Annotated in this window: 47 protein-coding genes and 1 tRNA gene (2 of these 48 running past the window's edge); 10 read left to right on the top strand and 38 right to left on the bottom strand. The window is 40.1% G+C overall.

The features are described from left to right. From FFM68_RS01200 to groES, 9 genes are all read right to left on the bottom strand, one after another. Positions 1-1,850, bottom strand: partial view of a cation-translocating P-type ATPase gene (locus tag FFM68_RS01200; RefSeq protein ID WP_137617621.1) — the 5' portion only. The gene continues 829 nt to the left of window position 1, outside the view; only the first 1,850 of its 2,679 coding nucleotides appear in the window; it begins with the start codon at positions 1,848-1,850; its stop codon lies off the left edge, out of view. Between the two features lie 213 nt (positions 1,851-2,063). Continuing rightward, on the bottom strand, positions 2,064-2,837 hold the full coding sequence (locus FFM68_RS01205) for a tRNA 2-thiocytidine biosynthesis TtcA family protein (protein ID WP_137617622.1): 774 nt from the start codon (positions 2,835-2,837) through the stop codon (positions 2,064-2,066). Positions 2,838-2,859: 22 nt separating this feature from the next. Continuing rightward, on the bottom strand, positions 2,860-4,659 hold the full coding sequence (locus tag FFM68_RS01210) for an LTA synthase family protein (RefSeq protein WP_137617623.1): 1,800 nt from the start codon (positions 4,657-4,659) through the stop codon (positions 2,860-2,862). 129 nt (positions 4,660-4,788) lie between these two features. Continuing rightward, a complete protein-coding gene (gene nadE, locus FFM68_RS01215) occupies positions 4,789-5,613 on the bottom strand; it encodes an NAD(+) synthase (RefSeq protein ID WP_137617624.1) in 825 nt (274 codons plus the stop codon). A 15-nt stretch (positions 5,614-5,628) separates the two neighbouring features. Continuing rightward, positions 5,629-7,101 (bottom strand): nicotinate phosphoribosyltransferase, encoded by a 1,473-nt coding sequence (locus tag FFM68_RS01220; RefSeq protein WP_137617625.1) that lies wholly within the window; start codon positions 7,099-7,101, stop codon positions 5,629-5,631. A 269-nt stretch (positions 7,102-7,370) separates the two neighbouring features. Beyond that, entirely contained in the window at positions 7,371-7,727 is a 357-nt protein-coding gene (locus FFM68_RS01225) for a DUF1827 family protein (RefSeq protein ID WP_137617626.1), read from the bottom strand. 151 nt (positions 7,728-7,878) lie between these two features. Next, positions 7,879-10,794, bottom strand: a complete 2,916-nt coding sequence (locus FFM68_RS01230) for an NADH-dependent flavin oxidoreductase (protein ID WP_137617627.1) — start codon at positions 10,792-10,794, stop codon at positions 7,879-7,881. 420 nt (positions 10,795-11,214) lie between these two features. Next, positions 11,215-12,840: a chaperonin GroEL gene (groL, locus tag FFM68_RS01235; protein ID WP_137617628.1), complete on the bottom strand. Its 1,626-nt coding sequence runs from the start codon at positions 12,838-12,840 to the stop codon at positions 11,215-11,217. A 23-nt stretch (positions 12,841-12,863) separates the two neighbouring features. Then, positions 12,864-13,148 (bottom strand): co-chaperone GroES, encoded by a 285-nt coding sequence (gene groES / locus FFM68_RS01240; RefSeq protein WP_137617629.1) that lies wholly within the window; start codon positions 13,146-13,148, stop codon positions 12,864-12,866. A 195-nt stretch (positions 13,149-13,343) separates the two neighbouring features. Between groES and FFM68_RS01245 the strand changes: the two genes are divergently transcribed. After that, positions 13,344-13,985 (top strand): CPBP family intramembrane glutamic endopeptidase, encoded by a 642-nt coding sequence (locus FFM68_RS01245; RefSeq protein WP_137617630.1) that lies wholly within the window; start codon positions 13,344-13,346, stop codon positions 13,983-13,985. A gap of 139 nt (positions 13,986-14,124) precedes the next feature. Further along, positions 14,125-14,745: an NAD(P)-dependent oxidoreductase gene (locus FFM68_RS01250; RefSeq protein WP_137617631.1), complete on the top strand. Its 621-nt coding sequence runs from the start codon at positions 14,125-14,127 to the stop codon at positions 14,743-14,745. 85 nt (positions 14,746-14,830) lie between these two features. Here the strand turns inward: FFM68_RS01250 and FFM68_RS01255 are convergent, their stop codons facing one another. The 7 genes from FFM68_RS01255 to FFM68_RS01285 form a co-directional block, all read right to left on the bottom strand. Then, entirely contained in the window at positions 14,831-15,640 is an 810-nt protein-coding gene (locus FFM68_RS01255; RefSeq protein WP_137617632.1) for an MBL fold metallo-hydrolase, read from the bottom strand. A 49-nt stretch (positions 15,641-15,689) separates the two neighbouring features. Beyond that, the gene (locus tag FFM68_RS01260; RefSeq protein ID WP_137617633.1) at positions 15,690-16,535 is read right to left on the bottom strand and encodes a two-component system regulatory protein YycI; all 846 of its coding nucleotides are present in this window, start codon (positions 16,533-16,535) and stop codon (positions 15,690-15,692) included. Continuing rightward, positions 16,536-17,849, bottom strand: coding sequence for a YycH family regulatory protein (locus FFM68_RS01265; RefSeq protein WP_137617634.1), 1,314 nt, complete (start codon positions 17,847-17,849; stop codon positions 16,536-16,538). Continuing rightward, on the bottom strand, positions 17,846-19,675 hold the full coding sequence (gene walK / locus FFM68_RS01270) for a cell wall metabolism sensor histidine kinase WalK (protein ID WP_137617635.1): 1,830 nt from the start codon (positions 19,673-19,675) through the stop codon (positions 17,846-17,848). Before walK ends, FFM68_RS01265 begins: the two co-directional genes overlap by 4 nt. Positions 19,676-19,677: 2 nt before the next feature. Continuing rightward, a complete protein-coding gene (yycF, locus tag FFM68_RS01275) occupies positions 19,678-20,382 on the bottom strand; it encodes a response regulator YycF (RefSeq protein WP_137617636.1) in 705 nt (234 codons plus the stop codon). A gap of 204 nt (positions 20,383-20,586) precedes the next feature. Beyond that, positions 20,587-21,444, bottom strand: coding sequence for a DegV family protein (locus tag FFM68_RS01280; RefSeq protein ID WP_167483428.1), 858 nt, complete (start codon positions 21,442-21,444; stop codon positions 20,587-20,589). Then, complete coding sequence (locus FFM68_RS01285; RefSeq protein ID WP_137617782.1) at positions 21,434-21,982, bottom strand: DUF1836 domain-containing protein; 549 nt, start codon at positions 21,980-21,982, stop codon at positions 21,434-21,436. The genes FFM68_RS01280 and FFM68_RS01285 overlap by 11 nt, the downstream gene beginning before the upstream one ends. Before the next feature lie 156 nt (positions 21,983-22,138). Here FFM68_RS01285 and FFM68_RS01290 point away from each other — a divergent pair. From FFM68_RS01290 to leuD, 5 genes are all read left to right on the top strand, one after another. Continuing rightward, positions 22,139-22,211, top strand: a tRNA-Lys gene (locus FFM68_RS01290). Between the two features lie 846 nt (positions 22,212-23,057). Then, positions 23,058-24,572 (top strand): 2-isopropylmalate synthase, encoded by a 1,515-nt coding sequence (locus tag FFM68_RS01295; RefSeq protein WP_137617638.1) that lies wholly within the window; start codon positions 23,058-23,060, stop codon positions 24,570-24,572. A 72-nt stretch (positions 24,573-24,644) separates the two neighbouring features. Next, positions 24,645-25,694: a 3-isopropylmalate dehydrogenase gene (gene leuB / locus FFM68_RS01300; protein WP_137617639.1), complete on the top strand. Its 1,050-nt coding sequence runs from the start codon at positions 24,645-24,647 to the stop codon at positions 25,692-25,694. Positions 25,695-25,697: 3 nt separating this feature from the next. After that, entirely contained in the window at positions 25,698-27,071 is a 1,374-nt protein-coding gene (gene leuC / locus FFM68_RS01305; protein ID WP_137617640.1) for a 3-isopropylmalate dehydratase large subunit, read from the top strand. Further along, a complete protein-coding gene (leuD, locus tag FFM68_RS01310) occupies positions 27,071-27,655 on the top strand; it encodes a 3-isopropylmalate dehydratase small subunit (RefSeq protein ID WP_137617641.1) in 585 nt (194 codons plus the stop codon). The genes leuC and leuD overlap by 1 nt, the downstream gene beginning before the upstream one ends. A gap of 139 nt (positions 27,656-27,794) precedes the next feature. Here leuD and FFM68_RS01315 read toward each other — a convergent pair whose 3' ends face one another. The 5 genes from FFM68_RS01315 to FFM68_RS01335 all read right to left on the bottom strand — a co-directional run bounded on the left by FFM68_RS01315 (position 27,795) and on the right by FFM68_RS01335 (position 33,261). Continuing rightward, entirely contained in the window at positions 27,795-29,567 is a 1,773-nt protein-coding gene (locus tag FFM68_RS01315; RefSeq protein WP_137617642.1) for an ABC transporter ATP-binding protein, read from the bottom strand. A 17-nt stretch (positions 29,568-29,584) separates the two neighbouring features. Beyond that, positions 29,585-30,286, bottom strand: a complete 702-nt coding sequence (locus FFM68_RS01320; RefSeq protein ID WP_137617643.1) for a MarR family winged helix-turn-helix transcriptional regulator — start codon at positions 30,284-30,286, stop codon at positions 29,585-29,587. 219 nt (positions 30,287-30,505) lie between these two features. Next, positions 30,506-30,640, bottom strand: a complete 135-nt coding sequence (locus tag FFM68_RS01325; protein WP_137617644.1) for a FeoB-associated Cys-rich membrane protein — start codon at positions 30,638-30,640, stop codon at positions 30,506-30,508. After that, entirely contained in the window at positions 30,628-32,790 is a 2,163-nt protein-coding gene (gene feoB, locus FFM68_RS01330) for a ferrous iron transport protein B (protein ID WP_137617645.1), read from the bottom strand. The genes FFM68_RS01325 and feoB overlap by 13 nt, the downstream gene beginning before the upstream one ends. Beyond that, positions 32,791-33,261: a FeoA family protein gene (locus tag FFM68_RS01335; protein WP_137617646.1), complete on the bottom strand. Its 471-nt coding sequence runs from the start codon at positions 33,259-33,261 to the stop codon at positions 32,791-32,793. Positions 33,262-33,646: 385 nt separating this feature from the next. On the opposite strand from FFM68_RS01335, the gene nrdH reads away from it, so the two are divergent. The 3 genes from nrdH to nrdF all read left to right on the top strand — a co-directional run bounded on the left by nrdH (position 33,647) and on the right by nrdF (position 37,126). Then, complete coding sequence (gene nrdH, locus FFM68_RS01340) at positions 33,647-33,865, top strand: glutaredoxin-like protein NrdH (RefSeq protein ID WP_137609602.1); 219 nt, start codon at positions 33,647-33,649, stop codon at positions 33,863-33,865. Between the two features lie 74 nt (positions 33,866-33,939). Further along, positions 33,940-36,099 carry a class 1b ribonucleoside-diphosphate reductase subunit alpha gene (gene nrdE / locus FFM68_RS01345; RefSeq protein ID WP_137617783.1) on the top strand — a complete coding sequence of 720 codons (2,160 nt, stop codon included), beginning with the start codon at positions 33,940-33,942 and terminating at the stop codon, positions 36,097-36,099. Between the two features lie 61 nt (positions 36,100-36,160). Beyond that, the gene (gene nrdF / locus FFM68_RS01350; RefSeq protein WP_137617647.1) at positions 36,161-37,126 is read left to right on the top strand and encodes a class 1b ribonucleoside-diphosphate reductase subunit beta; all 966 of its coding nucleotides are present in this window, start codon (positions 36,161-36,163) and stop codon (positions 37,124-37,126) included. Between the two features lie 31 nt (positions 37,127-37,157). On the opposite strand, the gene FFM68_RS01355 is transcribed toward nrdF, so the two are convergent. The 17 genes from FFM68_RS01355 to brnQ all read right to left on the bottom strand — a co-directional run. Continuing rightward, positions 37,158-37,862, bottom strand: a complete 705-nt coding sequence (locus FFM68_RS01355; RefSeq protein ID WP_137609605.1) for an MgtC/SapB family protein — start codon at positions 37,860-37,862, stop codon at positions 37,158-37,160. Positions 37,863-37,976: 114 nt separating this feature from the next. Beyond that, positions 37,977-38,684 carry a pseudouridine synthase gene (locus tag FFM68_RS01360; RefSeq protein ID WP_137617648.1) on the bottom strand — a complete coding sequence of 236 codons (708 nt, stop codon included), beginning with the start codon at positions 38,682-38,684 and terminating at the stop codon, positions 37,977-37,979. Between the two features lie 136 nt (positions 38,685-38,820). After that, complete coding sequence (gene nagB / locus FFM68_RS01365; RefSeq protein ID WP_137617649.1) at positions 38,821-39,522, bottom strand: glucosamine-6-phosphate deaminase; 702 nt, start codon at positions 39,520-39,522, stop codon at positions 38,821-38,823. 207 nt (positions 39,523-39,729) lie between these two features. After that, positions 39,730-40,869, bottom strand: coding sequence for a mannitol-1-phosphate 5-dehydrogenase (locus FFM68_RS01370; protein ID WP_137617650.1), 1,140 nt, complete (start codon positions 40,867-40,869; stop codon positions 39,730-39,732). A gap of 1 nt (position 40,870) precedes the next feature. Continuing rightward, positions 40,871-41,308: a PTS mannitol transporter subunit IIA gene (locus FFM68_RS01375; RefSeq protein WP_137617651.1), complete on the bottom strand. Its 438-nt coding sequence runs from the start codon at positions 41,306-41,308 to the stop codon at positions 40,871-40,873. Positions 41,309-41,343: 35 nt separating this feature from the next. Beyond that, complete coding sequence (locus tag FFM68_RS01380) at positions 41,344-43,392, bottom strand: BglG family transcription antiterminator (protein WP_137617652.1); 2,049 nt, start codon at positions 43,390-43,392, stop codon at positions 41,344-41,346. Positions 43,393-43,479: 87 nt separating this feature from the next. Continuing rightward, positions 43,480-45,240, bottom strand: a complete 1,761-nt coding sequence (locus FFM68_RS01385; protein ID WP_137617653.1) for a PTS mannitol transporter subunit IIBC — start codon at positions 45,238-45,240, stop codon at positions 43,480-43,482. A 152-nt stretch (positions 45,241-45,392) separates the two neighbouring features. Then, positions 45,393-45,764 carry a DUF956 family protein gene (locus FFM68_RS01390; protein ID WP_137617654.1) on the bottom strand — a complete coding sequence of 124 codons (372 nt, stop codon included), beginning with the start codon at positions 45,762-45,764 and terminating at the stop codon, positions 45,393-45,395. Between the two features lie 109 nt (positions 45,765-45,873). Continuing rightward, positions 45,874-46,785, bottom strand: coding sequence for a PTS system mannose/fructose/sorbose family transporter subunit IID (locus FFM68_RS01395; RefSeq protein ID WP_137617655.1), 912 nt, complete (start codon positions 46,783-46,785; stop codon positions 45,874-45,876). 21 nt (positions 46,786-46,806) lie between these two features. Further along, the gene (locus FFM68_RS01400; protein WP_137617656.1) at positions 46,807-47,610 is read right to left on the bottom strand and encodes a PTS mannose/fructose/sorbose transporter subunit IIC; all 804 of its coding nucleotides are present in this window, start codon (positions 47,608-47,610) and stop codon (positions 46,807-46,809) included. Between the two features lie 33 nt (positions 47,611-47,643). Further along, entirely contained in the window at positions 47,644-48,633 is a 990-nt protein-coding gene (locus FFM68_RS01405; RefSeq protein ID WP_137617657.1) for a mannose/fructose/sorbose PTS transporter subunit IIB, read from the bottom strand. Positions 48,634-48,711: 78 nt separating this feature from the next. Beyond that, positions 48,712-49,212 (bottom strand): PTS sugar transporter subunit IIB, encoded by a 501-nt coding sequence (locus FFM68_RS01410; RefSeq protein ID WP_137617658.1) that lies wholly within the window; start codon positions 49,210-49,212, stop codon positions 48,712-48,714. A gap of 196 nt (positions 49,213-49,408) precedes the next feature. After that, entirely contained in the window at positions 49,409-52,177 is a 2,769-nt protein-coding gene (locus tag FFM68_RS01415) for a sigma-54-dependent transcriptional regulator (protein ID WP_137617659.1), read from the bottom strand. 295 nt (positions 52,178-52,472) lie between these two features. Next, positions 52,473-53,912 (bottom strand): TrkH family potassium uptake protein, encoded by a 1,440-nt coding sequence (locus FFM68_RS01420; protein ID WP_137617660.1) that lies wholly within the window; start codon positions 53,910-53,912, stop codon positions 52,473-52,475. Positions 53,913-53,924: 12 nt separating this feature from the next. Next, positions 53,925-55,292 carry a Trk system potassium transporter TrkA gene (trkA, locus tag FFM68_RS01425; protein WP_137617661.1) on the bottom strand — a complete coding sequence of 456 codons (1,368 nt, stop codon included), beginning with the start codon at positions 55,290-55,292 and terminating at the stop codon, positions 53,925-53,927. A gap of 311 nt (positions 55,293-55,603) precedes the next feature. Further along, the gene (locus FFM68_RS01430) at positions 55,604-56,827 is read right to left on the bottom strand and encodes a hypothetical protein (protein WP_137617662.1); all 1,224 of its coding nucleotides are present in this window, start codon (positions 56,825-56,827) and stop codon (positions 55,604-55,606) included. Positions 56,828-57,006: 179 nt separating this feature from the next. After that, positions 57,007-57,671, bottom strand: partial view of a branched-chain amino acid transport system II carrier protein gene (brnQ, locus tag FFM68_RS01435; RefSeq protein WP_137617663.1) — the final stretch only. The gene runs 676 nt beyond the window's last position; only the last 665 of its 1,341 coding nucleotides appear in the window; its start codon lies off the right edge, out of view — the gene reads right to left on this strand; it ends in the stop codon at positions 57,007-57,009.

Below are 57,671 nucleotides of genomic sequence, written 5' to 3' on the forward strand. Positions count from 1 at the left end.
CCTTCTTTTTGCCATGCTTTCACGATGCGAACTTTATGTTCTGGAGAAACACGAGCATAAACAGAATAATGTTCTACTTTTTGGGCAAATTCTTCATCAGACATTTCATTTAATTGTGCCCCTGTCATAACAGCATCATCATTGCCTTTTTCGATGATACCTAAACGAACGGCAATCGCTTCAGCAGTATCTTTATGGTCACCAGTGATCATGATTGGACGAACGCCTGCTTCTTTAGCTACACGAACTGCTTCGGCTGCTTCAGCCCGTTCAGGGTCGATCATACCGACTAAACCGGCGAAGATCAAATCATTTTCGACTACTTCAGATTCTAATTCTGCTGGAACTTGATCGACATATTTATAAGCCATTCCTAGAACACGCAATGCTTGTTGGGCCATGTCTTTGTTGTTCGCTAAAATAGCTTGTTTTTCTTTGTCGGTCATTGGTACAACTTGACCATTTAGTAAAATTTGTGACGCACGATTTAGTAAGACATCCGGTGCACCTTTAACAGCAACTAAAATCTTGCCGTCTTTTTCTTTGTGCAACGTACTCATCAATTTACGATCTGAGTCGAACGGCAATTCGCCTACACGAGGTTCTTCAGCTACTTTTTCTTGTACATCAAAATTATTATTCAAACCGAATTGAACCAACGCGGTTTCCGTTGGGTCACCAATCAAACTGCCATCTTGAGCAAATTTTGTATCATTGGCGTAGTTCATTACTTTCATCGCCATGCTGTCGACTGGTACTTCGCCATTCGCATCATATTGATGATCGTCTACATATAATTTTTCAACCGTCATTTGGTTCAATGTCAAGGTCCCAGTTTTATCTGAAGCGATGATATCTGTTGAACCTAATGTTTCAACTGCTGGTAATTTACGAATAACAGAATTTCGTTTTGCCATCACTTGTGTTCCTAAAGCAAGGATGATTGTAACGATTGCAGGCAAACCTTCTGGAATTGCGGCAACAGCTAATGAGATCGAAGTCAATAACATATCGATCCAAGAAGTATCATTGAAGAAAATACCAACGAAAAACATAACAATCGCGATAATAATAATCGCAAAGGTCAAGAATTTACTCAATTGATTCAAGTTCGATTTCAACGGTGTTTCCGTTTCATCTGCTTGAGCCAGCATATTCGCAATTTTTCCGACTTCGGTATTCATTCCGGTATTAACAACTACACCTTTACCGCGACCGTAAGTTACATTACTGTTTGAGTAAGCCATATTGACACGATCGCCGATACCGACTTCCCCTTCATCGATTACGATCAATTCTTTTTCAACGGGAACTGATTCACCAGTCAACGCTGCTTCTTCAATCTTTAATGAAGCAACTTCGATTAGCCGTAGATCTGCTGGCACCACATCGCCTGCTTCTAACATAACGATATCGCCAGGAACAAGTTCCGTTGATTTTACAGAACTTATATGGCCGTCACGTAGAACATTCGCATTTGGTGTAGACATTTCACGCAATGCTTCAATCGCTTGTTCTGCCTTAGATTCTTGCACAACCCCCATCACTGCGTTGATAATAACAACGGCTAGAATGATGATCGAATCTACCACTTCGTGAGAAACTACTGCCGAGATCACTGCCGCAAATAATAAAACAATGATCATCAAATCTTTGAATTGCTCTAAGAAGCGGACGAGCATACTTTTCTTTTCGCCCTCGTCTAATTCATTTTGACCATACTCGCTTAAGCGTTTTTTCGCTTCAGCAGAGGTCAAGCCCTCTTCGGTCGTTTGAACTTCCGCTAAAACCTGCTCTTTTTCCTCTGAGTAAAAAGGCTTTAGTAGTTGTTGCTTTTTCTCCTCTGACATTATTTTCCTCCTTAAATTGGTGTTCCTTTTGGAAGTAAAAAAATAGACTTGTGTATGCGAAAAGACACATACATAAGTCTCACTATTTAAGACAACACCAGAAAAATTTCTTTTCTTGCTGGTGGCGTTGTCACAGCTTACGCTGCTAGTTACTCCCTCATGAATACAAAACGAATTATAGCATGAGCAAAGGCTGGAATACAATCACTACTTTCAGATTAATGAGTTGTAAGAGTTTCCACTAGAGACTTTTGTCCAAAAATCTTCAGTTGTACCTCGTTCTATTCCCATTATAAACTTTTCCCGGATATCTGGATAGTTTTTAGCAACGCTGGTCACCAAGTTTTTGATTTCTTCCCGTTTTGTCTTTTTATCTACTGGGCAAGGATTAAAAACGACTGGAAGTTCTTCTCGTTTCACCAACCGGATGATTTGTTGTTCTTCCAAGTAAATCATTGGACGAATCAAGGTCACGTTAGTCTTTGATAAATAGCTCTTCGGTTCAAAACTACTTAATCGTCCATGGAATAAAAAATTCATGAAATAAGTCTCGATGGCGTCATCTATATGATGACCCAAAGCAACTTTTCGACAACCAAGTTCACTCGCGCGATTATACAAGATTCCCCGCCGTAATTTAGCACACAACGAGCACGGCGACTTTTCTGCTCGAATATCAAAAACAACCTTCGCGATAGTTGTTGGAACAATTTCAAGTTGATAGCCCAAACTTTCTACAAACTGTTGCATCGGTGTGCTGTCACACTCGTCAAATCCCATATCAAGAAAAATCGGGACAAGTTCAAAATCAAAGCCCAAACGTCGCTGTCGCCGAATTCGATCCAATAAATACAACAAGGTAGTACTATCTTTTCCTCCGCTCATGCCGATTGCTACTTTGTCGCCAGGTTCGATCATTTGATACGTTAAAATCGCACGGCGTAGCGGATTATAATAATTTTGATTGTCTTTCTTTTTAAATCCCATCCTGATCGTTCCTTTCTTTTATTTATTCAAAAAAATTTTCTTGCAAACTGTACTGTTCCCCCGCTGTAATATCATACTGAATCAATTGATACGCTTGGTAAATCTTTTCTTGTGCGTTGTTCAATCGGGCTTCTTTGCCCCATTGTCCGCTTTGATAGTACATTCCTTTTTCAAAAGCGGGGAGTTCTTTTTGCAGTGTGACTAATAAATTTTGGAATCCGGTCATTTGCAGCTGTCCTTGTTGAAATAAATCTGCGGCAAAATAAAACGGGCTGGTCGTCACTTGCTGAGCAGGTAATTTATGACGATTGTCATACATCAAAAATTCCGTTTCATGCAATCGATAACCTTGATTGGCTGCTTGAATCGTATCAGAATAAATTCCCGGCAAATGATCCCCCCAAAAAACGACCAGTGTTCGTTCAGGTAATTTATCTAATTTTTTCAAAAAACTTTTTAGTGCTTCACTGCTGTAGGCGATATCTTGCAAATAACTGCGGACTGCGGAACTGTTATCTCCTTTAGCAATATATGGCAGTTCTGTATATTTATCTTCATAAGGCATATGTGTCTGCATTGTCACAAGATGCAAAAATTGCGGCGTCTTAGTTTTCAATTGTGCCAAGACTTCTTTATATGCCGATGCATCAGAAATATATGGATTATTTTCGAGTTTAGCTGTGTGCTTCATTGTCTTTTCATCTAAAAATTGATCAAAGCCAAACGTTTGATAGACATCCTTTCTTTTATACATTGAAGTATTGTACGGATGGATTGCCGTTGTCTCATAGCCGCGTTTTTTTAACGTCCCTACCAACGACGGGAAGGAATCAAACTCTGGAACTAACATTGTATATGGCGTGGTCATCTGCGCATTAAAAAGCGCCATCGAAAAACCAGTCAATGCTTCAAATTCAATATTTGCCGTCCCACCGCCATAATTTTGCGACAACATTTGCCCGCTGTATGTTTGTCCAGCTACTGAACGATAGTCTTGCAACGGATCACCGCCTAAAATTTCTAATCCTTTCAGACGTTGTGGATCAGAAAAACTTTCACTCATGACATAAACAATGTTTGGTTTTTCAGCGGCAGAATCTTTTTCTGCTTGATAGTCATCGACTACTTCTTTGATCTTAGCTTTAGAATAATCTTTCGGTTTTTCCATCGCGTCCACCGGCAAGTTGTATAAGAAGCCGCCGATAAAACCGGTATTATAATAGTTCATCTTCTGACTATAAGGAATCCACAAAGCAGTCTTGTTATACGCTTTACGTAATAAATTAGCTTGCTGATTGAAACTTCCGATATAGAACAATAAACTGCTGGTCAAAACAAACCCAACGATACGTACCCACTGCTGTTTTTTCCCGAGCTTTAAGCTCTTCTTCCAACTAAAAAAGAGGACGCACACACCGGCTACTATAAGTAATAAGAACAAAAGAAAAAGCGGAAGCCCGACTATATCGCGGATCATACCAAATTCAATGATCATTTTTAAATCATCTGGATAAATCGGCTCCATCCGATAGTTCATTTTCAAAAAATTGGCACTGCCGATCCCAATCGTTACTAAAAGATACACGATACTCCCCAGCTTCAGCGAGCCTAAAAGACTGCTGAGCCAGCCATAAAAAATAAGCAGCACTAAGCAGCCTAAAAAAAATTTTTCTGTGTGCCAAGAAAAAGCAAATTTAAATGCCAGATCAAATGAGAATTCATTTTGTGTCAGTTGAAAAAAAAGATTTGAAACAATGATTACACTTAACACGCCGCCGATTTTCAGCAGCAGCTGCCAAGGAAGATTTCGAAATTTTTGCATAGCTCTCTCCTATTCATGTGTTCTTAATTAGTTTAGCGAGAAAACTAATTAAAGTAAAGAACACGAAAAACTTGATCTACCATCGACTATAAAAAACGGTTCAGCGAAGACAACTCTTCGCTAAACCGTTTATTTCCAAAAATCATCAAAAATCGTAATTGGCAGATGCCGTTTATGTTGTGTTTTATTCCACCAAGACTCAATCGTTTTCTGAGCATCAGCATTGATTGCTTTACCTTCTAAATAATCATCGATATTATCATATGTTACGCCCAAAGCAACTTCATCGGCGACTAATGGCTTGCCATCTTCCAGATCAGCTGTTGGAACTTTCAAGTATAAGGATTCATCCGCGCCTAATTCTTTTAGTAGCAGTTTTCCTTGCCGTTTATTTAAACGGAATAACGGAACGATATCCGCGCCGCCGTCACCAAATTTTGTGAAAAAGCCAGTGATATTTTCAGCAGCATGATCGGTTCCGATGACTGCCCCTTGATTGTCGCCGGCGATACCGTATTGCGTAATCATTCGTTGGCGTGCTTTGATATTTCCTTTATTGAAGTCACTGATGGCCACACCCGCTTCTGTTAAAGCCACAACTTGCGCATCCACTGCAGGTTTGATATTCACACTTAGACTAACATCTGGTTTGATAAATTCGAGTGCTTTCTTAGCATCCGCTTCATCAGCTTGCGTACCATAAGGCAAGCGAACAGCGATAAATTTATAATCCGCATTCCCTGTTTCTTGTCGCATTTCTTCCATAGCAAGTTGTGCCAAACGACCGGCTAATGAAGAATCTTGTCCTCCACTGATTCCTAAAACAAACGTTTTTAAAAAAGGGTATTTCTTAAGATACGCCTTTAAAAAAGTCAGGCTTTTACGAATTTCTTCTTGCGGATCAATGGTTGGTTTGGTCCCTAATTGTTTGATGATCTCTGCTTGCAGCGTCATGAAAAATCTACTCCTTTAATTTCCTTGTTCTGTTTTCATCACAGATTTACGCACTTGCTCCATAATAGTGTTCTTATGGTTCCAGCACTCTGTAGAAAGATCGACTGGATATTTTTGCGGATTAAGACCGCGTTTGTATTCTTCCCATAATGAATCTAGTCTGTCTTTAGCAAACTGCTTGACTGTTTCTAAGTTTGGCAGTTCATAAATTCGTTTTCCGTCCACAAAGATATCTTGCAAGATCGGCCGTGCTTCAAAATCTTTCACGGTTTTATTGATATACGGATATACCGGATGGAACATGTAAATTTCATCTTGTTTGCGCGGGTCTTCGCTCCACAGCGTCACATAATCTCCTTCTGACTTGCCATCAGAATTACGGGTGATTCGCCAAACTTGTTTTTTACCGGGAGTCGTGACTTTTTCTGCATTACTGGAAAGTTTGATCGTATCTACCATCTCCCCTTGCTCGTTTTCGATGGATACTAGTTTAAAGACTGCACCGAGCGCCGGCTGATCATAGGCTGTAATCAATTTTGTGCCCACACCCCAAACATCGATTTTGGCGTGTTGCATCTTCAAGTTTTGGATCGTACTTTCATCTAAATCATTCGAAGCATAGATTTTCGCATCCGGGAAACCGGCTTCATCCAATTGTTGTCGCACCCGTTTAGAAATATAAGCCATGTCGCCGCTATCGATTCGTACACCTAAGAAATTGATCCTATCTCCCATTTCTTTCGCTACTTTGATTGCATTTGGCACACCAGATTTGATCGTGTCATACGTATCAACTAAAAAGACACAGTCGCGATGCGTTTGAGCGTATGCTTTGAATCCATCGTAGTCATTGCCATACGATTGAATCAGTGAGTGCGCGTGGGTTCCGCTATCTGGAATCCCAAAAATTTTTCCTGCGCGGACATTGCTTGTTGCATCTGCTCCGCCAATATAAGCTGCGCGAGTTCCCCACAAAGCAGCATCCATTTCTTGTGCCCGACGTGTCCCAAATTCTAACAATGGATCATCACCGATCACCGATTTGATCCGTGCTGCTTTAGTCGCGATCAGTGTTTGGAAATTAACGATATTTAAAAGTGCCGTTTCGACTAGTTGGCATTGCAGCAGTGGTCCTTCCACCTGAATGATCGGCTCATTGTTAAAAACCAATTCGCCTTCTACTGCTGAACGGACTGTACAAGTGAATTTGAAGTCGCGTAAATAATCAATAAAATCTGATGGATATTTTTCGACCTCAGATAGATAGGCCAAATCACTTTCACTAAAAGTCAATTCTTCCAAATAATTTACAAGTCGTTCAAGACCGGCAAAGATGACATAGCCATTATCAAATGGCATATTGCGGAAGTAACACTCAAATACAGCCTGAAGATCTGCTCGACCCGTTTCCCAATAAGTTTTCATCATATTGATTTGGTAAAGGTCCGTATGAAGTGTCAAACTGTCATCTTTGTACAACTTTTTCATAGTCATGCTCCTCATTCGTTTTAGTAATTTAAACTATTTCGTTCATTATATCATAAGAGGTCTGAGTGAGTCGTTCTAGCTGACCAACTACTATAAGAAATTTTGAACATAAAATGATTAAAAAGCGCACAAAAAAAGCTGCGACAATTATATGCCGCAGCTTCTGCTAAAAAACTGCCTCACTGTTTAGCAAATCGCTGGATTTTTTTCATCTCCGTATGCTCAATTTGTGTTTAACACAGGCTATTTCATTGTTCCTTTAGTCAGCATTATTTTGAAATTTTGTATTCTACCGCGATGATATCTTTATAGGATTCTTTCGGACGCAATCCTGCTTCTAGGATCTGCTTTTTATAGCCAACATTTACGGTGACATCTTTTCGTTCGACTTTTAATACACGACGAATGATCGTGTCCACTTCTTGATGACTGATTTTCCGTTGACGATTTAATAACAATAAGTCGATCGTGTCAAAACGATCCACATAAATAATTTTTGTGCGATCGTATGCATATAATTTAAGCAGCTTTACAGCCTGCCGATTATCAAAGAAATACTTGGTTAAATTAGGGTATAACGTCTCTAAATTAACATTACTGTTTAACGGGGTCTCGATCAATTTCATTGACATTCTCCTATCTTCATCTATTTTAGTTTACATGAGTTATTTTTCATTTCATTGATTATTTTACCATATCGATCAACTGTTTTTTAATGAATGGAATATTTTTATAAAAAAAGAAAAAAATCCTGAGACAGATGCCTCAGGATTACTTTTATTGTGCCACGTATTCAACTTTGATTGTTTTTTGGACACTTTCTGCTGCCAACTTGCCGGAAGTCAGTGCCCAGGCATTATTTGCTCCAGACGGTGAATCACTGCCCATTACACCACCAACTACTTCACCGGCCGCGTACAATCCGTCAATCGCTTGATCGTTGCGATTCATAATCTGTAGTTTGCGATTTGCGACTAAACCGCCCATCGTTGTTGCAAAACGAGGTTTTTGTTCAATCAAGTAATACGGACCTTCCCCGATTTTTTCTTGCAAGAACTCTAATTGACGCTCAAAGTCTTCATCTTTTTGTTTTTCTACCCAGCCATTGTAGCGTGCCACGGTCTCAACTAGACTTCCGTAAGCCATGCCAGCTTTTTCTGCTAATTCTTCCAATGTCGCTGCTTTGAAAAATTGTGGCGCCTCGTTTTCGTTACTCATCCAGCGCGCTAAATCTTCACGGGTAATGCCGCCTTCTTCCACAGCATCAGCAAACAGTTCAAAATGTTTAGCATCCAATAATAAAAATAGCATTTGAGGATCTTGCTTCAGCAGTACTTCCAAGATTTCTTTATTACTTGCCCGTTCATTAATTACTCGTTTTCCTGCAGGATTTACCAGCAGTCCATTGCGTTTTAATACTGCAAGGTTTCCGCCAATCGTTGATTTTGCATAACCTTGCGAAACTTCTACTCCATTTGGATAGATTTTCCCATATTCCATCAAACGAGTCGCTGCATTTAATTCTGGCGTCGTGGTCATCAAGATTCCGTCGCCTGTCGAAGATTTTGTTCCATAAAATAAAATATTATTCAACTTATCACTTAACAAATTAGGATTGTTGCCATAGCCGCCCGTTGTCAAAATCACTGCTGGTGCATGGATATTATGACGTTTGCCAGTATCTTCTACAGCGGTTAAACCGATAACTTTGCCCATGCCATCAGTCAATAAACTTTCTGCTTTGGTTTGCAAATAAATCGTTACGTTGCTTCTTTCTAACGCTTTTCTAGCACTTGCAGCAAAACCATGTCCGCCATCTTCATAAGCTAGTTCGCGATTTTTTCGATACTCGGCTAACGTATGCAGACCTGTCTTCATATCGTATTCAACACCTAAGTATTCATGAACCCAATCAGTTGCTTCACCAACATTTTCTGCTAATGTCTGCAACAATTCAGGGACATTCAATCCACTGCCGTTAGCTAAAAAGTCTTCTACCATACATTCTACTGTATCATCAGTAACTCCAGCTGCTGCTTGTAATTTCGAGCCCATGACCACTTGATTTCCGCCGCTGATGGAGATTGCCCCACCAACAAAACTCATTTTTTCTAGTAAAATCGTTTTTAAGCCCAGTTGATCAGCTCGTAATGCCGCTGCTATTCCCGCAGCACCTGAACCGACAATGACAACATCAGCCGTTTCTTCAACGACTTCTTTTGACCATTGAATCGTTGGTTTTGGCCGAGCTTTTAATACTTCCACACTGGCTCCTGCCAGTTCTACCGCTTCTGCTACTCCATCGATCAACCCTTGACTGGAAGCCGACGCACCAGATATCACATCGACGTTCAATGTTTGACCTTCGATGATTTGTTGCGGCAAACGAATAAACACTTGATCCGATAATCCTTCAGATTCATTGCTTTGATCTGCTTCGATTTTTTCGATCCGTTCCTCGGAGAAAGTTACATTCATTGCAAGTTCACTGTTATGACCTTTTGCTTCCACCGTATAAGTACCAGGTTTGAAAGTCAGTTTCACTTTCTGCAATTCTTTTAGTCGTTCATGTTTGAGTTTTTCTTCTTCTGGATCAATGACCATATATGCCATAAAATCCCATAATGGGGTTGGAATCAACAATTTGCGCTGTGCGTCGACATGCGCATAGTCGATCACTTCTTGATTTTCTTTGATCATGTTTACCCAGTTTGGTTCAATCAAGAAACCTTTACCAACTGCTAATAAATCATAACCTAATTTCAACGCATCTTCAGCATCTGTTCGTTGCAAGATCGACCCCACACCCATGATTGGGATTTGAGCCAATACCGGTGAACGTTGTGCCAAGTATTTTGTGATCAACGGTTCTGGATCATCTGATTCCACAATCGAAGGTCGCGTATACGCACCCATTGAAAAATGGAAATAATCCGGTCGCAAGTCCGCAAGCGCATTCAATAAATACATCGTGTCTTCAAAATGGATCCCTGGTTCTTCCAACTCTTCAGGTGAAAAACGATAACCGATAATAAAATTCTCAGCCTCTTGTTCAGCAACGACACGTTGAACTTCACGCATCACTTCTAGTGGGAATTTTGCGCGTTTTTCCCGACTGCCGCCCCACGCATCTTCCCGGCGATTAGAATGGGGGGAGAAAAATTGTTGTAAAATAAATGTGTTGGCGCCATGAATCTCTACTCCATCAAAGCCGGCTTGAATCGCACGACGCGTTGCATCGCCAAAAAAAGTGATCATTTCTAAAATTTGTTCTTCCGTCATCTCACGAGGAACAGGGGCATTTGGTCGTAACGCCGCTACAGGACTTGCAGAAATTGGTGTTGCTCCGCCATTGATTTCAGGCCAAGCCATTCGACCAGCATGATAGATCTGCATGATAGCTTTTGATCCTTTTGCTTTGATCGCCGTGGCTAATTCAGCTAGACCAGCGATTTTTTTATCCGTATCTACTCCTAAAGCGCCCGGAAATCCGCGACCTTTATCCTCAACAAAACAACTTTCAACAATGATCGCCGCCGCATCACCTGAACGAAAGGCATAATAGTCGATGATTTGTTGTGTGATCTCACCATCATAAAAAGCAGATTGCGTAGTCATTGGTGACATAAACAGACGATTTTTAAAACTTGCACCTGATGACAATGGAATCTCATCGAATAAATTTCTTAACATAGGGTTCTCCTTTCAGTATGAACACTTAATATTTAATATGTAACTAATTTCACATGAATAAACACGCGTAGACTAAAAAATCTAACTGCTCCGTGATAATTTTTCACCCGCCATAAATCATTACTTGATAATTTATGAACAAGGATCAACACTTCTTATGCTCATTGTAAGAAATTCAATTGATAAATTCCAATAGTTTATTTTCATATAATCGATAGATGAAATTTATGTATACTAACTAGCTCCCTAACTATTCAACGAGTAAAAATCCTTTTTAAGACAAAAAAAGACTAGGATATGTTCCTATCCTAGTCTGTTGTATTAAATGTTGCTTTAACAGTTTGCGTAAAAACAGTTATCTTTTTTACCGATTGCTAAGCAAACCTAAATTATTTTTACTACTATTTTTTTGACGCTTGATTACATCATACCGCCCATCATTGATGGGTCCATTGCTGGTGCAGCTGCTCCGCCTTCAACCGGTTTGTCAGCGACAACTGCTTCAGTGGTTAATAATAATGCTGATACAGAGGCTGCATTTTGTAATGCTGAACGAGTAACTTTTGTTGGGTCAACGATACCCGCATCGATCATATTAATATATTCGCCAGTCGCTGCGTTGAAACCAGTACCGCGATCTGCATTTTTCAATTTATCGATCACGACTGAACCTTCGAAACCAGCATTTTCAGCGATTTGACGAACAGGTTCTTCTAAAGCACGTACGACGATCTTGATACCCGTAGCTACATCGCCTTCAGCAGCTAAGTCAGAAACTTTTTGAATCACATTGACTAATGCAGTTCCGCCGCCAGAAACAATTCCTTCTTCCACAGCAGCACGTGTTGAGTTCAATGCATCTTCAATCCGCAATTTCAATTCTTTTAATTCTGTTTCAGTTGCTGCACCGACTTTAACTACTGCAACACCGCCAGCAAGTTTTGCTAAACGTTCTTGTAATTTTTCACGATCAAAATCAGAAGTTGTTTCACCGATTTGACGTTTAATCATTTCAACACGATCTGTCAATGCGGCTTTATCGCCAGCACCTTCAACGATTGTTGTATTGTCTTTATCAACAACTACTTTACCAGCAGTTCCTAAGTTTTCAATAGTTGCTTCTTTAAGATCCAAACCAAGATCTTCTGTGATCACTGTTGCACCTGTTAAGACTGCGATATCTTCAAGCATTGCTTTACGACGATCGCCAAAACCTGGAGCTTTAACTGCTACTACATTAAATGTACCACGAATTTTGTTTAAGACTAACGTTGGTAACGCTTCGCCATCAACATCATCAGCGATAATCAATAGTGAACGAGATTGTTGCAAGACTTGTTCTAACAAAGGCAAGATGTCTTGGATGTTCGAGATTTTTTTATCTGTGATCAAGATGTATGGATTTTCTAAAGCTGCTTCCATTTTGTCGTTGTCAGTTACCATGTATTGTGATAAGTAACCACGGTCAAATTGCATTCCTTCAACGACATCTAATTCTGTATCGATCCCTTTTGATTCTTCAATTGTGATAACACCGTCGTTGCCGACTTTTTCCATAGCTTCAGCAATTAATTTGCCGACTTCTTCACTACCAGAAGAAACAGCCGCAACTTGAGCAATCGCATCTTTTGAATCAACAACTTTAGAAATGCTGTGTAATTCTTCCACCGCTGTTTTTGTTGCTAATTCGATTCCGCGACGAATTCCCATTGGGTTCGCACCAGCAGTCACATTTTTCAATCCTTCGCGAACAATGGCTTGAGTCAAGACAGTCGCTGTTGTCGTACCGTCACCTGCGATGTCATTAGTTTTTGAAGCTACTTCAGAAACAAGCTTTGCGCCCATATTTTCAAAATGGTCTTCTAATTCGATATCTTTTGCGATTGTTACACCGTCATTAGTGATTAATGGTGAGCCGTAAGATTTCTCCAGAACAACATTACGTCCTTTTGGCCCTAATGTTACTTTTACTGTATCTGCTAATTTGTCTACACCACGAAGCATTGCTGCACGTGCGTCTTCAGAAAATTTAATATCTTTTGCCATGATTCTTTCACCTCATTAATTTTTTATTCTACAATTGCCATAATATCTTTTGCAGCGATAATCAAGTATTCACTGCCGTCATATTTAACTTCTGTACCTGCATATTTTTCAAACATTACCATATCACCAATAGCTACTGGCATTGGACTTTTTTGACCATTTTCCAGTACATTCCCTTCACCAACTGCCACAACTTTCGCTGTTTGTGGTTTTTCTTTGGCCGCAGAAGCTAAGACTAGGCCTCCAACTGTTTTTTCTTCTTCTTCAGTGACTTCAAGAACGACACGATCACCTAATGGTTTTAACACGATAAATCCCTCCAACTAGTAATGATTTTTAATAATTAGCACTCAATAACCAAGAGTGCTAACTCACATTTCTTATAATACCATTTCTAGTTCTTTTTGCAAGTCCTTCGATTGCTTTTTTAAATTTTCTCCTGCTAAGCGATTAAAGAAATTATGCTATACTTGAACACAACAAGTATCTGGAAAGGAAAACATATGAATAAAAAAATATATAGCTTTATTACGATCTTTACTTATGGACTGGTTTTGTTTTCGCCTGTTATATTTCAGCAGGTCTTTCAGGCAAGTTCGGCACAGATCATTCAATTGACAACATTTGCTTATTTTATTGGCGCACTGTTGATGATTTTCTATCGCTTCAAATCGCAGTTATTCAGTCTGGAGAGTCAGAAAAAAAATGTTCCGATCACAATTTTAATTGGAATCATTGGTGTCCCAGTTTCTTTATTACTACAGATGGTCATCTTACAAATCGAACAGCGTTTTTTAGGACAATCTGTTTCTTCACAAAATACGCAAACGATCGTCCAATTGATTCGAGATAATATGATTTTTATTTTAGCAACGACGATTGCTGGACCAATTATGGAAGAATTTGTCTTTCGGCGTGCAATTTTCGGTTCATTGGAAAAAAGATTCGGTTTTTTCATCCCGGCACTGCTGAGTTCAGTGCTTTTTGCTCTAGCGCATAATGATGGTCATTATCTTTTATATGCCGGTTTAGGCTTTTTGTTCTGCGGAATGTATCACTATAGCGGACGAATTTGGACTTCAATGATCACTCATGTAGGGATGAATCTGTTAGTTGTGCTGACTCAATTAGCACTGCAATCATAGTTTGTTTCACCGATACAAATCTTTTGCCTTTTTTGAAAAATCTTCTTAAACTAGGTGTACTTAGTTTAAGAAGATTTTTTATTTAAGAACTAAATTATTCTAATCATTCAAAATAAACAACAAATGTGGAGGTCATTTTATGAAACTAGCAATTATCGGCGCAACTGGAAACGCCGGATCTTTGATTTTACAAGAAGCACTAGCTCGTGATCTAGCAGTTACGGCTATCGTACGCCATCCAGAAAAATTAACGGTGGATGTTCCCGTTTTAGTTAAAGATTTATTTGATCTTACGAAAGAAGAATTGGCTTCATTTGATGTCGTAATCGATGCCTTTCGTCCGCCGTTGGGACAAGAAGAACTGCATCAAACATCACTAAAACATCTCAGCACTATTTTACAAGGAACAGATACTCGTTTAATCGTTGTCGGCGGTGCCTCTTCTTTATTTATCGATGAGACCCACCGAATGATCGATTTTTCTGATCCTAAGGCAGATTATTATCCAACTGCTTACAATATGTACCAAGCATTTTTGAAATTGAAAACTACAGATAATGTAAATTGGACCTATCTGAGTCCTGCCGCAAATTTTGTTCCAAACGGCGAGCGCACCGGGAAGTATCAACTAAGCGATGATCATTTACAAAAAAATGCAGCTGGTGCTAGCGAAATCAGTATGGCGGATTATGCGATTGCGATCATTGATGAAGTTGTCGAACCGCAACATCTAAATCAACATTATAGTGTCTTTAATTAAAAGGCAAAAAGGACTGTGACCTGATTAGGTCGCAGTCCTTTTTTATAAATGAATGTTTTTTGCTGTACATATTTTCAGTCACTTTTTAAACCGCAAATAGTTCAGTCGCACTATCGGGATCGGTATCAAAGATTTGAAATTGATGGTTCACTCCAAGATCATACCGCGTCAATGTTTCTTCCATCGTCATATGTGCCAATTCTTTCATATTGTTTTCTCTACTTAGATGTCCTAAGTAAATACGTTTTGTCCGATCACCTAGAATATCAGTCATGACTAATGCTCCGTCATCATTGGATAAATGTCCTCGATCTCCCAGAATCCGTTGTTTCAAACTCCAAGGATACGCTCCCATACGCAACATCTCTAAATCGTGATTGCTTTCAACTAAGTACGCATCAGCGTCACGGATCGTTCCTCTGACTTGTTCGCTGGCATACCCTGTATCAGTCAATGTCACAAACGAATGACCATCTTTATAAAAACGGTAGAATTGCGGTGCTGCCGCATCGTGGGAAACACCAAAACTTTCAATATCGAAATCGCCAAAAGTCAGAACTTTTCCCATTTCAAAGATATATTTTTGTGCTACATCGATTTTTCCAATCAAAGGAGCCATCGCTTCCCATGTTTTTTCGTTAGCATAGACAGGGAGTTTATATTTTCTTGCAAGCACTCCGACGCCATGAATATGATCACGGTGTTCGTGAGTGACTAAAATCGCATCTAAATCCTCAGGTTTTCGATCAACTTCTGCTAATAACGAAGTGATTTTTTTCCCACTCAACCCAGCATCAACTAAAATACTTTTTTTCGGACTCTCTAAGTACAAAGAATTACCCGTACTTCCGCTAGCTAAAATGCTGACATTGAAGGCATTATTTAATTCTAACATGAGCACTTGGTCCCCTCTTTTAAAAACTGTTCTCAGTATACAACCCTTTTTAGGGATTTTCCACCTTCGGAACTAAATTATTCGTAATCACTTGATTATTCAGAGCATTGACTTTTTCAATTTGTGTCGTCTTGTCTGATGTCTTTATCTTAACGAACCAAACAGGGACATAAACATTTTTTTCACGGACTTCAAGGGTTTTGAAATAGCCGAGATAAATATTGGTGATCGTTGATTTATTTGGAATATTATTATTGATGTACAAAGTATTCAAAATTTCTTTTTGGGAATACAGTGCCATTTTCTCCCGCAACGGTTCAATTTCTTTCACCCGTGTCTGAGTGTATTTTACTACTTGTTCTTGATCGTTGCTCTCCCCGATATCCAATGTTATTCGCGAAGTCTCGTCGATGAATGGGATGCCTTCATAACTTTGCGCACCCACGATTTTTCCTAGCTCATCGTCTTTTTTTGAAATATCCGGCAAGTACGTATACTCTTCACCATTCATAACAAAGGCTTTGTCCTTCATTAAACGGTCGAAACTATTCGTCGCTTTTTTTAAATCAAAAGTCGCTTCGCTAGTTGGATAATTAGTTAAAACTTTATCTGAAACATTCGAATTTTGAGCAATTGTTTGATTGGCTGCGTCACTAACTAAAGAGTCAAAATCGTCTTGTTCCGCACTTAAATAATACCCTTCTTGATGCGCTTCAGAAATCTCATCTTTGATCGTAATACCGTCATTTTCCAAACGACGCATAATATCTTCTCGTTGATTTGAATTCGTGACCAGATTTTGTTCATGCTGATTGCTCCAGTAAATACTGAAAAGAAAGATATTCAGCCCCATGAAAACGAAAAGAAAGATCCACTCGATTTTTCTAAAATCCAATTAGTTCGCCCCCGTTTCTAGGTTTCCTTGCATCAACTGATTTGCAGGATACCACGTGTTGTCATATTTGACGAACCATTCCGGAGTCAAAGCTACTAATTTATTTACACCATCGATGTCTTGCCAACTATATCCAATGATATAATTTTGGACCTTCGTAAGGTCGATCCCGGCTGCGGCTAGATTGTTTTCAACTTCTAAAGTGCTTGCCAACTCAACCTCTTCATCTGAAGGAATCGGTACTTGAACGGTATCCATACTAGTTTCGATCGTAACTTGAGGTGTTGACGCATTCGGGTCTTGCTCGACTTTTACACTCATCTTACCTTTGGATGAATTGCTGAAGACTGGGTAGCCTTCGACGAATATCCGATAATTGATTTGCCCTTCGTGATGGTCAAAATAGCGCAAGTTGCCGACTGCTGTTCCTAATCGACTGACATAGTTGAAGCTTTGGCTGTAAACACTTTCTTTAGTCAAATCCGTTGGCAATTCACCTTTAAAGGTGACCAGCCGTTTTTGTTCGTCCATCATCAGCTCTTCATGCCCACTGACAAAAGAACGTGCACCATTAGCTTCTTCCTCTCCTTTCGCTTGGTCCGGATTGCGGAAAAAGGCGTTGCGGAACAGCGAATAAGATTGTGTCGTCAAAATATAACTGTATTTTTTCAAGCGAACCCGATCTTTCGTCCGCAATAAACGTGGTACTAAAGGATCTTCATCAGACATTTCTAAGTAACGCGTCTGATTTTTTTGAAAAACCGATGTCAGCCCAGTAAAATCAGCTGAGATCGTCGCTTCATAGACGGTACCTTTATTGTAATTTAAAAAACGAATCTTTTTCTTAGAGAAGTCGACTTGGATTTGTGAAAAAGTAATCTTCGTGTCTTCTTTTAGCGATTCCAAACTGACCGGCATATCAAAGACCTTCACATACTCAGACAATAAAAATCCGCCCTCATAATTCAACTCGATTCCGTTATCTAAATTGTAATATTTTTGGATTTCTTCTTCATTTTGTGAAACTTCGTGAAGCTGACCGTACGTTCCTTCGGTCAATCGAGCTTGCGTTGTTGCTAATAAATTCTCACTACTAGTTTGAAATTTTCCTTCGGCTACATTCCAAATTCCTCGGATCGGTAAAAAAGCATCCGTCGCTTTTGCATAGTTCTGATCATTTTTTACTGCTTGTTTACTAGTATTCACATTGGCTGTTTTGGAAGTTGGACTCAACCAAATAGCATAAGTCAAGACAAGGCTCAGCAAGATCAAAATAACGAGCGCGGTGCGAAGGATTTTTTCTGATAATTTCATTCCCAAATATCCTCCTCATAAGGTTCATAAGGTAAAGAAATATAGAATGTTGATCCTTTACCTTCAACACTTTCAACCCAGATTTGACCTTGATGGGCTTTCATGACTTCTTTAGAGATTGCTAAGCCTAACCCTGTACCGCCTTGTTGGCGAGCTCGCGCCTTATCCACTCGGTAAAAACGTTCGAACACTTTTTCCAAATCTTTTTTAGGAATTCCCAAACCTTCATCAGAAATACTTAAGACTACATTGTTATGAGTCTCCATTAAATGAACCTCGATTTTCCCGCCGTCTGGGGAATATTTGATCGCATTGTTCATGATGTTATCGATAACTTGCATGATTTTATCAGTATCGATTTCAACCCACAAATCACGTTCTGTAAATTCGCGGACGATTCGATAATTTTTCTCTTGGCTAGTCACCATCATATCAAAGCGATCCAACGCATAATCAACCAATTCGTTGAAATTCACCAATTCCAAATCTAATCGCTGAGCACCTGAATCCATCCGAGACAGATTCAACAGATCATTGATCATCCGAATCATTCGGTCAGTCTCACCTAATGTCACGTGAATAAATTGTGGAGCAACGATCTCGTCTTTCCACACGCCTTCTTCCAATGCTTCTAGATAACTGCGAACACTCGTAAGCGGTGTCCGTAATTCATGAGAGACATTTGAAACAAATTGACGGCGCTCTTCTGCGGTTTTTTCTTGTTCGGTAACATCGTGTAATACGACAACCAACCCGCTGATAAACCCAGATTCACGGCGGATCATCGCAAAATCTGAACGCAGTGTCATGCGATCTTCTTCTAAATCAGATGTCGAGCGATCAATCAAAATTTCTTCAGGTGCTTCCAATAGTTTCCGCAGTGTGTACTCTTCTTCTAAATCAAGCAACGTCAAAATCGATTGGCCAATTGCCTGTTCACTTGTCGTGTGCAAGAGCGATAACGCCATCTCGTTGATCGTGATGACTTTCCCACGGCGATCTGTAGCAATGACTCCATCTGTCATATGGGTCAAAACACTATCTAATCGATTGCGCTCGGCTTCCATCGTATCTTGCGCGTCTTCGATCCGATCAGATAGTTTATTGAAAGTTTCTGCTAGTTGGCTCAATTCATCATGGCCTTGCACATCAACTTTCTCAGAATAGTCGCCTTGAGCAATTCGAACCGCTTGTTTTTGCATCTCTTTGATTGGTTTAGTGATCGAGCGCGCTACTAATAACGACACGATGATCGAAATCAAACCGGCGATCAATGATGCAGTAAAGAAAATCAAGGCAGTATTACTAATTTCTGTATATTTTTGTTCAATGTCGCTTTTAACATAAAGAGCCCCGATCACAGCCGAATCGCCGGTCGGGGACTGAATAGGTTGGACATTGATACATACACGTTTATTATTATCATCCAGTGTTACATACTGTTTTATTGAAAAATCATCAATATCGCTGTATTCATTTTTCTTACCAATGATCGAGTCTTTTTGGCCCACATCATTGGTAGCTATCACGATTCCTTTGTCGTCTACTACCCACATCTCAGTGATATCAGCGGCAGTATTATTCTCAAGGATACGTTGCAGCTGTGTTCCCTCATTCTCGCTGTCTTCTGCCATCGCAGTTCCGAGAGTTGTACTCAGCAGCGAAACGCGCTGATTCATATCTTTTGTAAAATTGTTGATCGTTGATGTCTCAAGTCCTCGGATAAAATAAGCACCGATGATCTCAATCGAAATCAGTAAAATCAAGATAAACGAAAAAGCAATCTTAAAATTGACTGATCGGTAAAAACGGACTCTCTTTTCCATACTTACTCCTGTTCAGGGTTGCGTAAATAATAACCTACGCCTCTTCTTGTTACTAAATAGGTTGGATGACTCGGATTGTCTTCGATTTTTTCCCGTAAGCGACGAACCGTTACGTCTACCGTTCGGACATCTCCAAAATAATCATAGCCCCAAACTGTCTGTAATAAATGTTCACGGGTCATTACTTGACCGATATGTTTTGCTAAATAATGCAACAATTCAAATTCACGGTGAGTCAACTCAATCGTATCTCCGTATTTCGTGACCATATACGCATCTGGGTGGATTGTTAATTCGCCAATCGTCAAATCGCTTTGTGTCGTTTGTTCTTCTTCTTTAGGCGCTTGTCCGCCTCGACGTAAATTGGCTTTGACCCGTGCAATCAATTCGCGGTTGGAAAATGGTTTCGTTACATAATCATCTGCCCCTAGTTCTAAACCTAAAACTTTATCAATCTCAGAATCTTTCGCCGTAACCATAATGATCGGCATTTCATGGGTCTTGCGTACTTCACGAGCCACTTCTAAACCGTCTTTTTTAGGCAACATCAAATCTAATAAAATTAGATCCGGATTGACTTCTTCGACTTTTTTCAAGGCTTCTTCACCGTCATACGCAGTAAAGACTTCATAGCCTTCTTTCGTTAAATTAAATTTTACGATGTCCGAAATCGGCTTTTCATCGTCAACTACTAGAATTTTTTTCACTAAGAGTCACCTCATACCTTTTTAAAGTTGTATGTACGCCTTACCATTATACAATAATTTCACTACTGTTTCATCCTTTCAAATAGATGACGATTTTTTTACAAGCATTACTTAAGGAAAACTGAAAGAAGAGGCTGCGACATGCCGCAGCCTCTTTATGAATAAACGGATTAGCACTCGCATAAACTGCAAATGCTCAACAACTTAGTCCAGTACTTGGCAGACGACGCCTAATGAACCAGGTCCAGTATGAACCGAAAGCGCCGGTGAAACTTTCCCAAAATAAATATTTTCTGCTGTTGGAAATAGTTCACGCAGCCGATGATAAACTTTTTCAGCCGTTTCCATCGCATCAGCCTGTGTTACCGCTAAATTGAAACGTTTATGGTTGCCGATGTGTGCTTTCACTAATTCGATCGTTTTATCGATACTTTTATTTAATCCTCGCACCTTTGCGACGGTGTAATAAATACCGTCAGGATTACATGAAATAATTGGTTTTAATTTAAGCGCACTGCCGAGTAAAGAAGCGACTAAACCGATGCGTCCGCCTTTTTGCAAATATTCCAACGTATCGACGTTAAAAAATATTTTCGTTTTTGCGATCTTGCTTTCTGTGTCGCTGATAACTTCTGCAAACGATTTTCCTTGCTTGACTAGCTCACCTGCGTAAATTGCTAGTATCCCAGCTCCGATTCCTACATTTTTCGTATCAATCGCATGGAAAGTCAGCCCTTCATAATGGTCACTAAGCACTCGCAGCGCATTATAAGTCCCGCTCAATCCGCTAGAGATCGTCACGATAATCACGTGGGTATACCCTTGATCTTTGATCTCATCAAAAATCTGATGGATCAATTCACCATCAGGTAAAGATGTTTTGGGCAATTCCTTTTGGATCAGCGGAAAAATATTATCTGAGCTGACATCAATCCCATCACGATATTCTCGGTCACTAAAAATGATCCGTAAGGGTACCATAAAAAATGGCCCATTATCAATAACTCCTTTTGGAACATCTGTCCCAGAATCAACTAGGATCGCAATTTTTTCACTCATCATTTTCGCCTTCTTTCTCTTTATCTAATTGAATGATTTTTTCAGCTAACATTTTTTGTGTAAACGAAGCGACAGCACTTTCCATCGCCAAGTAATGAAATTTCTTACTGCTGCGGGTCAGACTGACTTCTTCCCCTAAAATAATTTTAGCAATTTGTATCAGCGCATCTTCTTGGACCGTACAAAAACCGTTGTAGGCATCTTTGGGCTCATTATTTGTTAACTGTATCCGGATCAATTCATTGACATCTGGAATCGAAAAAACTTGTTTCAATAAAGTGATTGCGATCAAATAGGCTAAATGATTCCGGTTATATCTTTTTTTGACTGGCGGCGGCACTAATTTGTGCTTCACATAGTTATTGACCATTGCACTAGATAAAAGTTGATGCTTCTCATCTTCAATCAACGGCGCTAAATAACGATCAACCAAAGTAATAACTTGATCCATGTACAATTCTAATTCAGGCAGCTCTTCCCAGCGAGGTAAACGGACTTTCTTTAAGCTTTCCGCCCACGACCTAAGATTCATATCTTCCATCATTCGAACCCCTTTCATCAGTAGTTTATCAAAATTATGATAATTATACAACATAGTTTTCAAAACTAGATAAATAAAGCGGTTTTAGCAAGAATTTTTCTAGTTTATTGTTGCATTTTTATTTTTGCAGTGCTAACATATGAAAGTACTTTATTTGGGCCGTTAGCTCAGTTGGTAGAGCAGCTGACTCTTAATCAGCGGGTCGCGGGTTCGAGCCCCTCACGGCCCATTGGGTGCCAAACCCACGTCACCAGTGCATTCTTGGCTACTTCGGTAGTTTCGAAAAGAATGTGCGTGGTGACTTTTTTTATCTTAAAGACATTTTAGAACTATTACTACTAATCCTTCGACTACAGTGTTTGCATTTTATTTTTAATAATTTCCTCACACCGCTACCTCCTCACTTTTCCTTTTGGAGTATTACCATCAACAATCTCCCCAATTAAACAGCACTAGCCGCTGCACGATCTCTGCACAAATTATGCCGACTCCCTCATTCACTCTTTCGTTAGTTCAAACAATTTCCAAATCAATTATATTTTTATGAACAATTCCTTTATAAAAATCATCATTTTTTAATTATTCGACTTACCTATTCTAATAATAAAATTTTTTTAAAAAGATATTCTGATAAATCCCTAAGTTTAACATCTTTTCCAAAATATAGTTGACGTTAAAAAGAGAAATAATCCCCTAACCATCCCTGATATGACGCGATAAATTTGGTGGATCCATCACATACTTTTACCGATTACTATTTCTAGGCTTAATCAATTTTACTTCACGACCAAATGAGTTTAGAAAAATTTTTTCTCATCTTTTTTTCATATTAGACTTGACAAGTCATTGCTTTTTTTATACGATTACTACAATAATTTTTTAAAAATTCTGACAATAACTGGGTGGTTGCTATGATAAAATCAACAATATTTTTTAATGCAACTTTATTATTATAGCAGGGACTTTCTGAAATTTATTTCATAAAGTCCCTATTCGCATTGCATCGGAGAAGAAATGGTTCTTCCCCGATGGAGTGCTTTTTTTATACCCAGATTTGATTAGAGGAGGAATAGCAATGAGAAAAATTCAATTTTTTGATACCACGTTAAGAGATGGTGAACAAACACCGGGCGTGAATTTCAATACCAAAGAAAAAGTTCAAATCGCGCTTCAATTGGAAAAATGGGGGATTGATGTCATTGAGGCAGGATTTCCTATCGCCTCTCCTGGTGATTTCGAAGCGGTCCAATCGATTGCCCAACAAGTGAAAAAAATGACTGTGACCGGTCTTGCCCGCTGTCAAAAAAAAGATATTGATCGGGCTCACGAGGCGTTAAAAGATGCAGTTGACCCTCAGATCCATGTTTTTTTAGCAACTAGCGACGTCCATATGCACTATAAGTTAAAAATGACGCGAGAGGAAGTTTTAGCCTCAATCAAAGAACATGTCAGTTATGCACGTAGTTTGTTTGAAAAAGTCCAGTTCTCGCCAGAAGATGCTTCACGAACCGAAAAAGATTTCTTATTAGAAGCTGTCCAGACAGCGATTGATGCAGGAGCTACGATTATCAATATTCCAGATACTGTCGGTTATTCAAATCCGACTGAATACGGCAAAATTTTTAAATCACTGATTGAAAATATTCGCAGCGACCGAGAGATTATATTCTCTTCTCATTGCCACGATGATTTAGGAATGGCAACGGCAAATGCTCTAGCCGCGATCGAAAATGGGGCGAATCGAGTAGAAGGCACCATCAATGGGATTGGCGAACGTGCAGGCAATACAGCTTTGGAAGAAGTCGCATTAGCACTAGCAATCCGCAAAGATTTTTATCAATGTGAAACACCTATTATCCTAAGCGAAACCAAACGAACGAGCGAGCTGATTTCCCGCCTTTCTGGGATTCCGGTTCCTAAAAATAAAGCTGTCGTCGGTGATAATGCATTTGCTCACGAATCTGGTATTCATCAAGATGGTGTTTTGAAAAATCCTGAGACATACGAAATCATCACGCCTACCATGGTAGGCGTGACTCAAAATTCTTTGCCGCTTGGAAAACTATCAGGCCGCCATGCCTTCAATGCAAAATTAGAAGAGCTCGGCTACCAATTTACCGATGCTGACAGTAAAGAAGCTTTCAAACGATTCAAACGATTAGCCGATAAAAAGAAACAAATCACGGACAAAGACTTAGTTGCCTTGCTTGCTGATCAATCGCGCGAAGAGACAGAAGCCTACAAACTGGCTGAAGTTCAAGTCCAATACAGCTCTAACGGCTATCAAGGAGCAATCGTTTCTATTATTAATGAAGAAAATGAAACAAAAGTCGCCTCGAAAATCGGTTCAGGCAGCATCCAAGCAATCTACAACACGATCGATGAATTGTTCCAGCAAGCTCCAGAACTGACCGAATATGAAATCCAAGCATTGACTGGCGGCGAAGATGCTCAAGCCGAAGTCCGCGTGACTCTGAGAGATACGCAAACAAAAAAAGAATTTCGCGGAATCGGTGTAGACTTTGACGTTTTACACGCGTCAGCAAAGGCTTATGTAAAAGCTAGCAATCAGATTGCATCAAACCGCTAATCTAACTATAACGAGTACAAAATCTAGTTAAAGTCTGGCAAAAAATGGAACTCAAAGATAGGAGCAAGATAAATGAAAAATAAGATTGTAGTGTTAGCCGGCGACGGCATCGGACCAGAGATTATGACAAGCGGACTGCAAGTGTTAGCCGCTGTTGAAAAAAATTGTACACGTGATTTTGAACTTGAGGCGCTTCCCTTTGGCGGTGCCGGGCTTGATGAAGTAGGCGCTTCTTTACCAGAAAAAACGTTGAAGGCTTGCCAATCAGCCGATGCGATTTTATTAGGTGCAATTGGTGGCCCCAAATGGGAAAACATGGTGGACGCACCAGAAAAAGGTTTGCTGGCTCTTCGAAAAGCGTTGAATTTATTTGCGAACATTCGTCCAGTCTCCGTCTCTTCTGCCTTGATGCATCTTTCCCCTCTAAAACCTGCGATCGTCGAAGGAACGGACTTGATTATCGTTCGAGAATTAAGCAGCGGGATTTATTTCGGGGAGCCACGCGAATTAACAGAACAAATGGCGTTTGATACTGCCCGCTACCAAAAAGCTGAGATTGAACGGATCCTCCACTCTGCTTTTAAAATCGCTCAAGGGCGCAACAAAAAAGTGACGTCAGTCGATAAAGCGAATGTCCTTGCCTCCAGCAAATTATGGCGAACTACGGCAGAAGAAGTTGCTAAAGAATATCCTGATTGTCAGTTAGAACATCAATACGTGGATTCCGCGGCGATGAAACTGATCCAAAATCCAAAAGCTTTTGATGTGCTCGTCACTGAAAATCTTTTCGGTGATATTTTGAGCGATGAAGCCTCAGTCTTGCCAGGATCATTAGGTGTCTTGCCAAGTGCTAGCCACAGTGTCAAGGGTCCTTCTCTTTATGAACCGATCCACGGTTCCGCACCAGATATTGCCGGTCTTGGGATCGCAAATCCAATCTCGATGATTTTGTCTGTAGCCATGATGCTAAGACAATCCTTTCAAGAAGAAGCGGCAGCCCAAGCAATCGAAAACGCCTGCGACAAGGTATTGACGCAAGGATTATTTACTCGCGACCTAGGTGGTCAAGCATCCACAGCACAATTTACCGACGCTGTGATTCAAGAATTGGAAGGAGCATAAATGATGGGAAAAACACTATTTGATAAACTATGGAATCGACACGTCGTCTACGGCAATGAGGGAGCTCCGCAGCTATTGTATATTGATTTGCACTTGATTCATGAAGTGACATCACCTCAGGCATTTGCCGGAATTCGCGAAGCTGGTCGAACATTGCGTCATCCAGAGCGGACATTTGCTACAATGGATCATAATGTACCGACGATCGATATTTTAAATTTCACCGATTTAATCGCAAAAAAACAAATCGATACTTTAAGAGAAAATTGCCGCGAATTTGGCGTACAACTTTGCGACAATGGCAGCGACCGCCAAGGAATCGTCCACATGGTAGGCCCGGAAACTGGTTTGACTCGGCCGGGCAAAACAATCGTTTGCGGAGATTCTCATACAGCAACTCATGGCGCTTTTGGTGCTCTGGCTTTTGGGATTGGTACGAGTGAAGTCGAACATGTTTTTGCAACTCAGACCCTTTGGCAAAGCAAACCGCAAAACATGGGGATCAAGATTTCCGGCAAACTACCAAAAGGTGTCTATGCAAAAGATATTATTTTGGCGCTGATTGCTAAATATGGAACAGACTTCGGTGTGGGTTACGGTGCTGAATTTTATGGTGAAACGATTGAAAATCTGTCTATGGAAGAACGTATGACAATCTGCAACATGGCGATCGAAGGCGGAGCAAAAATTGGCCTGATCGCACCTGATGAGACGACTTTTGATTATGTCGCAAGTCGCGAATACGCTCCAAAAAATATGGCTGCCGCAATCGCTGATTGGAAAGAATTGTATACAGATAGCGACGCCGTCTACGACAAAGAACTAACGCTGGATGCCAGCGAGCTAGTTCCCTTTGTTACTTGGGGTACAAATCCTGAAATGGGCGTTCCTTTTACTGGTACATTTCCCGCAATCACTTCACCTGATCTGCAAAAAGCTTACGATTATATGGACTTGAAACCTGGTCAGACTCCAGCTGATATTCCAGTTGGTTATGTATTCATCGGTTCATGTACGAACGGCCGCTTGTCGGATCTACAAGAAGCCGCCAAGATCATCAAAGGAAAAAAAGTACACGACAACGTGACAGCTATCGTCGTTCCCGGCTCACGTCCTGTTCGGAAAGCAGCCGAAAAAATCGGCTTGGACAAAATATTCATGGATGCAGGGTTTGAATGGCGCGAGCCTGGCTGCTCGATGTGCCTAGGAATGAATCCTGACCGCGTACCTGCAGGTGTCCATTGTGCGTCAACTTCTAATCGAAATTTTCAAGGACGCCAAGGCAAAGATGCCCGCACTCATCTTTGCAGTCCGGTAATGGCTGCACTAGCCGCAATTCACGGAAATTTTGTCGATAGCCGCAAGGAGGTCATCTAATGGAAAAATTTACAAGCTACACTGGAAAAACAGTCCCTTTGATGAATGATAATATCGACACTGATCAAATCATTCCAAAAGGCTTCTTAAAACAAGTCGATAAAGCTGGTTTTGGCAAACATCTTTTTGATGAATGGCGCTTTTTAGCAGACGGCTCACCGAATCCTGATTTCATTTTGAATGCACCGGAACGAAAAGCTGCGACCATTTTGATTTCGGGTGAGAATTTTGGATCAGGTTCTTCACGTGAACACGCAGCGTGGGCCATCCAAGATTATGGTTTCAAAGCGGTAATTGCTGGTAGTTACAGTGATATTTTTTATATGAACGCACTAAAAAATGGATTGTTGCCGATTCGTTTAGAACAAAAAATTCGAGAACATTTAAGTCAGCTGCCTGCGGATCAATCCATTACAATTGATCTGCTAGAACAAGAAGTCCGGACTGGCGATGCTTGTTATGCTTTTCAAATTGATCCAACTTGGAAAGCAAAGTTGGTCAACGGTTCAGATGATATCAGCATCACCTTACAATACGAAGCGGCGATCACCGCTTACGAAGAAAAAATGCCGAGCTATGAATAAGAGAATGCGTTGGTGACAGATAGCAGCTTCAAGAAATAAGAAAAGAGCGTCAAAATTTCAGCTTATTACTTGAAACTGTTAAAACATCGTTTACTCAGAAAAAGGAGTGTGATAAAAATTTATCACACCCCTTTCTTATTTAATTTACGATCTGTTCTTGCACATACTGGGCATAGAGCGGATGACTCTCAATCAATTCAGCGTGTGTCCCGTGTCCTGTGACTTCCCCTTTTTCAATAAAATAAATATGGTCAGCATCTACAATCGTAGATAGACGATGCGCAATTACTAATGTCGTCCGGCCTGCCATCAATTGATCTAATGCTCGTTGGACCTTTTCCTCTGATTGCGAATCCAAACTTGCTGTTGCTTCATCCAGCATCAGAATCTTAGGGTCACGCAAAAATGCACGTGCGATTGCGATCCGTTGTTTTTGTCCGCCAGATAATTTTACCCCGCGTTCACCTAATTCTGTCTCCAGTTGATCAGGAAATTCTCGCACAAATTGATCCGCGTAAGCTAACTCTAAACCATGCCATAATTCCTCTTCAGTCAATGTCCGTTCCAATCCATATTGCAGATTTTCACGAATGCTTCCAGCAAAAACAGCACTATCTTGCGAAACATAGCCGATTTGCGAACGCCAGCTTGCAAGACTGAGCTCTTCTACCTTATCATCGCCTACTTTAATCGTACCAGCAGATGGTTGATAAAAACGTTCAATTAAAGCAAAAATTGTCGACTTTCCCCCACCGCTTGGTCCAGCAAAAGCGATCACTGTATTTGGTTTGGCTTCAAATGAAACATTTTTCAAAATTGGTCGATCGGCAACATAATGGAAGGAAAGATTTTCTGCTTTAATCATTTTACCTGCAACATCCGCATTCTTCCCTGTCTCGATCGGCTCCAAATCAGTTTTCAGAATTTGTTCGATCCGTTCGGTCGCACCCATGGCTTTTTGAACTTGGGAGAAAAACATCGCAAAACTGGCTGCTGGCATCATGATATTGAACAAATACAATAAGAAAGCCACTAATTGTCCACTCGTCAGGGTTCCAGCTTGGACACGAACCGCACCGTAGCCCAAAATTCCGACAAACATTCCCAACATGACTGTTGTAATAATCGGTTGTAAGATTGCTTCGACTTTTGCATCCTTGATCCCTAAACTAAAAATATTGTCGATAAATGAACGACCGCTGTTTTTTTCAAATTTTTCTCCATTACTGGCTTTGATCAAACGAATCTCTGATAATTTTTCACTAGCTTCTGCATTGAAGTCAGCAGTTGCGGTTTGTAATTGTCGACCCAAACGTGACATCACCCGCCCGATTGGCATCATGATCAATCCCATGATTGGTACCGCTAAAAACATCATTGCCGCCATTTTCCAATCCATCACAAACAAAATAATCATAGAACCTACTAATTGAATCGCACCGGTAATAAAGTTGGGAAATTGGGTCGCCACTAGATCTTTAATGACTGTTGTATCATTTACTAGTCGCGAACTGCTTTCGCCTGATTTATGATCATCGTAATAGCTGACCGGCATTTGCAGCAGATGACTCCATAATTTTTCTCGTAACGTTTTGACAGCACTTTCCCCGACAAAGCGTAATAAAAAACTGCCGATCGCGCCAAAAGCTAATTGACCAGCGAATGCCAAAATCAAGACGATCAGCATTTTTTTATTGATCTGTGCTAATTTGCTTGTATCGATTAATCCTTTAGTTAATTGCGGGACGATCAAACTTGCCCCACTTGTCAGTAAACTTAAAAACAAACCGACGATAAACAATGCTTTTCTAGGATTGACGCTCAAGATCAACCGCAAAAAATCTTTTAACCGATAGTTGCTTTTCGTGTTTTTTACTGTTTTTTTAGGTATGATGCGCGTATTTTGCTCCATTCTGGTTCCTTCTTTCGCTAAAAATCTTCCCACTCTGTATCTTCTGGTTTTTTCGGCTGATCGAATTCTGTAAAATGATCACGGTTGTTCCAAAAGTTTTGTCTAAAATCATGGTTAAAATTACGAGAAAAATCTCTTGAAGCATTGTGCATCTCCCGCTTCATTTGCTTCCGTACCCGGTGTTGCTCCTCTCGCGAAAGATTTTGCCACTCTTCTTGCCAGTTTCCAGAAAATTGTCCACGCACCGCTTGAATCTGACGTAAACGATCCATGGGATCAACGAAGCGTCCTGCTTGGCGTTGAAAATCCTCTTGCCAACCAGCTGAAATTTTTTGCAAATAGTCGCTGAAAGTCTGTTGTTCCTCAGCCGTCAAACCGGCAAAAAAACTCTCACTCCTATCTTCACTGGTTCGACTGAAAATTTGGGCTTTTTGTTTTCCGTTGTCAGTTAAAAAAATCCGTTTGATCCGTTTATCTTGTTCTTCTGCTCTTCGTACCACATCACCACTTTTTTCCATCTTTTTCATCAATTCCGCCAATGAACTAGGACGAATATCTAAAATTTCAGCTAATTGACTTTGGATCAAACCATCTTCTTTGGCTAAAATCGCTAAAACTCGTTGCTGTCCATTTAATCGTTGGCGTTTACTCATAAATGCATTGCTGGCAGAACTTATGAACCGTAATTGACGCATCAAGTCTTTCGTAAACTCGCTCATTATAAAAATCTCCTTTATCTCTGATGATAGTTCGGTACCGAACTTATTTCGTTTGTTATTATAGTTCGGCACCTAACTATTGTCAACTACTCTGCTGATTTTTTTGACTGGATCCAAAAACGCTCCTCGTTTTCCACTGATTCTGAGTTGCTTTTTAGACAGGTCATTCCTTTGTTAAAAAAATCCAATAAAAAAGATTCGGCAGCTGCCGAATCTTTTTTAATATTTATGTTGCTCTTCTTTTACCGGACAACTGCTATTGCAGTCTTCACAAGAGCTGCCGTTTTTAATTCGCCGATAAACGATTACTCCAGCACTGCCAAAGATTAAGATACTCAATACTATAGTTGCCATTCTTTCACCTCTTTGATCTCTTCAATCGTAATTGTCGTCGTTTGTTTGACAGGTTTTCTCACAACAAAATAAATCATAGTAAATAAAACTGCCGCCGCCAAAATCAAGCCAATTCCGATTTCGCCATTTTCAAAAATCACATGACCAACTTGATATACAACAAAACTTACCGCATAAGCAAGGCCGCATTGATACCCAATCGCGCGCCAAGTCCATTTGGCATCGCCCATTTCACGATGGATTGCTCCAATCGCTGCAAAGCAAGGGGCACACAATAAGTTAAAGACTAAAAATGAATACCCGGCCACTGGTGTGTACGCCATCTGCAACGATTTCCAGATTTCGACACCATCTTCTGCCACCGCCGCATGACGATACAAAATCCCAAAAGTCCCGATTACATTTTCTTTAGCGATCAATCCTGTGATCGCAGCAACTGTCCCGCGCCAATCACCCCAGCCTAACGGTGCAAACAACGGAGCAATCAAACCGCCTAATGCAGCTAAAATACTCTCATTTTCATTTACCATTTGCAGTGTGAAGTTGTAATTAGAAATAAACCAAATCACAATACTAGAAATAAAAATGACCGTTCCAGCACGTTTGACAAAAGATTTGCTGTGATCATAAGTATAACGTAGTGTGTTGCTGATTCTTGGCAGATGGTACAACAGAAGTTCCATGATAAACGGAGTCGGGTCCCCTGCAAAGAGTCGTGTTTTCTTTAACGCGATTCCAGATAAAACGATTGCTCCCATTCCGACAAAGTAGGCAGAAGGCGCTACCCAACTGCTATTAGGAAAGAAGGCGCCAGCAATCAATGCAATGATCGGCAGTTTTGCCGAACAAGGCATGAACGTTGTCAACATTACTGTCATTCGGCGATCTTTTTCGTTTTCGATTGTTCTACTAGCCATTACTCCCGGGACTCCACAACCTGTAGCAATCAACATGGGAATGAATGATTTTCCTGACAATCCAAATTTACGGAAGATTCGATCCATAACAAACGCAATTCGCGACATGTAGCCGCAGTCTTCTAAAAGCGCCAAGCACAAGAACAGCACGATTAATTGCGGCAGAAAACCTAAAACAGCGCCGACACCGGCAAGAATTCCATCTAAAATCAAGTTTTGCATCCAACCAGCCACAGCCCACGATTGCAACGTCGAACGGACAAAATTCGGTACGATCTCGCCGAATAAATTATCATTGATCCAGTCTGTCCCCATCGTGCCGATAGTTTGAATCGCGATATAATAAATCAGCCACATGACTAGCGCAAAAATCGGCAGCGCCAAGAAACGATTAGTCACGATGTGGTCGACCTTATCTGAAATCGATAATTTAAATTGATCTTCATCAACAACACATAAAGTTTTTAGATCCGTAATAAAATTATACCGTTCATTGATCACTAAACTTTCAGCATCTTCACCAAAGATTTTTTCCGTGATCTTTATGATTTCTTGCAAGTCTTTTTGTTGGATCGTACTCAAATTCAAATCTTGCTGCGCCCGTTCATCTCGTTCAAATAGTTTCAGGCTGTACCAGCGACTATATTTAGTCAGTACCGTACTGCCTAAAACCGTTTCGATTTCACTAAGAGCTGCTTCTAAACGCCGATCATAATGCGGAAAATTAATTTCCTCGACACCTTTTTTGACTAAATGCAACGCTTCACTGATTGCTTTATCCAATCCCCAATTTTTCAAGGCACTGATTCCAACAACCGGCGCACCCAAGGCATAAGCTAATTTTTCTAGATTGATTTGTTTTCCACTTTTTTTGATGACATCCATCATATTTACGGCAACGACTACGGGAATGCCTGTCTCAATCAGTTGCGTCGTCAAGTACAGATTGCGTTCAAGATTCGTGCCATCGATAACATTCACGATAACATTCGGCGTGCCTGAGAGCAGGTAATCTCGAGCCACCACTTCTTCTGGTGAATAAGGTGACAGTGAATAGATCCCCGGCAAATCATCAATAATCACTTCAGGATCTTTTTTATAAATCCCTTCTTTGCGTTCAACTGTGACCCCTGGCCAATTGCCGACAAATTGATTGGTGCCTGTTAAGACATTAAAGGTACTTGTTTTCCCGCTGTTCGGATTTCCTGCTAATGCAACATGGATCTTCGCCATCTACTCTACCTCCTTTGCTACAATCACCATTTCTGATTCACTCTTGCGTAAACTTAATTCATACCCACGTACTCGAAGCTCAATTGGATCACCCAAAGGCGCCAACTTGACGATTTTAATTGGTGTTCCTTTAGTCAATCCCATATCCATTAAGCGACGTTTGATTGAACCGCTTCCATGCACATTTACGATGACACCTTGTTCACCGACCCTAAGCTGATCCAACGAGACCCATGTCTGCTGGTCTTCCGTGAGTTCCTTCACAAATATCTTTTTTAATAAAGATTGAGACAATGCTAGCCGGGTATTGTGTAACAAAATAATTCCGTTGTCGCCAGAATGATTCACCACAGCGATTTTTGATCCTACGACCATTCCCAAATCTTGCAATCGATGCTTCAACTCATTTTCCAAAGTCATTTCATCGATTTGAACGACATGATTCAATGAGACATCTGCTAAAGTTGTCATATCTATCTCCATCCTACTAATTTTAGCTAATTAATAATGAGAATCTTTCTCACTAAGAATAGCTTCATTTGGCAGCAAAGTCAATCTATGGTCGGCAACTTTCACTTTCTTCTAAGCAAGTTGTTTGACAATCTTTACTTTTTTTGTTTTCTTCCCATAATTTAGTTATTAAAAAAAATTATCTTACGAATAAAAAACATCCGCCAACAGTTTTTCTTCTTTTGAAAAGGGATTTTTCTTTGTAGCCGTCTGTTTTCATTATTTTTGCAAAAACACAAAGAGTAGTGTATCTGTATTCACCTACCACAATATATAGTATTAAACGATTGACTTTTTCCCTACATCTTTTATACTGGTAATTGTAGAAATCAAGGGAGGTAGTCTTATGGTAAAAGTCTATTCTAAAAATAATTGTATGCAATGTAAAATGACCAAACGTTATTTAGCTGAAAATCAAATTTCCTTCGAAGAGGTCAATATCGACCACGAACCCGAAGCTTTAACCTTTTTAAAAGATCAAGGCTTCCAAAGTGTCCCAGTTATTTTCGGTGGACAACAAACCATCATTGGTTTTCGTCCCGATCAATTGAAAGCATTAGCCTAATTTGAAACTTTGCGGTCCCACGATTGCAAAGTTTTCTTCTTTTATAGCTAGAAAAAATGGAAAGATGTGATGAGATGAGTTTAAAAAATCTAGGTGACGTAACCTACTTCAAGTTGAACAACGAAATTAATCGTCCAGTGAATGGACAGATTCCATTAAATAAAGACAAAGAAGCCTTAGCTGCTTTTTTCAAAGAAAATGTTGAGCCGAACACTCGGACCTTTTCTTCTGTCCAAGAAAAAATCGACTATTTAATAGAAGAAGACTTTTTGGAAACAGCATTTATTGCGAAATATACCCCAGCTTTTATTGAAAAACTCTTTGCTTATTTGGCTGAACAGCACTTTACGTTCAAATCATTTATGGCAGCTTATAAATTTTATTCCCAGTATGCATTGAAAAATAATGCGGGAACCGAATATTTAGAAAGCTATGAAGACCGCGTGGCTTTTAATGCTTTGTATTTTGCTGATGGAGATGAAAACTTAGCCTTGGCTTTAGCGGATGAAATGATCCATCAGCGTTATCAACCGGCTACTCCGTCTTTCTTGAATGCAGGACGCAAACGCCGTGGTGAATTGGTCTCTTGTTTCTTGATCCAAGTAACTGATGACATGAACAGTATCGGCCGTTCCATCAATTCAGCGCTGCAATTATCTCGGATTGGCGGCGGCGTTGGGATCAATCTGTCGAATTTGCGTGAAGCGGGTTCACCGATCAAAGGATTTGACGGCGCGGCAAGCGGTGTCGTTCCTGTCATGAAATTATTCGAAGACAGCTTTTCATATTCTAATCAATTGGGTCAGCGTCAAGGTGCCGGTGTCGTTTATTTAGATGTCTTCCATCCTGACATCGAGATGTTCTTGTCAGCCAAAAAAGAAAATGCGGATGAAAAAATCCGTGTGAAAACTCTTTCTCTTGGTGTGACTGTTCCTGATAAGTTTTATGAATTGGCTCGCAAAAATGAAGACATGTATTTATTTAGTCCTTATGGCATCGAGCGTGAATATGGCGTACCGTATTCTTATGTAGATATCACAAAAGAATATGACAATTTAGTTGCCAATCCGAATATTCGCAAGAAAAAGATTCGTGCTCGTGATTTAGAAAATGAACTTTCTAAACTACAGCAAGAATCTGGTTACCCTTATATCATCAATATCGATACCGCAAATCGGACGAGTCCAATCGACGGCAAGATCGTTATGAGCAATTTGTGTTCTGAAATCTTACAAGTTCAGACGCCTTCTGTTATCAATGGCCGCCAAGAATATGATGTGTTGGGCACCGATATTTCCTGCAATCTCGGATCAACCAATATCGTTAATTTAATGGAGAGTCCTGATTTCGGTCAATCTGTTCGGACAATGGTTCGCGCGTTGACTTTTGTGACGGATGAATCAGATATCGAAGTCGTTCCTTCGATTCAAAACGGCAATAAATTAAATCATACGATTGGCTTAGGTGCTATGGGCTTGCATAGTTTCTTTGCTAAACACTTAATGGCTTACGGATCAGAAGAATCAATCGATTTTACTAATATTTATTTCACTTTGCTAAACTATTGGACTTTGCTAGAAAGCAACGAACTAGCCAAAGAACGCAAAACGGTTTTCCATAACTTTGAAAAATCAACCTATGCGGATGGTTCTTATTTTGATAAATACACAACTGGCGAATTTTTCCCAAAAACAGACAAAGTCAAAGAAATCTTCAAAGATATCTTTGTACCGACGGCTGCTGATTGGCAAGCACTTAAAGCCGCTGTCCAAAAAGACGGCTTGTATCATCAAAACCGTTTAGCGGTTGCTCCAAACGGTTCGATTTCTTATATCAACGATACTAGCGCCAGCTTGCATCCAATCACTCGTTTGATCGAAGAGCGCCAAGAAAAGAAAATCGGCAAGATCTATTATCCAGCGCCTTATTTAAACAATGAGACTCTGCCTTACTATACGTCTGCTTATGATATGGATATGCGCAAAGTGATTGACGTTTACGCCACTGCGCAGCAACATATTGATCAAGGAATGAGTTTGACCTTGTTCATGCGTTCTGAGATTCCTGACGGCTTGTACGAATGGAAAACTGAAAGCAAACAAACAACACGTGATTTGAATATTTTGCGCAACTATGCCTTTTACAAAGGCTGCAAATCGATTTACTACGTCCGGACCTTTACCGATGACGCTGAAGAGATCGGTTCAAATCAATGTGAGAGCTGCGTGATTTAATAATCACTTCCCGCTTGAGTATATCTTGCAGGTAATTAAACGAGTTATAGGAGGAATACACATGGCAGAAACTTATTATGAAGCCATTAACTGGAATGAGATCGAAGACATCATCGATAAATCAACATGGGAAAAATTAACCGAGCAATTTTGGTTGGATACACGGATCCCGCTATCAAATGATTTAGATGATTGGCGGACTCTTTCTGAGCTTGAAAAAACGACCGTCGGCTACGTCTTTGGCGGATTAACTTTATTGGATACCGTCCAGTCTGAAAGCGGGATGGATCAGCTGCGCAAGGATGTTCGGACTCCCCATGAAGAAGCTGTTTTAAACAATATTCAATTCATGGAATCGGTTCATGCCAAGAGCTATTCATCCATCTTCAGTACGTTGAATACAAAAGCCGAAATCGATGATATTTTTAAATGGACCAATACGAATCAATACTTGCAGAAAAAAGCGGAACGAATCAATGAGATTTATAAAAACGGTACGCCGCTTGAAAAGAAAATTGCTAGTGTCTTCTTAGAAACATTTTTGTTTTACTCCGGTTTTTATACGCCGTTGTATTATTTAGGCAACAATAAACTTGCCAACGTCGCAGAGATCATCAAATTGATCATTCGTGACGAATCCGTTCATGGAACGTACATCGGTTACAAATTCCAGCTTGGCTATAATGAATTGCCAGAAGCAGAACAAGAACGCTTGAAAGAATGGATGTACGATTTATTATATGAATTGTACGAAAATGAAGAACATTATACTGAAGAATTGTATGATAGCATCGGTTGGAGTGACGAAGTAAAAACTTTCTTGCGCTACAATGCCAATAAAGCGTTGATGAATCTTGGGATGGATCCATTGTTCCCGGATACCGCAGACGATGTCAATCCAATCGTTATGAATGGTATTTCTACCGGAACCAGCAACCATGACTTCTTCTCGCAAGTCGGCAACGGCTATCTGCTTGGGCACGTTGAAGCAATGACAGATGATGATTATTTAATTGGTTTAGACTAAAAAAAGGTTGTGACATTTTGTCACAACCTTTTTAAATATTGATCATTCGTAATTTGGTAATATTTTTATACATCGACAAATCTTCGATCACATCCGTGTAGTTCATTCCCCGCGGCATATCAATTGTATAGACATTTGTATAAATTCGGTAATCATCCATAAAATCGACATCGAAGTCGACATCTTCCACTTCGATCTTTTTACTTTCGAAGTAGTTCATAATAAATTCTTTGGTCGCTTCGCGATGAATATAACGAATCTCAAGTTTTTTGCTGGCATTAATCCGAACGATTCGTTTTACTACCGTCAGTGCCAAGATGATCCCGACAAAACTGCAGACAGCGATCGTATAATACCCCATCCCGATTGCAATTCCCAATCCGGCACCAGCCCAAATCGAAGCGGCAGTTGTCAACCCTTTGACGGATCGATTGCTGACCATGATTGTTCCTGCACCAAGAAAACCGATCCCGCTAACTACTTGTGCGATCAAACGAGCTTCATCCGCACGGACGACGCCGATATATTTCGGATTGGCTGCTGCATATTGCAGTGCTTGATCAGCGATCTCAACTTGGATCAAAGCAATGATCGCCGCACCCATACATACTAGAATATGTGTACGGATCCCTGCCGGACGGTTTTTGTATTCTCGTTCCATCCCAATCGCACCGCCCATAACCATGGCTAAAAACAATCGCAACATGATTTCATAAACTGATAATTTCAGATCCATTTGAGCATCGTCTCCTAGTTTGTATTATTGTCTTGCGATCCAATTTATAAAAATAACTAAACTCGCCGCATATTCCTCTTCCAGTATAGCATGCTCTAGCAAAAAAGAATTCGCTCAGCCTTGTAACAGCTCTAATTCTTCATCAGTCAACGGCCGGTAAGCGCCTTTAGCTAAACTTTCAGGTAAAACTAGTTCCCCCATTCGGATCCGTTTCAAATAACTCACTTCTTTGCCGCAGGCTTTGACCATCCGCTTCACTTGATGAAATTTTCCTTCATGCAAAATAATTCGAACTTTTGACGCCTCTTCAGTCGTTTCATCGATTAATAATTTTGCTGGCAAGGTCACCCCACCGTCTAGCGTGATTCCTTCGACAAAACGCTGCTGATCGGCTTTTGTCATGACACCATTGATCTCAGCGTAATATTCTTTTGCCACGTGTTTTTTTGGCGACAATAATTCATGAGCCAGCTTGCCGTCATTAGTGATTAGCAATAAGCCTTCTGTGTCTTTATCTAATCGTCCTACCGGAAAAAGATCGCTGCGATAATCAGTCGCCGAAAATAAATCGATGACCGTTTTGTCTCGCGAATCTTCGGTTGCACTGACTACGCCCGCCGGTTTGTGTAACAAATAATAGTAAAACTCTTGATAATGCAAGACTTCCCCTTGAAAAGCGATCAGATCTTTTAACGGATCGACTTGCCGTTTATCCGATTTTTCATTCTCCTGATTGACAGTTATTTTTCCTTGCTTGATCAGTTGTTTGACTTCTTTGCGACTTCCTAACCCTGCTTCTGCTAAAAATTTATCTAAACGCATACTATCCTCCGCAAAACTTTTCTATTTTTCACTATAGCTAAAGAGAGGACAAGAAGCAAGTTGGATTGGTTCAAACTATTGCCGCGCCTTTAATCAAAAAAAAGTACCGAGGAAATAATCCTCGGTACAAAACTTATTATAATTTGCTTGCTGCGTCTTCGTCGATGATAACTGTTACGTCTGCATGATTTTGCAAAACGCTTGCTGGTACATCCGTTGTTACGGAGCCATTGATCATATTTTTGATCGCATCGGCTTTGTCTGTACCAAAAGCCATCAATAAGATACTTTTGCTTTGCATGATTGATCCGATTCCCATTGATAACGCATGAGTCGGAACATCTTCAACTTTATCGAAATTGCGTTTGTTAGCTTCAATCGTTGATTCTGTTAATTCAACGACGTGAGTGGTTACATCAAAAGGTGTTCCTGGTTCATTGAAGCCGATGTGAGCGTTGCGGCCGATTCCTAATACTTGCAAGTCGATCGGATGATCAGCGATCACGCCATCGTATCGTTTGCATTCCGCAGCTAGGTCTTCTGCTTTCCCATTAGGCACGAATGTTTCTTTAAATGGTTTTTTATTGAATAATTGATCATTCATGAAGTAACGGTAGCTTTGAACATCATCGCCGGATAAACCAACGTATTCATCTAAGTTTACAGAGGTCATTTCAGAAAAATCTAACTCACTAGTTGTCATTTCTTGATATAAAGTTTCAGGAGTGCTGCCTGTTGCTAGTCCTAATACTTTTACGCCGTTTTCCATTCCATTTTTGATGATTTCAAATGCTTTTTTTCCGCCTTCGTTGGCATCTTTCACGCGAATTACTTTCATGGGTAAACGCTCCTTTATCAATTTGGTATACACCAATCCTACCATCATTCAGTCAACTTTTCAATAAAAAAGTCTAGACCAAAAAATTAATTTTTTATCATTCTTCAACTTCAATTTTACAATCAGTCGAAAAATACTTCTTTTGCGGCTCCCTCTGCTAATACAAAAAAACTCCAGCTAAGAATTTTCTCTGCTGGAGTTTTAAAATTAGGCTTGATAGTTTGCAGCAATTTCTGCGATCAATGCCTCATCTTTTAAGGCAGTTACTTGTTGGATAACTTCGGTAACAGTTTTTTCTTTTAATAAACCTTGCAATTCCACACTTTGTTCATCGTTTGGATCATCATATTTCAAGATCATCCCTACAACATCAACTAGATTATCATAGGCTAGATCACGCTCTTTTAATTCACGAATCGGACGAATAAAGCGTTCATCAAAACCTAGTTTGCGGATCGGCGTCCGTGCAACCCGGCTGATACTGTCTGAGATGTATTTATTTTCAAAACGGCTGACGATTTTATCAATATAAGCAAAATGTTTCTCTTTGTCAAAATTCCATTTATTAATCAACAAGCTGCCAGTTTCGCCAAGGACTGCCCGTAATTTGGCTAAGACTACTTCATCAGCGATTGCTTCATCGATCGTTTCATAGCCTTTATATGCCCCAGTATAAGCAACTGTTGCATGACCAGTATTGACTGAAAATAGTTTCCGCTCGATATAAGGTTCTAGATTTTCTACATACTCGACATCCGTTAAGCGCAAGTCTTTGTTTTTGCTTTGAGTGGCATCGATGACCCATTCACTGAAAGGTTCAACTGAAACAAATAACGGATCGTCATGATGTTGGATCGGTACAATTCGGTCAACTGCCGCATTAGGAAAGCCAACATATTGTTCCACATATGCTAGATCTTCAGCAGATAGGAACGCTTGGACCTTTTCAAATAAAAATTGACTGCCGCCGATCATGTTCTCGCAAGCTACGACGTCTAAAGCAGCCGTGTTGCCTTCACTGCGACGTTTCTGGATTCCTTTAGCGATCAATTCTGCGATAAACGGCAAAATGTTTGGACCAATCGCTGTCGTTACGATATCTGCTTTGCTGACTGAGTTGATTACTGCATCCGGATCCGTTTGATTATTCAGACCATCGACATTTGAGACATGAATCTCTTTTTGACTTTCATCTGCTAACTGAATCGTATATTCGTTGCGTTCATTCAACGCATTGATGATTGTTTCGTTAATATCGACAAAATCGATTGAAAAACCATTCTTCGCTAAAATTTCTCCGATAAATCCGCGGCCAATATTTCCTGCACCAAAATGTGTTGCTTGCATCTTATTCTACCTCCTGAAGATAGCTGATAACTTCTTCTTTTGTTTTTGCATCTGCTAATTTTACTACATTTTCAACATCTGAACAAAAGATCGCAATCTTTTGCAAAATATCCAAATGCTCATTTCCAATCCCAGCGATACCAAATAGGACCATCGCTACATCTTCTGTATCCTCTTTGCCAAATTGAACACCCGTTGGCACTTGGATGACTGAAATACCGCTTTTTTTCACGTATTTTTTGGCTTCATCGGTTCCGTGAGGAATTGCGATAAAGTTTCCCATATAAACAGAAACCAGCTTGTTTCTTTCGATCATCGCATCGACGTACTCTTCTTCGACACAACCTGCCTCGACTAACAGCTGTCCGCATGCACGAATCGCATCTTCCTTATTCGTGTATTCTTGGTCTAATAAAATCATTTCTGGATTTAATTCCATTTTATTTTCCTCCCGATCTTTTTGCTAAACTCGCTTTAATTTTCCCGAATTTCTTTAACGAACAGCGAACTCAATAATTGGTAAATGATTTCCTTGTTGCCAAATTTATAAATTTCTGTGTTCAGGTCACTTTCGATCACCGAACTGCTGATTTTTCCTAAAAGATTTTGCTGACTCTCCGGCATTGGATCCGGTGCTAATAGTAACAATACTCGTGTCAATTCGATGCTTTTTTTGTCCATCCCTTGGATCAAAAACTGCTGATCCAAGTCATAGATTGTAAATAAGGGTTCTTTAATATGCGCATCTGCACAGTGGAACAAAGCAAAATTGGTTTTTGGGATCCCGATTGGTGCGACCAAATATCGTTTGATTACTCGATCAGTCACCTTCTGTCCATCGGAGACGATTACACCTTGCAACGGTTCAATGATTGCTGCTAATGTCTGCTCAATCGTTTCTTGCGCCTTCACTTGTTTCACATCAAAATTCTGCAATAAATGATTGGCGATCCGCATCGTTTCATAGATCTCGTCAAAAGCTTCACTTGGTTCTTTTTCTGGTTCAAGTGGATCATCATCGACCCGATCCGGATGCAGTGTTTGAATATAGTCTTTGATTTCTTTGATCTCATCTTCTAACAATAAAGGTGAGATCACTTTGTACGGCAAGTGGAAACCTGGTAAAAAGACCGTTGCCAAAATCAAATCATAACTTTTATAATCCAGTTGGTTCAACTCAGAAATCTTAGCGACCTGGATTTTTTTGATTTCATCCAAATATTTATGGAGCCGACTTTCTAAAATTCGTGCTGTTCCAATACCGCTGGAGCAGACTACTAAAGCAGAAAGGACACGGCTGCTAGGATGCCGTTCTAACGATGTCGCAAAATGAATCACGACATAGCCTAATTCATCAAATGTAAATGAATGATTTGGAAAAACGACCGCTAATTCTTGAATAATCGCTGTCGTCAGCGTTTGATATTTATCACGGATTTTTTGTAACAGTGGATTATCTGCTCCTTGATTGACTGTCAAATTCCGCTTCAGCGCTGCTGCCATATGAGCAGACAAATCATTGAAGAGTTGCTCATCTTTGCGAAAATCTGTTCCTGTTGCTTCAGAAACTAAGCGAATCAATTCTTTGATCTTGTAGGACAATTCCACATCAAAACTATCGATGAAAATATTTTGTGGCTTTTTATAATTCACACCTTCCAATTGAAAGGCAAAGAAGCGAACTTCTTGTGGTGGAATCGACTTTTCAATGGTCATTGCTACCTGGATCATCACTTGACCAGCGATCTGCATACTATCAGGTTTGACTTGCGTCTCTTGTTCAATTTCGATGAACCGATCTTGTTTCATCCGATCAATCGATAATGCGAGTAAGATCAATACCCGTTGCAATTGATTGTCAGTCACCTGCTCAAAAACTTGCTGAGCGATTTTTTCGAAGATCGTTCGTGCTAGCAATAAACTCGCTGGACTCAATAATTTTAAAAAGAAATTGTTGGTCGTTGCTGCTTCAGGCAATGCATCGATAAATTGAAAAAAATCAAATTCACTGACACCATTGTAGATCAAGCTGCTCAATAATTGGCGGCGCTGTTTTTCATGACCAGCAATCTGGATACCGCGGCCTTTTAATCGCTGCAATTCTAACCGATAATCAATCAAACTTTTTTCAATAGTCGCCAAGTCAGAGGTAATCGTCGCTTGACTGACTTTAAAATCAATCGCCAACCCTTCGATCGTCTCTTCTTCGTCTAGCAACAATAAGGAACAAACGATTGCGCTTTGGCGCTGAACATTATCAGTAAATAATTCGGCTTGTTTTTCGCCAAGTTGTTGTTGCAAACGTTCCAGATTCACTGTTTCACCTACGATGCGATACCCTTCGCCCCGTGGTTTGATGATCTGAATGTCTTGTGACTTGATCGTTTTTTCAATACTTGAGATTTCACGATAAACGGTCCGCTTGCTGACTTGTAAAATATCTTGCAATTCCTCCGATGTAATACCGTTGGGATAATCTAATAAAAGGGAAAGGATCTTTTTTTCCCGAATCGAAAAATACACAATGTCTCCTCCAATAATGTCAAAAGGATAAAAGCAGTGAGAATCCTCACTGCTTTAAGAGTAATACGATTCTGTAAAAAAGACTACTTATTTCTTTAAGTTTTGAATGACTTTGTCATATTTTTCCGAAGCAACTAAATCGGTCAATAGTACATGCGTCGCGCTTGGAGCTTGTTGTTCAGCCTTGATTGTTTCATCTTGTGTCGTAATGATCAACGCAGTTGTTTCATCTTGCAATGCACTGATCGGAACAACAGTCACTGGATAGTTCAAGCCATTTTCTTTCAATAATTTCTTCAAAGTCACAGCTCCCATGTTAGCAGAGCCCTTCACTTGATCGTAGCCAAAAATAATGTGATCGATTTTTGAATAATCGGCTAATCCTTGAACGACGTCATCTGTTAGTGGTTTTTGTTTCGGATCATTGACAACAGGTTCTGCAGTTAAGGTTTCTACGATTTCATCATAACGCGGTGAATTCATGAAGTTTTCTACTTGAACGAATGTCGCACTTGGTGCTTTCTGTGCAGCACGTTCATGCAATTCTTCTTGGGTAACGATTAAAGCATTTGGATCGTCCGTTAAGTTATTGATTGCTGAATTAGAAACTGGTAATGTTAAACCGGCTTTTTTCACTTTGTCTCGTAAAACCGATGCGCCCATCGCACTCGAACCCATCCCAGCGTCACAAGCAAAAATAATTTTATTTACGTTGCCGAATGTTTCTTGATTATCAGCTTTTATTGCGCTTTGACCTTTACTTTGTGCTTTAGCGTCAGCAACTGCTGCTTGCGTTGCCGCCAAATCGTCGTCTTCGCTACTGTCAGATTTAATAATGATCATTGCAACTAAGAATGAGACCACACATCCAACGATGATCCCCGCTAAGTTGGCAACGATGCTTTCTGGTGGTGTCATCGCCATGATTGCGATGATCGAACCAGGTGAAGCTGCAGCTCGTAAACCAGCACCTAATAATTGGAAAGTAAATGTTCCTGCTACCCCACCTGCCATAACAGCTAGGAATAAAAGAGGTTTCATCATTACGTATGGGAAATAGATTTCATGGATCCCACCTAAGAATTGGATAATGATCGCGCCTGGTGCAGTAGATTTTGCTGCTCCTTTACCAAACAACGTAAAGGCAAGCAAGATTCCTAAACCTGGTCCAGGGTTAGCTTCTAATAAGAACAAGATCGATTTTCCAGTTTCTGCCGCTTGTTCAATCCCAAGCGGAGTCAAGATTCCGTGATTAATTGCATTATTCAAAAATAAAATTTTAGCTGGTTCAATGAAGATATTTGCTAATGGCAATAGATGCATATTGATAATTGATTCAACACCAGATGCCATTAAATTCGTTAGTGATTCAACAACTGGTCCAATCGCATAAAATCCGACGACTGCTAATGCAAAACCAATCAATCCAGAAGAAAAGTTATTGACCAGCATCTCAAAACCGGCTTTGATTTTTTCTTGGAAAGCGTCATCAAATTTCTTGATACACCAGCCACCTAGAGGACCCATGATCATCGCACCGATAAACATCGGAACATCTGAACCGACGATCACCCCTGTTGCAGCGATCGCACCAACTACTGCTCCCCGTTGGCCATGCACCATGTTCCCGCCTGTATAAGCAATCAATAATGGCAATAAGTAAGACAGCATTGGACCGACCAATGTGGCAAGTTTTTCATTTGGGAAATAACCCGCTTCAATAAAAAGTGCGGTGATTACACCCCAAGCGATGAACGCTCCGATGTTGGGCATCACCATTCCCGACAAGTGACTACCTAGTCGTTGGACTTTGGCTTTTAATCCACTTTTCTGTCCAGCATTTTCCATGTTTATTTCCTCCTCGATATAAAATGATTTCGTTTACATTTTTATCATACCTTGTTGCTAATCCGCTTTCAATTAATTGTAACTAGAGCTTTGGCACAGAAGTTTGTGCCAAAATTAAAAAGCCGTTCATCTTGAAGATAAACGACTTTTTTTTATTTATTCAGCTTATTACGAACACCGCGTTTGATAATATCGAAAAATCCTAGTGATTGCACCATATGATTTGGATCGACATATTCCCGAATCGCCCGCAAAACTTTTTTAGGTTCTTTTGACGCAAATGAATACGTGCCATTTTTTTTCGTTTGGATTGCATAACGCGGAATCCATTTTCCTTTGAAAACCACAGAAGCGATCACGTAATCGACTTCTTCCCACGGGATTTGAACGAATTTGCGTGCATCCCGATTGTTGAAAAACTCGAATCCATTGTCGCCAATCATGATTTTTCCGTAATCAGCGATTCCTAAATACGAGGTAGCATCGATTGTCAAATCGATCTTTGTATTGATTGACTGAACCATTAGACCTACTCCATTTCCATATATGTATCTGTTTTTCATTATACTTATTTTTCGCTTATTTAGCAAAAAAATGCCCGGGCAAGCCCGAGCATTTTACTGGTTGTTTTTCTTACATTACGCCTAATACGTGTAAGCCAACACCGACTACAAACAAGCCAAGAATGATAACGATTGGAGAAACTTTTTTCTTCAATAACCACATGCAAAGCAATGTCAATAGTAATGCAGCAAGACCAGGAATCAATTGATTCAAGTTGTCTTGTAACGTAGTAACTTTGTTGCTGTCTAATGCAAGACCTGAAGATTGTTGTGTTAATGCTTCTTTGATTCCTTGAGCACCAGCAGGTAATTTATCCCATTCGATATAAGCACCTTCGTCTAGTTTAACAGTAGAAACAACTGGCGTAAACTTCACGTTTACCCAACGTTGTACTAGAGCACCTAGAACGAACATCCCTAGAATAGATGCACCTTTAGTAACTTTTTGTAACAAACCACCTGAAAGGTCATCAGTAATTTTAGAACCAGCACGGTAGCCGAATTCTTGTGTATACCACATAAATGCCCAACGGATAATGTTCCAAGCAAGGAAGAAGATGATTGGGCCAATGATGTTTCCAGCTAAAGCTAGAGAAGCACCTAGAGCACCTAACATCGGACGAACAGTAAACCAGAAGACTGGGTCACCAACACCGGCTAGAGGTCCCATCATACCGACCTTAACCCCTTGGATCGCTACGTCATCAACTGGTGCGCCATTGGCACGTTCTTCTTCAAGTGCTAATGTAACCCCAAGAATCGGTGAAGCGATATATGGGTGAGTATTAAAGAATTCCAAGTGACGTTGCATTGCCAACGTACGGTCTTCTTTAGTTTTGTATAATTTTTTGATCGCTGGCATCATTGCGTAACACCAACCACCATTTTGCATACGTTCATAGTTCCAAGAACCTTGAATGAAGGTAGAACGCCATGCAACGGCTAAACGATCTTTTTTCGTTAATTCGATTTTTTCTGCCATTTTATTTCTCCTCCTTCAAGATTAATAATCATTCAAAATGTCGCCTAGCGGATCACCAGTATTGCCTCCGCCGCCATTAGATGAACCGCCAGAACTTTCTTGCAGGTTCAAGTAAATCAAAGCGAATGCAACTGCGATAACACCAAGTGCGATCAAAGTTAATTCAGAAATAGCTGCGATAGCAAAACCAATTGCGAAGAATGGCCATACTTCTTTTGTAGCCATCATGTTGATAACCATTGCATAACCAACGGCAACAACCATACCACCACCGATTGCCATACCATCTGTTAACCATGCAGGCATTGATTCTAAGAATCCACGCACAGTGTCAGCTGGGATGACTAATAATGCAGCAGCTGGGATTGCGATACGAACACCTTGCATACATACAGCAATGATGTGCCACATTTCAACTTTACCCATTTCACCTTTTTCAGCAGCAGCATCCATAAAGTGAACGATTGGTACAGCTAAAGTACGAACGATCATTGTTAAGAACAAGCCGGCAACAGCTAGAGGAACAGCGATTGCGATAGCTGAAGAAACACCTTTAACTCCTTGACCACCTAAAACTAAAATAATTGCAGATGCAACAGATGCCAACGCAGCATCCGGTGCTACAGCAGCCCCGATGTTTGCCCAACCTAAGGCGATCATTTGAAGTGAGCCGCCAAGGACGATCCCAGCTTCTAAATTACCGGTTACTAAACCAATTAATGTACATGCTACTAGCGGTTGGTGGAATTGGAATTCATCCAAGATCCCTTCCATACCTGCTAGAAAGGCAACGATTACTACTAATACCATTGAAATACCAGACATTATAAGCCCTCCTATTTAAGTTAATTGTGTTGCTTAAGCGTTTTTCAATTCATTTTTTGCTTTGTTAAGGATTTCATCCATGTTGTCTTTAGAATCATTTGGCACTTTACGTACATCAAATTTGACTCCTTTTGCTTTTAATTTCTCAAAAGTAGCAACATCATCTGGACCCATTGACAATACCTTGCTTACTACAACTTTTCCGACTGAGTGAGCCATTGAACCAACATTGACTTCTTGAATATCAACGCCGCCTTCGATTGCACGCAATACGTCTTGAGGATTTTCAAACAACAACAACGCTTTCGTATTTCCGAAACGAGGGTCTTTTGAAATCTCGATCATTTTATCAACTGGGATAACGTTTGCCTTAACACCTGGAGGAGCTGCTTGTTCGATCAATCTCTTACGAAGATCGTCTTTAGCTACTGCGTCTGAAACAACGATGATTCGGTTTGTACCTGTTGTTTTCGTCCAAGTAGTAGCAACTTGTCCATGAAGTAAACGAGAATCCACACGAGCCAATACAAGTTTGATATGACCATCGCCAAGAACAGTTCCTTCTGGAATTGCGCCGGTTGGTTGGCCGCCTTGTGCAGCTGCAGGAGCAGCTTCGACTGGTTCTAATTCCTCAGGGCGAATTCTTACGCCTTCTTTTGCTGTACCTAAAATATGTGCAGCAATTTCATGCGCAGTTTCCATTGAGAAACGTGAAGCATATGCTTCGATCAACATTGGTAAGTTCATACCAGCAACGATTGCCCACTTGTCTTTGTGTTCTTCAAACAAGCTGTTTGCTTGGTTGAAAGGAGTTCCACCCCAAAGATCGACTAAGAACAATACTTCGTCTTGGTTTTCGAAAGAGGCGATTGCTTCTTTCATTTTTGCTTTAACGTCATCTGGACCTTCACTTGGCATCAAAGTAACAGCTTTGACATTTTCTTGTTCTCCAAAGATCATTGCTCCGGATTGCAAGATACCATTAGCGAATTCACCATGACTAGCAATGATAATTCCTACCATCTTTATACCTCCTACTTATTATTGTTACAGCTCAAAAATATAAATAAGTTCTTAAAAAAACCTGTAACCAAAATTCATTTACTGCAGCATCTTCTCTTTTTTGATCAATTGCATCAAATCGGTCTTTCTATCTGTCGGAACTTGGCGAATCTCTAATTCGATCCCAGCTTCTGCCAATGTACGAAAAGATTTGATATCCTCTCCATCAACAGAAATGAAATTCGTAATCATTTTCTTGCCTTCGCTAAATCGCATACCGCCGATATTAATCGTTTTCAGATTCACACCCGCTTCAACGACATCTACAACATCTTGCGGCGAGGCAAACAACAACATGATCTTCATCCCGTCAAATAATTGATCTTGATACACTTCAATCAGTTTTCTCTTCGTGACGACATTGGACTTGATTCCCGGTGGTGCGGCTTGTTTTAACAGAAACTTACGCAACTCATCATTTGCGACCTCATCGCTGACTACTAAGATTCGCTCGATCCCGGTTGCTTTGGACCACACTGTCGCAACCTGACCATGAATCAGACGATCATCAATACGAGTAAGCCGAATATCCATTACCATCCCACCACCTCCTGTTACAACAAGGCCCAGATGCCAAAAGACTTGTGCTACAATTTTGAGTACAGTGACACACAGCACTCACTTATAATAAAGCAAGTATCGTGCCAAAATACACTAACAAGGAATTCTTTACTTTCCACCTTTTGCAACGATACACAAAAAAGATACAGTATACTGTATCCTTTTTGTGTATCGTTTAAGCATTGATTTCTTCATTATTTTTAAGCAATTGATAAATATAGTATCGTTCTGATGTTGGAATCGTTATTCGCAGCTGACTTTCTAACTCATTCAGCCCTCGATTCATCACGACATTATCTGTAACACGTTGATAAATTATTTTCGACTGTTCATCAATTTTTAACGGTTGGTGCAAAATTCCCCGTTCGATCGTTCCCGCTAAATGCATCACAAAATTTACCATCAGTGCATAGTCAGCGGAATTGCCTGCACTTTTGATGACAGTCTCCGCCAACCGCCAAAGTGGATTGATCAATTTGTTTGGATTAATAAAAGTAAAACTTTCTTCCATAAATTTGATACACAAGTCACGAGCTTTATTTGCATCCAAAACGACTTCTTCTTGCTCAGACAAATCATTTTCCAGCAATAGTTCATCCAAGACATGATCGGCTTTTTGGTTGATGAATTTCTCCATTGGAATATAAGGCGCGCCGATATTAGGATCTACAATCCCAGTTGTCGCTAAAATTTTAAATTCTTTTTTAAAAGCAGGAACTTTTGTCTTGATGTCGGTAACAGCCAATGTCAAGACTTCGATGTGTTTTAGCTTACGCTGTTTTAACGGTCGCTCAATGATTTCTTTCAAGCGTTGTGCCGTTCCTTCCCCAGAAGCACAAATCGCTAAAATTGCTTGCTTTTCTTGCGGCTCTTCTTTTTCTTGGGTCACATGTCCATAACCTCTAAAACCTTTTAAGGATTCATATAATTCATTTACTCCTGAGCCTAAAACACTTGATTTACGGGCTGCTTCAATCAGCAATGGGGTCGTGACCATATCTAATGTACAGACTTCGATTCCTGTCTCTTTTTCGATTTCTTCATTAAAAGTAGCTAAAGAACCCATGTCTACCATAATCAAAACACCGCTGCCTTCATCGATCTGAGTGACTGCCTCACGAATTTTTTCATAAGCTACTCGCGGATGCATATCTAACGGCATATCGACCGCAATAATATTTGCTACATCCAACAACTCACGAACGACTTGAGCCATCGAGGTCGCGGTACTATTGCCGTGAGCCGCAACGACTACGCCAATCTTGCCGGAAGCTTGATCTTCTCGTAAAGAAACAAGCAAGACCGTTAAATAATAATCTTCACTTTCCGGAATCTCTACTTGAAATTCCTCTTCGACCAACCGACGGATTTCTTGCGCTACAGCGAATTCCGTTGGATAGTCTTTGGCCATTTCACGGATATTATCATTTGTTTCCCGCGTCTCGCCAACGTGAATTTTTTTCAAAAAAGAAGAGATATGCAGACTCATCGCATAAATAAAATTTTGTTGGAAATGAGTTCCTAATCGTTCACTAACTAAGCCTGCGATTTTATTACTGATCTCGATCACATGTTTATCGACAAATTCCGTCAGACGGTTCTCTGTATCAAACGAAAAGCCATGATCTTTATAAAATGATTTCAAATGCACGTTAATATCCGTTGAAATAAAATGGTTGATCGTCTCTTGATCGAGTCCTTCAGTCTTCAACAAAGCCGCTTTGTCCCCGATAATATCATAGAGATTATAGGGCAATTCATAAGCATCTGTTTTGATCAATTCATCGATTTCATTTGGTGTAACAACCATCTCTGGTTCAAGATAAGGCGAGATGTCCGTTGTTTTGATTCGATCTGCAGAAAGTTGGACCAGACCAGCCTTAATTCCTTCCGTTAGATCATTTAGTGTGATGTGAATCTCTTCATGCATCATATGATTCATAAATCCTCGTGCACAAATCAGCTGGACATTGGATTTCAATTGCCCGACGTTGCCATAAGAGACACTGCCTAGCAACGCTTTTACGACATCTTCTGTCAGTGTGATTTTTCGTTGGATCCGATTGGCTTCCATCGCCACCATCACACGAACCAAATCAAGCTGTTCCGCTGCTGGTCGGCTGCTGAAAGCCGGCATTTGGATATTGATCGGAATTCGACGAACAAACGTATCCAATAAAGCTGAATGGGGATCTTCTGTTGTAGCACCGACGATACGAACATTTGCAAAACGATTTTTCCCAGCTTCACCTAAGCGGCTGTAAGTCCCATGATCCATAAAATAAAAAATCATTTCTTGACCTTCCGGCGGCAAACGATGGATCTCATCTAAAAACAGCATTCCGCCATCAGCTTGTTGGATCAAACCATCTTTTTCTGTGTCTGCACCGGTAAATGCCCCTTTTTCATAACCAAACAAATGACTCATCAACAATTCAGGATTATTTGCATAGTCCGCACAGTTGAAGACAACTAGTTCACGATCAGCTTCCACGACACCTTCTGATTGAGCGAATTGAAACATCGCATGCGCAAAAAAAGTTTTTCCAGATCCAGTCGGTCCAGTTATTAAACAATTCAACCCTCTCGGCGGATACAAAATCGCAGCCTTCGCTTGTTCTACTGCATTTCGCATACTTCCAGCAGAGCCGATGATTTGAGTGAAAACATTGCTGGAATTTTTATTTAAAATCTTTTTTTCGGGTGGTTCCGCAGCGGTCGCTACTTGAGTTTCTGGATCAAACGACGTTTTTACTGATTGGCTCGAAACAAAATAGCGAACAGGCCGTCCTTCGCTTTTGTTTAATTGGCCTTCTTTAACTAGGAGATTCAAATCTTTACTTGCATTTGTCCGTTGAATATCCAATGAATCTGCCACATCTTTGGTTGTTACATTTGCATTTTCCAAAACAAAGCGATAAATGCGGTCAATCCGTCGTTCCATTTAGCCACCTTCTTTTTTAGTGTATTCTTCTTATCAATCATCTATAGTTTTCATTAAAATGTCAACTATTTCGCTGTAAAGCAATACACTGTACCTTTTATCTATAGTTAAAGCTTTTAACGAATTTTTCGTTATCCGATTGATCGTATCTCTACTATTATATTAGAGAAAATAATTTAATTTTTTATTGATTGGATTATTTCCATACCGATTGCCGAAAAAAAAAACAAACGGAATAGTTTCGTCAACTGATAAATTATACTAAAAAATCTTATCCAAAAATAGGATAAGATTCTTAACTTTTCCAAAATGGTTTGGAGAAAAGCAATAAAATCGGAAACATCTCTAACCGCCCTGCCAACATAGCAAAAGAGAGCGTCCACTTAGAAAGGTCGGATAAAAAGCCGAAATTCCCAGTTGGTCCTACACCTTTAAATCCTGGCCCAACATTATTGATACATGTAGCAACGGCAGAAAAGATCGTTTGAAATTGAATGTTTTCTAGCGAAAGAATCAGCAATGAAACAACAAAGACCAGTAAATAAAGGACTAAATAACCATGGATATTTTCCATTGTCTTCGTTGAGATTGTTTCACCTTCATACCTCAAAGAAGTAACACTGCGAGAGTGAATAATTTTTTTCAATTCTTGGATCGCATGCTTAATCAAGATCTGGATCCTTGAAACTTTGATCCCCCCGCCAGTTGATCCCGCACAGGCTCCTACAAACATTAGTAAAAGCAAGATCATTTGTGAGAACATCGGCCAAAGATCATAATTCGCTGTAGCAAAACCTGTTGTCGTAATGATCGAAGCTACTTGGAACACCGCATAGCGAAAAGCTTTCAAATACGAAGGATATTGCGACGAGATATTGATGGTAATCAGAATCGTTGAGACCGCGATAATCGCTAAATAGCCGCGCAATTCCTCACTTTTTAGTACTGGAACAATTTTTCCTAGTATAAAGAAATAGATCAAATTAAAATTGATTCCAAATAAAATCATAAAGACACTCAGCACTCCATCGATATACGCACTGTTGTAGCCGGCTATCCCAGCATCACTCATAGCAAAGCCACCGGTTCCTGCCGTTGCAAAAGAATTTAAGATACTATCAAACAACGGCATGTCACCTAATACGAGTAAAATAATCTGGATCACTGTCAGCACCGTGTAGATTACATATAAAATTCGAGCGGTCACACTGACTTTTGAAACTAGTTTACCGATGATTGGTCCAGGCATCTCCGCTTTTAAAATATGCATTGTCCGGCCTGAGGCAATCGGTATAAACGCCACTGTAAAGACTAAGATTCCCATACCGCCGACCCAATGGGTGAAACTGCGCCAAAATAAACTTGCATGACTGATTGGGCTCAATGTAGTTAAAATCGAAGAACCCGTCGTAGTAAATCCCGATACCGTTTCAAAAAAGGCATCCGTCAATGACGGGATCTCGCCTGAAAGCATAAAGGGAAACGCACCAAACAATGACAGTAGCGTCCAACTGACTCCAACGATAAAGAAACCTTCTTTAGCAAAAATATTGCGGTTTTTAGGCTTTTTCCAACTCAGTAACGTCCCAACTAAAAGCGCAAAGACCGCGACAACGGCATAAGCAGTCGCTTCTTGTTCACGATAGATCAATCCGACAATAAATGGAAGCAGCAATAAGAGTGCTTCTACTTTTAATAATTTACCGATCGTAAATACAACCATTTTTCTATTCATAGTGATTCCCCGCTATCTCCTTACCAGATCGTTTAGACTGCTGATTCTTCGATCTGTTGTAATAACCACGATATGGTCTTTTAAACGAATTTCCGTATCGCCTTTAGGAATAACAAATCCCCGTTCTCTAGAAATCGCTGCAATCAATATATTATTTTTTAGTTTTACATCAGAGACTTTTTGATTCAAAAAGCTGGTTTGCGGTGTAACCACAAATTCCATCGCATCGACATCATTATTGAACAAATGATGCAATGTTTTAACACTGCTGTCGTCATCTTTATTATTTTTCGCACGAACATACCGCAAAATATGCGTAGCAATAATATTTTTAGGCGAAACAACACTGTCGATCTCCAATTGATCCAAAACACTCATGAAATTCATCCGTGTCACTTTTGCGACCGTTTTTTTCGCTTTCATTTGTTTTGCATATAACGAAATCACGATGTTTTCTTCATCTAGTCCCGTCAATGCCACAAACGCATCGACAGACTCGATCCCCTCTTCAACCAAAACTTCTTCGTCACTGCCGTCGGATTCAATGATCGTTGCTTCTGGCAGCATGATCGAAAGTTCTACACAACGTTTCGGATTGTTTTCAATAATTTTGACTTGGATCCCGTGTTCGATCAGTTGGCGGGCTAAATAATACGCGATCCGTCCGCCACCGACAATAATGATCCGTTTGGTTTTTTTCTCCAATAGATTGATATCTTGGCAAAAACGCACCAAATCTCGATGTTGCCCCATCACATGGATCCGATCACCTTGTTCAAGAATAAAATTTCCATCTGGAATAATCAGTTTCCCATTTCGCCGAACTGCGCAGATCAAAACATTTGCTTTAGATACCTTGTCTAGCCGATTCAGCGAGGCTCCAATCAAACGGGCATTTTCTTTCAAACGAAATTCTGCCAATTCAATTTTCCCGCTAACGAACGTATCTACTTTAAACGCTGAAGGGAAGAGCAAAATACGCCGAATCTCGTTAGCTGCTTCCAATTCTGGATTAATAATCATTGAAAGCCCCAGCTGATCGCGCATAAAGGAACGTTGCTTCAAATACTCTGGATTTCGTACTCGAGCGATCGAATTTTGCGCTCCCATTTTTTTCGCCATCAAACACGCTAAAATATTCAATTCATCCGACTGTGTCACCGCGATAATGATATCCGTGTTGCTTACCCCTGCTTCTAACAAAATATCATACGTCGAACCGTCGCCAACCACACCCAATACATCAAATTGATTAACGATTGCCTCGACTTTTTCCGCGTGCAGATCAACGACTACCACATCGTAATCATAATCTTCATTCGACAGATACTGGGTCAACGCTTTCCCAACTTTACCAGCGCCTAAAACAATAATTTTCATTTTTTTCTCCTATTATATACGTGACATTCTTATTTCCTCATTCTAGCCTGTTCCAACCGAAAAGACAACGCGCTTTCAGGAAAGTCTTTTTCCATGTTCATTCAAAATAAACGGATATTTTGAGCCAGCCTAGCGAAGAATGGACAAAGTAGAATCTGTTTGAATCGCAAGTTCTATAAGTGTCTCAAAAATCGTTGGAGGATTATCCTTTCTCACATAAAATACCACAGAACTTTTTGAAACAATGGATGTTATTATGCCATTAAAAAAGCTCAACTTGCCGGAAAAGCAGTTGAGCTCATAAAAATTCTCTATTGTTTTTTGACGATCATAATATTGAGTACGATCTCATCGGTCGTTGGCGTGTCACCTTTTTTAACAAATTGACTTGGTTTTGGCTCCAACTCAACGGATGGATAAGCGGCATTAAAAAAATAATCTGAAAAATCAGCTTCTTCAATTTTTTGATGGTACCAATCGTTGTTTTCGCCACCATATAAATCGGAATATTCTGCGTTTTTTAATGTTTTCTCGTTATAAAAAATCGTCGGCAAGGCTACGACATAATCTTCACCTTCTGAACGGACCCAATAATAAAGATCTGTTGAGTCTTTGATTCCGCCAGTCCCATTGAAATCACCGGAAAAATAGGCATACTCGTCGCTAGCAGTCAATTTTTTCGTTGTGATCACGGGATTTTTCAATCCTAATGATTGAGCTCGTAAAAGGATGTACTTGCGCCAAGTTTCATCCGAAAAATCAGCGTGATATGACTTTTTGTCACTCAACGACTGCTGTTTTTCTAAATTATTTTCTGCCGCAGCACGACTTTCTTTAGCCTCTTCACTGCTGCTTTCACTTGCTTGCTGAGACTTTTGATAACTCTTGATTCGCATCTTCTGTGCATCAGCTGCAAATTGTTCTAAGACAGGATACGAATACCCGTTATTTAACAGCCAATTGAAGATTTTTTCGTATTCTTTCGTAGTCTCTTTGATATCAGCCGTTGCTGCTTTTTCTTCAGCTTTTTTATCATAGTTCAGGTGTTGCGACTCAGATACTGCTTTTAAACTAGACTTAGCACCCTCCCCTTTTCGGATTGTATATGTTTTGGTGTAGTCAAATCCGCGGTCATCATCACTGTCAAACTGGTAGTCATAAACAAATTCCACTCGCTGTCTTTTAAAGTCCAAAATAAAATCGTAGATAAGTAAATCATCGCTATCGTTACTTTGAAGTGTGAGTTTTTGATTTTGTTTATCATAATCGTACCAAGCGACCAATGATATCGGATAATCAGTTGCAGTCACACTTTCAGGCACAACGATCTCTCCAGCAAAATTAATCGACTCTTCCTCAAAAGAATCATTAAATTCCGGTAATTCCAGTTCTTTTTTTAATTTCATTAGATCCAGTTTTTGTCGTGTCGTTAAGTCAGCCGTATGTTTTTCTATCATGAAAAAACCGATTAGCAAAATAAAAATCCCCATGAGTACAGCTAGTCCGATTTTACTCGGTCGATGTCTTTGCCCCATAATTCATACTTCCCTTTAATTAGTTTGAATCATTTATCGCTATTATCCTTCAAATCCAACAAAATGCAATCACAAATGTTTCAAAAACCACCCCATACTTCCGCTAATTCAAACGAATTATTCAACCTAAAAAGGTGTGACAAGCCGGTTGTCACACCTAAAAATACGTTAAAACTCAATCATTTTTTCTCTGTACGCGCATAGAGCAAGCCAATCAAAAAGCCGACTACCGCTGGCACGATCCAGCCCATACCGATATTGAAGAATGGCAAATATCTTCCAGCAAAACTTAATAATGACTCAACAAATGGAAGTTCAGCAATTCCTGCGGGACTCGCTGCGAGTGCATCAAAAATAGCGGAAAACATCGTAAAAGCTGTCGTTGTTTGATAGACGATTTTGCGGTGCTTGAATAACGGACTAATAATAGATAATAAAATCAAGGTCATCGCCAAGGGATAGATAAACATCAAGACTGGCAATGATAGTTCAATTATTTTTGTCAATCCAATATTTGCAAAAAGACACGGCAAGGCACTTGCTACAATTATAAAGAATTGGTAGCTGCGACGTGGGAACAATTCAACAAATGTTTCCGAAAATGCCGTAACCAGTCCGATGGATGTTTTCAAACAAGCAGAGATCACGATCAATGCCAGTAAAATACTGCCGGCGGTACCAAGATAATAATTGGCGATTTGTGCCAACGCGACCCCGCCATTTTCACTAATAGAGAACTTTCCTAAACTCATCGCGCCTAAGTAAGCCAATGAAGTATAGATGACCCCCATCAAGACGATACTGATTGCTCCTGATTTGATCGTATCTCTAGCGATTTGATTGG

The sequence above is a fragment of the Enterococcus xiangfangensis genome, from assembly GCF_005405365.1.
Taxonomy (GTDB): domain Bacteria; phylum Bacillota; class Bacilli; order Lactobacillales; family Enterococcaceae; genus Enterococcus_A; species Enterococcus_A xiangfangensis.

Excerpts from the sequence above, each read along its gene's own strand:
- walK (WP_137617635.1), bottom strand. The coding sequence starts at position 19,675 with ATGGAAAAGAGAGTCCGTTTTTACCGATCAGTCAATTTTAAGATTGCT.
- FFM68_RS01315 (WP_137617642.1), bottom strand. The coding sequence starts at position 29,567 with ATGGAGCAAAATACGCGCATCATACCTAAAAAAACAGTAAAAAACACG.
- FFM68_RS01335 (WP_137617646.1), bottom strand. The coding sequence starts at position 33,261 with ATGACAACTTTAGCAGATGTCTCATTGAATCATGTCGTTCAAATCGAT.
- FFM68_RS01245 (WP_137617630.1), top strand. The coding sequence starts at position 13,344 with ATGAATAAAAAAATATATAGCTTTATTACGATCTTTACTTATGGACTG.
- FFM68_RS01410 (WP_137617658.1), bottom strand. The coding sequence starts at position 49,212 with ATGGTAATGGATATTCGGCTTACTCGTATTGATGATCGTCTGATTCAT.
- leuD (WP_137617641.1), top strand. The coding sequence starts at position 27,071 with ATGGAAAAATTTACAAGCTACACTGGAAAAACAGTCCCTTTGATGAAT.
- nrdE (WP_137617783.1), top strand. The coding sequence starts at position 33,940 with ATGAGTTTAAAAAATCTAGGTGACGTAACCTACTTCAAGTTGAACAAC.
- FFM68_RS01390 (WP_137617654.1), bottom strand. The coding sequence starts at position 45,764 with ATGGTTCAGTCAATCAATACAAAGATCGATTTGACAATCGATGCTACC.
- trkA (WP_137617661.1), bottom strand. The coding sequence starts at position 55,292 with ATGAAAATTATTGTTTTAGGCGCTGGTAAAGTTGGGAAAGCGTTGACC.
- FFM68_RS01415 (WP_137617659.1), bottom strand. The coding sequence starts at position 52,177 with ATGGAACGACGGATTGACCGCATTTATCGCTTTGTTTTGGAAAATGCA.
- leuC (WP_137617640.1), top strand. The coding sequence starts at position 25,698 with ATGGGAAAAACACTATTTGATAAACTATGGAATCGACACGTCGTCTAC.
- feoB (WP_137617645.1), bottom strand. The coding sequence starts at position 32,790 with ATGGCGAAGATCCATGTTGCATTAGCAGGAAATCCGAACAGCGGGAAA.
- nadE (WP_137617624.1), bottom strand. The coding sequence starts at position 5,613 with ATGACGCTGCAAGCAGAGATCATCAAACAATTAGGGACCAAACCAACC.
- FFM68_RS01355 (WP_137609605.1), bottom strand. The coding sequence starts at position 37,862 with ATGGATCTGAAATTATCAGTTTATGAAATCATGTTGCGATTGTTTTTA.
- FFM68_RS01395 (WP_137617655.1), bottom strand. The coding sequence starts at position 46,785 with ATGGCAGAAAAAATCGAATTAACGAAAAAAGATCGTTTAGCCGTTGCA.
- FFM68_RS01285 (WP_137617782.1), bottom strand. The coding sequence starts at position 21,982 with ATGGAAGATATGAATCTTAGGTCGTGGGCGGAAAGCTTAAAGAAAGTC.
- leuB (WP_137617639.1), top strand. The coding sequence starts at position 24,645 with ATGAAAAATAAGATTGTAGTGTTAGCCGGCGACGGCATCGGACCAGAG.
- groL (WP_137617628.1), bottom strand. The coding sequence starts at position 12,840 with ATGGCAAAAGATATTAAATTTTCTGAAGACGCACGTGCAGCAATGCTT.
- FFM68_RS01295 (WP_137617638.1), top strand. The coding sequence starts at position 23,058 with ATGAGAAAAATTCAATTTTTTGATACCACGTTAAGAGATGGTGAACAA.
- FFM68_RS01360 (WP_137617648.1), bottom strand. The coding sequence starts at position 38,684 with ATGCGTTTAGATAAATTTTTAGCAGAAGCAGGGTTAGGAAGTCGCAAA.
- FFM68_RS01385 (WP_137617653.1), bottom strand. The coding sequence starts at position 45,240 with ATGGAAAATGCTGGACAGAAAAGTGGATTAAAAGCCAAAGTCCAACGA.
- FFM68_RS01420 (WP_137617660.1), bottom strand. The coding sequence starts at position 53,912 with ATGAATAGAAAAATGGTTGTATTTACGATCGGTAAATTATTAAAAGTA.
- FFM68_RS01225 (WP_137617626.1), bottom strand. The coding sequence starts at position 7,727 with ATGAAATTGATCGAGACCCCGTTAAACAGTAATGTTAATTTAGAGACG.
- FFM68_RS01220 (WP_137617625.1), bottom strand. The coding sequence starts at position 7,101 with ATGAAAAAGTTGTACAAAGATGACAGTTTGACACTTCATACGGACCTT.
- nagB (WP_137617649.1), bottom strand. The coding sequence starts at position 39,522 with ATGAAAGTAATTCGCGTGAAAGATGCCAACGAAGGCGGAAAAAAAGCA.
- FFM68_RS01250 (WP_137617631.1), top strand. The coding sequence starts at position 14,125 with ATGAAACTAGCAATTATCGGCGCAACTGGAAACGCCGGATCTTTGATT.
- FFM68_RS01255 (WP_137617632.1), bottom strand. The coding sequence starts at position 15,640 with ATGTTAGAATTAAATAATGCCTTCAATGTCAGCATTTTAGCTAGCGGA.
- FFM68_RS01265 (WP_137617634.1), bottom strand. The coding sequence starts at position 17,849 with ATGAAATTATCAGAAAAAATCCTTCGCACCGCGCTCGTTATTTTGATC.
- FFM68_RS01205 (WP_137617622.1), bottom strand. The coding sequence starts at position 2,837 with ATGGGATTTAAAAAGAAAGACAATCAAAATTATTATAATCCGCTACGC.
- FFM68_RS01325 (WP_137617644.1), bottom strand. The coding sequence starts at position 30,640 with ATGGCAACTATAGTATTGAGTATCTTAATCTTTGGCAGTGCTGGAGTA.
- FFM68_RS01370 (WP_137617650.1), bottom strand. The coding sequence starts at position 40,869 with ATGCAAGCAACACATTTTGGTGCAGGAAATATTGGCCGCGGATTTATC.
- nrdH (WP_137609602.1), top strand. The coding sequence starts at position 33,647 with ATGGTAAAAGTCTATTCTAAAAATAATTGTATGCAATGTAAAATGACC.
- FFM68_RS01320 (WP_137617643.1), bottom strand. The coding sequence starts at position 30,286 with ATGAGCGAGTTTACGAAAGACTTGATGCGTCAATTACGGTTCATAAGT.
- FFM68_RS01405 (WP_137617657.1), bottom strand. The coding sequence starts at position 48,633 with ATGGTAGGAATTATCATTGCTAGTCATGGTGAATTCGCTAATGGTATC.
- FFM68_RS01230 (WP_137617627.1), bottom strand. The coding sequence starts at position 10,794 with ATGTTAAGAAATTTATTCGATGAGATTCCATTGTCATCAGGTGCAAGT.
- FFM68_RS01210 (WP_137617623.1), bottom strand. The coding sequence starts at position 4,659 with ATGCAAAAATTTCGAAATCTTCCTTGGCAGCTGCTGCTGAAAATCGGC.
- FFM68_RS01430 (WP_137617662.1), bottom strand. The coding sequence starts at position 56,827 with ATGGGGCAAAGACATCGACCGAGTAAAATCGGACTAGCTGTACTCATG.
- FFM68_RS01280 (WP_167483428.1), bottom strand. The coding sequence starts at position 21,444 with ATGATGAGTGAAAAAATTGCGATCCTAGTTGATTCTGGGACAGATGTT.
- nrdF (WP_137617647.1), top strand. The coding sequence starts at position 36,161 with ATGGCAGAAACTTATTATGAAGCCATTAACTGGAATGAGATCGAAGAC.
- FFM68_RS01400 (WP_137617656.1), bottom strand. The coding sequence starts at position 47,610 with ATGTCTGGTATTTCAATGGTATTAGTAGTAATCGTTGCCTTTCTAGCA.
- FFM68_RS01375 (WP_137617651.1), bottom strand. The coding sequence starts at position 41,308 with ATGGAATTAAATCCAGAAATGATTTTATTAGACCAAGAATACACGAAT.